Raw genomic sequence first — 57,671 nt, 5'->3', positions numbered from 1 at the left:
GCCTCACCTTGAAGTTCTTTTTCTGTGGAAAATAAATAACGAACTGCGCTATTAAGATAAAAATCATCTGTATAAGAAATAATATTCATTGTCAGTTTCCAGTGTGCTGACGGCCAAAGAAAAATCTGTGGTTAGTTAATATCCGTGAATGACGTAATGAGAAGAACGTATGAGAAATCATTTCGCCATTTAATTGATTCCAAAAAATGATGGGATTTTTTTGCTCATGGGAAACGTAAGCAGCACTTAAAATTAAATTAGAACAATCTTACTTGTCCAAAATTGGGAACGATACCTTAAAGTTTATCTGATTTAGTAAAAATGTATGATTTGCCAATAAAATCAATGCAATTTTTTGCACTTTAGCTCAAGCACGCCAATAATTCCGTTGGTGTATTTTAATATATCAGAGCAAATATATTTCAATAAATAATAATTTATTTAAAAACACTCAATTCATGAATGCATTAATTGACATAATTATCGTCGAAAATATCATGACAGTAATTAACATCATAAGCTCCACGAACTTGCTGACAATAAACAGTTAAGTTGCGCGAGTTTTATAAACATCATTTGCATCTCAATACGCAGCGTAGATACCGATGACTTTCGCACAACATGGCTGATGTGTTCATTACGTGGAGCACTGACGCCGCCTCTACAGGCTAATATGGAGAGGAAAGCTTAAAACCAGCGAGAAGCGAGCCATTCCTATATTTGATCCGCTCGCAAGGTACATCAAGGCTAAATCAACGAGCTTATCGTTTGCTGCAAGCTATGATTATGTTCATGATACATAGAAAAAACACTAGCATGGCAAGCCGCTCACGCTCTACGGCACACTTTCGCCACTCATTTCATGATGAACGGGGGTAATATCGTTACACTACAATGCATACTCGGACACTCAACAGTTCAACAGACGATGACTTATGCGCATTTTGCTCCCGACTTCCCCCAAGATGCTGTAACATTGAACCCTATAAGTAGAATGTCCATAAATTGTCCATAATTGAGCGCTAAATAGCGCTATTTAGAGCGATATGAATAATATAACTGATTGTTTTGATGATAAAACCCCGGCAGCAGAGGGGGCTGAGATGCAGCTTAAAGGTCGCATCCACTCTTTCGAATCCTGTGGTACCGTAGACGGCCCAGGGATCCGCTTTATCACCTTCTTCCAAGGCTGCCTTATGCGCTGCCTGTATTGCCATAACCGAGATACTTGGGATACACATGGTGGTACTGAAATTACCGTTGAAGATTTAATGAAGGACGTGGTGACCTATCGTCACTTCATGAATGCTTCAGGTGGCGGCGTAACAGCTTCCGGCGGTGAAGCTATCCTTCAGGCCGAATTTGTACGCGACTGGTTCCGTGCCTGCAAAGAAGAAGGTATTCACACCTGTTTAGACACTAACGGCTTTGTACGCCGCTATGACCCAGTGATTGACGAACTGCTCGACGTTACCGATCTTGTCATGTTGGATCTCAAGCAGATGAACGATGATATTCACCAGAATCTGGTGGGGGTTTCAAATCATCGTACGCTGGAATTTGCCCGCTATTTGGCAAAGCGTAACCAGAAAACGTGGATCCGCTATGTTGTTGTCCCTGGCTGGTCAGACGATGATGCTTCTGCCCACTTGCTCGGTGACTTCACGAAAGACATGAAAAATGTTGAGAAAATTGAGCTATTGCCTTACCACGAATTAGGCAAGCATAAATGGGAAGCCATGGGTGAGGAATACAAATTAGGTGGTGTGAAACCACCAACTCACGAAATCATGGAACGCGTAAAAAATATTCTCGAAAGTTATGGGCATAAAGTCATTTATTAATGATTTATGTCTTTTGGGCTGGTAAAAATACCAGCCCAATTAATTATTCCGCCCGTGATAATTTCTTTAGGTTCCCAATCCAATTGCTTCCCAGCGCTCTTCATTTTGATATCCATTATTATTTACAACCTTCCCCGCTGAATACAAACACACAAAAATACGCATAATCCGCTTCGAAAGTCATTTTTTATGAATATTTAACATTCAGAGTTTTATACTACTTAATACGCGCCTAGCTAAATTATTTTCCTAATATTCATTACGGAATTTAAGTAATGTGATGAGATGGCGTGGATTATTAGACTTTCTTCTAAGCAGTGACTTCCCTGATTTGCCCCGATACACTGCCCATACACCCGCAAATGATAGGCTTTTAATTTCAGTCTATTGCGGAGTTGTGAATACTTTTTTTCATACTGACTTGTGCCTGCACATTGCTGCAAACACCAGAGGTGGATGAATCAAATAAACACTATGGATAGCCTTTATTTAATTTTTCAGGCGCCCCATTTACAGGTGCAATGTTACCGGAGGTTTTATGTCAATTGATGCAATTCTCGACCAACGCTGGCAGTACTGCCACCAGCCGCTGAGCTGGCGCCACGCGATCCATTTAGCCTGCCAACCGCTAATTAGCGAAAGCAAGGTGAATGCTAGCTACCCGCTGCATATCATCGATGCGCTTAAACAGGACAAACAGGATTTCGTGGTTAGCGAAGGTGTATTACTGGTGTTTGCCCAACCTGAAAACGGGGTAATCAGTAAACGTGGAGAAGCATCAGTGCTGAAGTGCGATAAACCGGTTGTGCTGCAAAATGGCAGTGAAGTTAGCCTGATTATCGTGCTCTCTGCGGGAACGCAAGCCGAGATGAACACTCTTCATCAGCAAATTGAAGGCTGGTTAGAGATGAATAACTGCCGTGAACACCTGATGCAGGCAACCAGCCAGAATATGCTAGGCTCTCGCATCCAAGCAGGAAGCCGCATGCACTAATTGCAGGCTTAAATGCAAATACAAAAAACGCCCGTCTCGGGCGTTTTTTTATGACTTTTTTATGAGCACTGAAAACTCATGCAGCAGGAAGTGCATGATGATGATCGGTCTTCTTCATCAACATAAGCAAATAGACCAACGCGATACCTGCAATCATCACAAACAGCACGTTATCAGAGTATTGCTGCATCAAGGCAGCAACCGTCGCGGGGCCTGCAAGGCTTCCAATGGTGTAGCTCATCAGCAAAGCCTGATTCATCGCGACCAATTCATGCGCTGCTGCGGTTTCACAAGCCCACGACATTGCCACCGGATACAGGGTAAACCCTGCACATCCCAGCGTAAATAAGGCTGGCACTATGCCGTAGTTACCCAGCATCGCCACGCTGCCGAGAATAACCAAACTCACCTGCACGCGCAGCACTGCCAAACGCCCAAAGCGATCGGCTAAACGGCCAACGGGCCACTGCCCCATGATGCCAGCGCTGACCAACAATGCCATCCAAAGCCCGACGTTCGCATCGCTCATGCCTTTATGGGCCAGATACAAAGGCAATAGACCATATAAAGAACCCAGCACCGCACCTGATATAATACAGCCATGGATACCTAAGCGCGCGCTACGACGACGTAACATCGCCCACATCGGCACTGAGGTATGCGCTTCTGGCCGCGTAAAGCGAGCAAACAGCAGCGGCAGCATAGCTAATACCATTAGCGACGTTACCCATGGTAACACCTGCAATACGGCGGTTGGCACAACGCCCAGCATCAACTGCCCCAGCACAGTGCCCAAATAGTAAACCGTCATATAAGCAGCCAGCAGTTGGCTACGATTAGCGTTCGTTCCACTACGCAGTAATGCGCTTTCAACAATCACCCACACCATTGCACAGCCAACACCGGCGAAGAAACGCAGGGCCAACCAGCTCCAGATATCGGTTGAAAAGCTCAGTGCAGCGGTCGAAATCGCAAAAATGGCACAGGCATAATGATAGCTTCGGTTAAATCCAGAGTGCATGATCACCGAACCAGCAACCAGCGTCCCGACCAGATTCCCCATAAAATACGAGGAACTCACCAGACCGACTTGCCAAGTCGGCAGTTGCTCATGGCTCAGCCACAATGGAACTAAAGTATTTAAAACCGCCATAGCAACGGTCAGCAGCAGGAGCCCGCAGAGCAATAAAAGCACTGGGCGAGAATATGAAAACATGTGAATTTAAAACCGAACCGCATTGAGAAGTGGCGGCATCATGCCACTGGTGAATTAAAAGTCAATCGCCCATAGATTAGACATAGCACGATTTGTTAATACGCAGGCGAACAAATTTATCTTTCTGACAAATTGGCTAATTTTGGACTTCCTGCCACCAGCAAAATATGCCCATGATAACAGGCTGTTTTACACTGGCCACAGCCGTCACAACAGGCCTCTTCAAAGTTTGGCTGATGGTATTCATCAAACTTAATTGCCTGTGAAGGACACGCGCGAACACATAAACGACAGTCGTCATTTCCCCGCCCAATGCAACCTTTGGCGACAACGGGCCTTAATGCCGTATCCGATGGAATTAATGAAGAGAGCGCCCCCGTTTTGCACGCCGCAGTACAATAGTTGCACTTAGCGGTATCACAGGATGAAAAATCAATCTGTACCGCCGCCGCACCCTCTTTTATTTCAACTAAGCCGTAGGGACATGCACCCACGCAGTCCTCACACGCGCTACATAATGCAAGAAAAAGACTTTCTGCTACCGCCTGCGGCGGGCGACCAACAGCCCGTTGCACCGTTTCTTGCGCAGCCTGCAACTGAGCTTGCTTGCCTGCCCCCAACAAACCACGGAAAAGCCCGCGTCGGCTAACGGTACGATGAGACATCCAAGCGCGGTAGTAGTCTTGATCCTTTTGCTCACTCATTAGCGATAAAGCTCACTCACGGCAGGCACAATCGCGAGCTGTTGCTGCCAAGCAGAGAGCGTTAACAACGCAAGCTCTGCTAGCCCTTGATAAAACGGATGCTGGGCATCTTGTATCATGAGAGTCAAATAGCGTGAGCTCCATGGCAAAAGGTGAACAGATAAAAACTCACCGAGCGCCTGAGGCTGTGTCTCAGCTAGCCATGCAGCCATCATCAACATTAAACCGAACTGATCTTCTGGCTCCTGTTGCTCACTTTGCCCTTCAATATGATGAAGACGCATCCACTGGCGTAGCGCCAGCGTTGAATCGCCAAAAAGAACGCTCTCTTTGTCCAGATAAACCGAGCCCCAAGGAGGAGCGGGTAAAGCATGCGGTCCGATAAATAAGCGTTGGTACGCATCTTCCAGAGGTTCATTCGTAGCAGTGGTCAGCAGAGCCACACATTGCTCTAACTGCTGTTCCGATCCATAGGGCCATTCACTGCGCCATTCGGACGAAGAGAGGATTTCCACCAGCGGCGTACAGGCTTCGCTTTCCGGAGGGTAGTAAAAAAGTGCGCCTAAGGAGCGGGCCGAAATGGCAATATCTTGAAGCTGTTGTGGTTGTAGCATGAGGATACCAAATCAATTTTATCGCGATGCGAATAACAATTCTAATAACATAGCAAATGCGAGCCGACAGATAGCGGGGCTCTATACGGAGCCCCGCTCAGCGACAACCGCATTTATCCTGCGATTGCCATGCCTACGGTCATATGCAAACCATAGAACATACCGCGACCAATCAGCTCACCGGCGACAACCAGCAAGAAAGCAATCACCAGCCATGCAACAGATGGCGCTCGGCCTTTAATCATTGGGCAAATCCAGCAGCCCAATCCAAGCACTAGCAGCGCCAAACGCCATGCCAGCAACGCCCCAAACGATGGAATAAGCGCGGAGGCCTGTTGAACTGAACTATGAATTTCAGCCAAACCAAAGCCTTGCATCGCCACAGAGGCAACGCTGATAAGCACCGCCAACCCGCTAATTACAGGCAAAATACGCATTGCACAACCGCACACACCGGCAGCTCTCAGCAGCAGGAAGCCGAGCAATGGCCCACCAATAAACATCGTTAGTACGAAGCCCAGCGTGGTGTAGCCGTTATGCCACGTAGGTACAGTATCAATCTGATATACACGACACATGGCGTAAACAAAGAACAGGCCTAACACCATGGTCACGGCAAGCCAAAGCTTACCTAGCGCCGCCGGCATTTTGTTTAACACCGCCAAAAGCCAGTAGATACCCCCCACGGCAAAGAACACCGAGCCGCTGGCAATTTCGTTACTCAGCGCGGATTCTCCGATGCGGTTAAGCGAATTGAACGCCCTCATTGGTGAACCCAAATGCATCACCGAGGCGATAAACGCTATTCCCATCAGCACCCAGAGAAAAAACATACTCAGATGAACGCGTCGCGTGCGATCGTTATCCAAACGCCCAGATATTAATGCCAGCGCCAGTACGATGAAACCACCGACAACACACTGCCCTAAGACCGTAAAAATCATTAACGGCCATTCATGCCATCCCATACCCATCTCAGACCTCCTTCGGATTTGCCAGATAACCGGTGGTATCTCCGACCGGGCGGCTGTTGGCGTTAGGTTTTAATACGATATTCGGCTTCGTAAAGTGCGCAGCAGGAAGCGGAGCAATTTCAGCTAAATCACCGTATTTGGCGCGCAGCTCATCAATGGGCGCTAAATCCAATGCACGCAGTGGGCAAGATTCAACGCAGATCGGTTTTTTGCCTGCTTCGACTCGCTCATAGCAGCCATCACACTTGGTCATATGCCCTTTCTCCTCATTGTATTGAGGAGCGCCATACGGACAGGCCATGTGGCAATAGCGACAACCGATGCACACTTCTTCGTTGACGACGACAAAGCCATCTTTCTCGCGCTTGTGCATCGCACCGCTTGGACACACTTTGGTACAAGCCGGATCGCTACAGTGGTTACACGAGATCGACAGGTAATAAGCAAACACGTTTTGGTGGTAAACACCGTTGTCCTCTTGCCAATCACCACCTGCATATTCATAAATGCGGCGGAAACTCACATCAGGCGTCAAATTTTTAAAATCTTTGCAGGCCAGCTCGCAGGTTTTGCAGCCGGTGCAACGACTAGAGTCGATATAAAAGCCGTATTGCGTTGTCATCAGCTACTCCTTATGCCTTGGTGACTTGAACAAGATTCGAATGCGACGGATTCCCTTTCGCCAACGGCGATGGGCGCTGAGTGGTCAACACGTTAATTGAGCCAGCATGATCGACACGGTTTGCGTCAGGGCTATACCATGCTCCCTCACCCAGCGCGACAACGCCCGGCATCATGCGAGGTGTCACCTTAGCATTGATGCGAACCTCACCGCGATCGTTGAAAATGCGCACGATATCACCGTTGGTAATACCGCGTTTTTTCGCATCCATCGGGTTAATCCACATCTCTTGACGACACGCAGCCTTCAGCAGATCAACGTTGCCATAGGTAGAATGCGCACGTGCTTTGTAGTGGAAACCCGTTAGCTGCAGTGGGAATTTCTCAACCAGCGGATCTTCATAGCTTTCAAAACCAGCGCTGTATATTGGCAGAGGATCGATAACATCATCCTTGGCTAATTCCCATGTCGCCGCCTTTTCAGCCAATTGCGCAGAGTAAATCTCGATTTTACCTGACGGTGTGGTTAACGGATTAGCCGCAGGATCTTCACGGAACGCTTTGTAGGCCACATGGTGCCCTTCAGGATCGCGCTGCTTGTAAATCCCCTGCTGACGAAACTCTTCAAACGACGGTAGGCCTGGCATAGCTTGCTGAGACTGTTTATATAGATGACGCAGCCACTCTTCCTGATTACGCCCTTCGGTAAACTGAGCCTCCACGCCCATGCGCTTGGCTAATTCACTGGTCATCTCGTAAATATTTTTGCATTCAAAACGTGGCTTAATCACCTGATCGGCAAAAATGACGTATGACATGTTGCCCGCTGATGCATCTAGGCAAAAATCCATCTGCTCTGATGCCGTGCAGTCCGGCAGTAAAATATCGGCATACTTCGCCGATGCGGTCATGTGGTTATCGATCACCACAATCATTTCGCACTGCTTATCATCTTGCAGAATTTCATGCGTACGGTTGATTTCAGAATGCTGGTTGACCAAGCAGTTACCTGCGTAGTTCCAGATCATTTTGATTGGCACATCCAGCTTTTCTTTACCGCGTACACCATCACGCGTCGCCGTCATTTCAGGGCCGCGTACGATGGCATCGGTCCATAAGAACATAGAAATACTGGTCTGAACGGGGTTTTCAAGCGTTGGCATACGCACGAAATCAAGATCGTAGGAGCCTTCGCGCGCGCCGCTATTTCCGCCGTTGATCCCAACGTTACCCGTTAGGATAGCCAGCATAGAAATAGCGCGTGAGGCTAATTCACCGTTTGAATGGCGCTGTGGCCCCCAGCCCTGTGAAATATAGGCAGGCTTTGCTGCACCGATTTCACGGCCAAGTTTAATAATTTTATCAGCTGGAATTCCGGTAATCGTTGAAGCCCATGCAGGCGTTTTAGCAATGCCGTCAGCGCCTTCGCCTAAGATGTAGGCTTTATAGTGGCCGTTGGCTGGCGCACCGGCAGGCATGGTTTTTTCGTCGTAGCCAACGCAGTATTTATCGAGGAATGGCTGATCAACTAAATCTTCTTTGATCATCACATAGGCTAGCGCCGAGGCCAACGCCGCATCGGTTCCCGGACGAATAGGTACCCACTCATCTTCACGACCGGCGCCCGTATCGTTATAGCGCGGATCGATAATGATCATACGCGCATCAGATTTCTGGCGAGCCTGTTCCAGATAGTAAGTCACCCCGCCGCCGCTCATTCGAGTTTCACCCGGGTTATTACCAAACAGCACGACCAGTTTGCTGTTTTCAATATCTGACGGGCTGTTACCATCGGCCCAACCGCCGTAGGTGTAATTTAGCCCTTCGGCTATTTGCGCCGTGCTGTAGTCGCCATAATGATTCAGGTAACCACCGCAGCAGTTCATCAGACGGGCTATCAGGGTTGATCCCGGTGGCCATGAGCGAGTCATGGTGCCACCCAGCGTCCCGGTGCCGTAGTTAAGATAGATAGCTTCATTGCCATAATCTTTGATGATGTGCTGCATACTCGCCGCGATGGTATCGAAGGCTTCTTCCCAGCTAATACGCTTGAATTTGCCTTCGCCACGCGCACCAACTCGCTTCATCGGATATTTCAAACGGTCAGCGTTATAAACACGACGGCGCATTGATCGCCCACGTAAACAGGCTCGAACCTGATGCAGGCCTTCGTAGTTGTCATCACCGGTATTATCGGTTTCAACATACTTAATTTCGCCATCGACAACATGCATGCGCAATGGGCAACGGCTGCCACAGTTTACGGTGCATGCACTCCAGATAACTTTTTCATTGGCGTTAGCAGATGCTGTGTTTGATTGGGCCACTGCCTTGCGGGCAAACGGCAAAGATAATCCGCCGCTTGCCGCAACTAAACCACCAATAGCACTGGATTTAACCAGTTTGCGGCGGCTTACCTGCGCAGACAATAAGCCTGTCTCTTTCGTATTTTTCATACAATACCCACTCAGTTTGCTTTCAAAATCAAAAATGTGACCACGAAAAGCACAGGCAAAAATCCGTGTTTTTCTTTAGTCAGCAAAAAAGAAAGTGGCCTATTACGTCATTGATCATCCAACGTGTGCTCAAAACACTAAGGAAAATAGTCAACTCGCAATTAATTAGAATGAAATGATATGGAATGGAAGGTCATTAAATATCAGCGTCCACTTTCTCAAATGGATAATACTTCTTTGGGAGTAACCCATATTGTTTGATGTCAATAAAGGCACGCGCAAGCAGGCCGCTAGCGGTTTATGTGATGGAATTAGCAACTTATCAAAATCAAAAACTTACGATTGAGAATAACTATCAGTCAACTTAAATGCTTTTAAACTGAATTAATACAACCGCAACAATATTAAAAATAGGATCTGAATTTATATTTGAGTTTATAAACGAAAAAAGCGCCCGTAGGCGCTTTTATTAAAAATATTGGGAGTTAACCAATATATTCTAAACCATTCATATACGGACGCAGAACTTCTGGCACCTGAATTCGACCATCAGCTTGCTGATAGTTTTCTAATACGGCAACCAGAGTACGACCCACCGCCAAACCAGAACCATTCAGTGTATGCACCAAACGCGGTTTTTTGTCGGTTTTATTACGACAGCGAGCCTGCATACGACGAGCCTGGAAGTCCCACATGTTTGAACATGAAGAGATTTCGCGGTAAGTGTTCTGCGCAGGAACCCAAACTTCCAGATCGTAGGTTTTGCTTGAGCCAAAGCCCATATCGCCGGTGCACAACAGCACTTTACGGTATGGCAGATTCAGCAGCTGCAGCACTTTCTCGGCGTGACCGGTCAGTTCTTCCAGAGCATCCATTGAATCTTCTGGACGAACAATCTGAACCAGCTCAACTTTATCAAACTGGTGCATACGAATCAGACCGCGTGTATCACGACCATAAGAGCCCGCTTCGGAACGGAAACATGGCGTATGTGCAGTCATTTTCAACGGCAGAGATTCTTCTTCCAGAATTTCGCCACGCACCAAGTTGGTGACTGGGACTTCTGCCGTTGGGATCAGCGCATAGCTGCTAGAATCGGCTTCTTCTTCCAGTGGACGTGTGTGGAACAGATCGCCGCCAAATTTAGGCAACTGACCAGTACCGTACAGCGTGTCATGGTTAACCAAATAAGGAACGTAGGTTTCGAGATAGCCATGCTGCTCGGTGTGCAGATCAAGCATGAACTGAGCCAATGCACGATGCATACGCGCCATTTGGCCTTTCATCACAACGAAACGCGCACCGGTCAATTTAACTGCGGCAGCAAAATCCAGCCCGCCAGTCATTTCGCCCAGAGTCACGTGATCGCGAACTTCGAAATCGTACGTACGAGGCTCGCCCCAGCGGCTAACTTCCAGATTGTCGTTTTCGTCTCTACCTACCGGCACAGAATCATCTGGCATGTTAGGAATGGACAACGCCAAATCGCGGATATCATTTAGCAACTGATCCAGCTCTGACTTGGCCGCATCCAGCTTTTCGCCCAATTCGTTGACTTCAAGACGCAGTGGCTCAATATCTTCCCCACGCGCTTTAGCCGCACCGATGGATTTGGATCGCGAGTTACGCTCTGCTTGCAGGCTTTCAGTTTCAACTTGCAGCACTTTGCGGCGTTCTTCCTGCTGACGCAAAGTGTCAACATCCAGTTTAAAGCCTCGACGAGCCAGCTTTTCGGCGACTGCGTCTAGCTCATTACGCAGTAGATTGGGATCTAGCATGCTAATCCTGTGATTATATTGAGGGAGTTTTAATGAGCAATACATTGAGCACAAGGCGCTCAATGTAAAGCGTATTTTATCAGGGATAACCTTACCGCAATGGGAATATTAGCGGTAGCGTTTTGTCGGGCTATTTTGATCCTGCTCAGCCAACCATGCCAGTTTTTCACCAATTTTGCCCTCTAAACCACGGTTAGTGGGCACATAATATCGGGTTTGTGACATTTCAGGCGGGAAGTACACTTCGCCCGCGGCGTAAGCATTAGTTTCATCATGCGCATAGCGATACTCAGCCCCCAGCCCCATTTCCTTCATGAGTTTGGTTGGCGCATTACGCAGATGATCGGGAACATCATAGTCAGGGCGCTCTTTGGCATCACGCACCGCGGCTTTAAACGCGGTATACACGGCATTACTTTTCGGCGCACAGGCCAAGTAGACAATGGCTTGCGCAATCGCACGTTCGCCCTCAGCAGGCCCGACACGGGTAAAGCAATCCCATGCTGAAATCGCGACCTGCATGCCGCGCGGATCGGCATTACCCACATCCTCGGAGGCAATCGCCAGCAAACGTCGTGCGACATAAAGCGGATCGCCACCGGCGGTGATAATGCGCGCATACCAATACAGCGCGGCATCCGGTGCTGAGCCGCGTACTGATTTATGCAATGCTGAAATCAGGTCGTAAAAGCGATCGCCTTTATTATCAAAGCGCGCGCTGCGTTCGCCTGAAACTTCCTTCAGCAGATTCGCGCTTAAAACACGCTGACCACTGGCGTCCACCTCCGCCATATCAGCCATCATTTCTAACGTATTTAGCGCGCGGCGGGCATCGCCCCCCACCAGCTCAGCGATCATGTCGCGCGTGTCATCAGGCAAAACAATATTTTGTCCGCCATATCCGCGCTCTTTATCGGCCATCGCCTGATTGAGCACTTCAACGATATCTTCGCTGGTTAGCGCCTTGAGCAAGTAAACTCTAGCCCGTGAAAGCAGCGCAGAATTAAGCTCAAATGAGGGGTTTTCCGTGGTAGCACCGATGAAAGTAATGGTGCCGTCTTCAATATGCGGAAGGAAAGCGTCTTGCTGGCTTTTGTTAAAACGATGGACTTCATCTACAAACAAAATGGTTCGACGGCCCGCATCACGGTTATTACGCGCTCGTTCAATCGCTTCACGGATCTCTTTGATCCCAGAAGTTACCGCCGAAATACGTTCAACGTCAGCATTGCCGTAGCGGCCAATCAGTTCAGCCAGCGTGGTTTTCCCTGTCCCTGGCGGCCCCCACAAAATCATTGAATGCAGATGTCCAGCCTCAATCGCTCGCGGCAGAGGCTTGCCCTCAGCCAGCAAATGGCGCTGTCCGATGTACTGCTTCAATGTTTCTGGCCGCATACGCGCGGCCAGTGGTTGAAATTCATTCTGCGAGAAGTCGAGGGACAGATTACTCACTGGCTTTTCCCATTAATCTATTTTGGCTATTGGCGTTGATCGTCCACCGTCACGCCTTTAGGCGGTGTGAACTGGAATTTGCTGGCATCAACAACGCCGCTTTGCTGGCTTTTCAGTTTATACGCGCTGCTTTGTCCGTCTTGTTCAACGGCGGTAAAGCCATTGATCGTACCCGTTGGCGATACGTTAATCGTAAATTTCTTCAGATTATTTTTCTGGCTTTTCGGGGTCAGATCAAACGTATCACCGGTTTGCTTCACATTATACTGGCTCCACTCTTTCGCATCGTTACGCGTAATCAGCATAAATGGCGTATTGCTGGTGGCGCTATCTAGCCAAGTCGCGGTTACCTGCTCCACAAACGGGTTATAGAACCACAGCGTTTTACCATCAGAAACTAAAACGCTCTCATCGGGGGAGGTCATATGCCAGTTGAACAAGTTAGGACGTTTTACCCAAAGCTCACCCTCGCCCTGCTGTACCGCAGCGCCATCGGCTGTTGTTACGGTTTGAGTAAAGCTTGAATGGAAACTATTGACCTTATTCAGACGACTCTGCAAGTCACTGCTTGGCGTCGCCAGCGCGGCGGTCGATGCAAAACCAGTCATTAAACAGCACGCTAATAACAGCTTTTTCATTATTTTCTATACCTTTTGTCGGTCATGGTTAGCTGTAAAAACAGATAACCTCGGCTGATTTTTATCATCTGGTCAGCGGCGCGTTCGCCGCTACACCACGCTTTATATTGAACAATATAATACGCTAACTTTAGCCAATAGACATGGAGTTATCATCGGTAACATTCTGAATGACGGTGATTTACACATCTTTTCGCTGGCAGACATTCGTACGTATTCACATCTCATCGATAAATAAAACGGGCGGTGAAATCACCGCCCGCAAACATGGCATCATGCAATGACGAAATTACATATCATGCGATGGCGGCGCTAATACCTCGCGGTTACCATTATTACCCGGTGAGCTCACGATCCCCTGAGCTTCCATCTGCTCAACGATACGCGCAGCGCGGTTGTAACCAATACGGAACTGGCGTTGAACGCCTGAAATTGACGCTCGGCGCTTATCAACCACGAAAGCAACGGCTTGGTCAAATAACGGATCGAGTTCTTCGTCGCTATCTAGCCCAAATCCACCTTCACCCTCTTCAGAAGCGCTCAAGATGCTATCGATATACTGTGGACGTCCACGCGCTTTCCAATCCTGAACCACCGCATGCACTTCCTCATCACGAACGAATGCGCCATGCACACGAACCGGCATTGACGAGTTAGGTGGCATATACAGCATATCCCCCATCCCCAGCAACGATTCCGCACCGCCTTGGTCCAGGATAGTACGGGAGTCGATTTTGCTCGAAACGGTAAACGCGATACGCGTCGGAATGTTCGCCTTAATCAAGCCGGTGATAACGTCAACCGATGGACGCTGAGTCGCCAGAACCAAATGGATACCCGCCGCACGCGCTTTTTGAGCTAAGCGTGCAATCAACTCTTCCACTTTTTTACCGACGGCCATCATCAGATCGGCAAACTCATCGACCAACACCACGATATAAGGCAGTTTTTCCAATACCGGCGGCGTCATATCCATGCTGTCACCCGGTTTCCAGAACGGATCTGGAATTGGACGTCCCATGGCAATCGCCTGCTCAACGCGTTCGTTGTAGCCAGCAAGGTTACGCACGCCTAATGCTGACATTAGCTTATAGCGACGCTCCATCTCACCCACACACCAACGCAGCGCATTAGCTGCATCTTTCATGTCGGTAACCACTTCGGTCAGCAAATGTGGGATCCCTTCGTAAACCGAAAGCTCCAGCATTTTAGGGTCAATCATGATGAAGCGAACTTCATCCGGCGTCGCCTTATACAGCATACTGAGGATCATGGCGTTCACGCCAACCGACTTACCGGAACCCGTGGTACCCGCCACCAACAGATGTGGCATTTTTGCCAGATCGGCAATCACAGGCTGACCAGCAATATCTTTACCCAGCACGATGGTCAGCGGAGAAGGGCTTTCGCGGAACTTAGTGCAGTCCAAAACCTCTCGCAGATAAACCGTTTGGCGATGCTTATTTGGCAACTCCAATCCTACATAAGGTTTACCCGGGATAACTTCGACCACACGCACCGCAACCGCAGACAGTGAACGAGCCAAGTCACGCGACAGGTTAGAGATTCGCGCAGCTTTAACGCCTGGTGCCAAATCTAACTCAAAGCGGGTGATCACCGGACCCGGAGAAATCCCGACAACTTCGGCTTTGACCCGATAATCAGCCAAACGTGATTCGACCAGATTCCCCACTTGCTCCAATGCAAACATATCAACCGGCTCGGAGTTAGCAGGAGGCTCGGTGAGCAGATCCAACGTTGGCAACGGCGTGGTTGGCTTTTCCAGCGGCTGCTCGTGACCACGCATCAAGAATGGATGAATCAAACCATCCATCGCTGGGTGCTGGCCTGCTGGCTGTTGGGTCACTGCTGGCTGCTGCACTGGGGCAGTTGGAGCTGCAAACTGTGGCGCAACAGGCTGCTGCACGCTCGGTGCTAGCTGGCTATATTGGCTATTATGCTGGCTATATTGAGATTGAGGCGCTTGCGGCACAGATGGCTGCTGCACCGGCGCAAAACGTGGATCTTGCTGACGCGAATCATACTGCACAGGTTGTTCTGGTTCATCATAACGACCAAACGGAACATCGTACGCATCATCGTCACGTGCAGCGCTCTCTTCCTGCTCAGGCGTAATAGTGAATAATGGCTCGGAAGGACCGTCATCCACTAAGTCTGAAACAGGAGTAAAGCTGAACGCATTATGATTGGAAGCCGCGGCTTCGCTCAATGCCTTCGCAGGTGAGAAGTCCATTAAGTCATTGCGAGAAGCGGTCACACCGCTTAATGCCGATGAATTCTCGTCTGCGGCAGGTTGTGGCTGGTAACGCTGCTGTTGCTGAGCAGAAAACTCGCTCTGCAACCGCGCCATTTCAGCAGCCTGTTCATCTTCGGCCTGATGCGCATACTGCTGCTCACCGTAGCGCTGCTGCTGTCGTTCGGCAAACGCCTGACGCAGTGCAAGGCTTTCCTCATCCATCGGCTGAGTAACGTTCTGTTCCGGCTCTGGAGACGCTTCAATTTGCTGGCGTTGGGCTTCCGCTTCTTTCTTCGCCTGCTCTTCAGCCATTCGCTGTGAAGGAAGTTTAATGCCTAAAGAGGCTAACTCACGGCGAGTTGGAATACGCACAGGATTTGGACGCGGCAGTTCAGGTCCAACGCCCTGTTTCACCTGTAAACTGCTGTCTTCGGTTGCGCTAAACGCAGGCATAAACATCGAGCCAGCGGCGGCTGCAGTTGATACGGTTGCAGGAACGACATCGTTACGCGAGGCCGCGCCAAACGGAACCGTATCCACAGATAAACCCGGATTAATGTATGGCGTTGCTGGCGATTCATCGTGTTCAAAATGCGAGGCGGAAAAATTCATCCCCGATGAAGACGAGCCCGCTTGTGGCGCAGGCGTTTCAGGCTCAAAACTGCCTAGACGTGGGCCTTCATCATCCCAAGCAGAGCGCGTTGGGCGCGATGAGTGATTAGCCACGTTAGACGGTCTATCTTCAGGTACTTCAAAAGAGTAAAGCGGAGGCATGCTCGGCTTAATTTCCGCGACAGGCTCTGGCTCTGAAGCGCTGAAAGTCATAGGCTGAGTTGCAGCAGAAACCACCGGCTGAGCGGCGGCAACCGCAGCGCCAACGGCAGATACCGCGGCGGTTGGGGCCATCGTCGGTGTAACCGCGGGCTGGGCCACATCATTTAGCGAACGTTCAGCCTCGTGCAACGGACGAAGTTTACCCAATAAAGGATCGTCGTCTTCAGCATCTACATCAGCAAAAGGCGCTTCAACAGGCTGTTTTACGGGTTTAGCCAAGAGAATATCGTCATCGTCTTCAACGGCGGAGGTATTAAGCAGCACATCATCTGCGCCCTCGCCTGCTGAACGTTCACGCTCAGCAGCAACGACTTCTCGGCTATCATCTTCGTAGTCGTAGTCATCCTCCCGATCGCGGCGTGAACGATTGCTCATAAACGTCATGCCACCGAGAAGAACACCGCCGATTTTTTCGGCAATCGTCAGCCAAGACCAGCCGGTAAATAACGTCAGCCCTACCGCCCAAACACCCAACAGAAGCAGTGTTCCGCCAACGCTACCCAACAAAGGAATAACGCCGTTGGCGAGAAGGCTACCAATCACGCCGCCGGAGGCGAAATAGTAAAGATCGTCGACGTTCAGCGATGCTAAGCCACACGATGCCAGCACCAATGCCAACATACCGATAAGCTTGAGCGAAATAGAGAAATAATCGACATAGCCGCTGTCGTCGCGTTTGCGATAGGCAAACCAGCACAAAACGATGATGACGGGAGGAATGGCATAACCCATCACTCCGAAAACGAAGAATAAGGTATCAGCCAGCCATGCTCCTGCGCCGCCGCCGATATTATTGATTGGTTCGTGCCATGCCGTTTGCGACCAGCTCGGATCCGAGGGGTCAAAGCTCAGCAACGAAACCATAAGATAAATAGAAAACAACGCTACTACGATGAGTAACGCCTCGTATAACCGACGTCCACTGCTCATTCGTTTGAGAGTAACGTCCTTCTCTTCTGTGTATTCCTGGCTCAAGAAAGGCTCTCCAGGTTCCTGTTTTTCACCATAGCACTATTATTGCCTATTGCCGCTTTAGAACAACGCATTGCCACGTAATTTTTTATTTCAGTAAGACTCATACCAATAACAACGCCGAGAGAGTCTGCCCTCGGCGTTGAAACTGTATAGATACACAGGAGTGTAACCAAATTAATCAGGTTTTGCACCTGCTACCGTTATCGTGTCTTGATAACCAAGCGATTGCTCTGTTTGACTTCTTCCATAACCACATAGGTACGGGTGTCATTAACGCCAGGTAGGCGTAACAGGGTTTCACCAAGCAATTTACGATAAGCGGACATGTCAGGCACACGTGTTTTCAACAGATAGTCGAAATCACCTGAAACCAGATGACACTCCTGAATTTCTTCCAGTTTCTGAACAGCCGTATTGAACTGTTCAAACACGTCTGGCGCTCCGCGATTTAAGGTAATTTCTACAAATACCAGTAGGGATGCATCCAGATAGTGCGGGTTCAACAACGCAGTGTAACCTTGAATAAAACCTTGACGTTCAAGGCGACGCACACGTTCTAAACATGGAGTTGGTGATAAACCAACTCGCTTTGAAAGCTCAACGTTCGAAATTCGTCCATCCTTCTGCAACTCATTCAGGATGTTACGGTCGATACGGTCGAGATCTTTACCGGGGCGCTTTTTATTGTCTGCCATCTTATTGTCTCTCTTATATCCTTCCCTGCTCGCCATCCCCTCAACAAGTTCAATTTGTTAAGGATTTGTCCCAAACGAAAACCCCATGCCTGCAGTCAATCAGCAATTCCCATTGCTCATGATGACGAAAACAACCGGATAAATCCGCTGAAGATAAGTTTCAACTTCATCTGTTTCCGCCGATTGCGCTTAATTCACATGCGAGGGCTCGCATAATTGCTTTGCTCTGATTTCAAATCAATGCACATTGAGGTTATATCGCAAGACCACGATCCCTAGCGCCACTCATTGAAGCCAATCTAAGCACTACACATTTCTTTTCGTATACACGGTATTTCTTATATCAGGAGAAGAAAGCGTTGTTTTAGGTCAATAGGCTATTTGTTGCCTTCAAGCAGATAAAAATTCTGCTAAATGCCTTTCAAGCCACAAAAACCAAAGACAAGTTCTTCCCTACATCCATGTTTTCGCAAATGCACAGGCGATTGTCAAAGCAAAAGAAGCAAAATCAGACGAACATGCCAACTATTCTAAAGAAGGCTTTCGAGACAACAACAAAATAAACCGTCAAAACAGACGAATAAGCGTCGCCGAGAAGCGCTATTAGGGGGCTTTCTCGGCAAGAATGTTATCGGAATAGGTTTAAAAAAAAATTATCTGCTGCCATGATTATTACTAATCGATAGCTAGCTACTATCAAACAAATTGATAACATTTTTTTTGCACACTTTTTTTCAGGCGCTAACTTCCCTACAATCGAGCTATTGTCCGGTAAAATTGGAAAAGAGGAATTCATGGGCACAGTCAAACACAGCAAACTCCTGATCTTGGGTTCAGGCCCTGCGGGATATACCGCGGCGGTCTACGCGGCACGCGCTAACTTGAACCCGGTATTAATTACCGGCGTTGAAAAAGGCGGTCAGCTCACCACCACGACAGAAGTCGAAAACTGGCCAGGCGATCCAGAAGGGCTTACCGGTCCTCTGCTGATGGAACGTATGAACGAACATGCGGCCAAATTTAATACCGAGATTATCTTTGACCACATTCAGCGTGTCGATTTACAAAGCCGTCCATTCCGCCTGTTTGGCGATTCTCAGGAATACACCTGCGACGCTCTGATTATTGCAACCGGCGCTTCCGCGCAGTATCTCGGCCTGCCTTCTGAAGAAGAGTTCAAAGGCCGCGGCGTATCTGCCTGCGCGACCTGCGATGGTTTCTTCTATCGCCAACAAGAAGTCGCGGTGATCGGCGGCGGCAATACCGCAGTTGAAGAAGCGCTTTATTTGTCTAATATCGCTTCCAAGGTTCACTTGATACACCGTCGTGATACTTTCCGCGCCGAAAAAATCTTGATTGGACGCATGATGGATAAAGTGGAAAGCGGCAACATCGTGCTGCACACCAACCGCACGCTTGATGAAGTTCAAGGCGATGCAATGGGTGTAAACGGATTACGTTTAAAAGCTACCGACAGCGATACCGTTGAAGAGCTGAGCGTGACGGGCTTGTTTGTGGCTATCGGGCACAAACCAAACACGGCGATTTTTGAAGGTCAGCTCGCACTGGAAAACGGCTACATCAAAGTGCAGTCTGGCCTGAGCGGCAACGCGACCCAAACCAGCATTCCCGGCGTTTTCGCCGCGGGTGACGTTATGGACCATATCTATCGTCAAGCCATTACCTCGGCGGGCACCGGCTGTATGGCTGCGCTTGATGCTGAGCGTTATTTGGATGGGCTGTCTGCCGCCAATCAATAAATTGACTCCGGTTCAAATCATAAGGGCTGCTTCGGTAGCCCTTATTTACTGGTAACCTCCCTATTTTTCACCTATTTGTGCTCAAATTTTCACTTGTTATCTGAACTCCCCCACAGTTGTTAACAGAATTTACCTTCCTTTGGTTTCATGTCCCCGCAGGCCGTTGTAATATCAGCGCTTACGCGTGAGCCGGTGAGTAAAGATAAAATAGGCCGGTCATCAGCACTCTTTTCGACGCTTCATCTGCTTTAGAAACCATCGCAACACATGAATAAAAACAGGCAACGCGAATTAACCCAATGGCTCAAACAGCGCAGTTCGCTGGCCCGCCGTTGGCTTCGAATTTCTATGATCCTCGGTTTGATATCTGGACTTCTGATCGTCGCTCAGTCGTGGATCTTGGCAAAACTGCTGCACGATTTGATCATTGAGCAGGTACCACGCCAATCCCTCCTGCTGCCTTTTGGCCTATTGATTGCCGCCATTGTGCTTCGTTCAGCCTTAAGCTGGCTGCGTGAGCGCGTCGGTTTTAAGTGTGGCCAAGTGGTACGAGTACAAATTAGAAACTTGGTGCTCAATCGACTCGACGAACTGGGCCCTGCATGGATACAAGGAAAACCAGCCGGACATTGGGCAACGTTAATTCTTGAACAAATTGAAGACATGCAGGAGTTTTACTCTCGCTATTTGCCACAGATGTATCTGGCAACCATGATCCCGCTGTTGATTCTAATCACCGTATTCCCGATCAACTGGGCCGCAGGCATGATCCTGCTGGTCACCGCGCCGCTGATCCCGCTGTTTATGGCGCTGGTTGGTATGGGCGCCGCCGATGCCAACCGCCGAAACTTCTTGGCATTAGGACGTTTAAGCGGCAACTTCCTCGACCGCTTACGTGGATTAGATACGCTACGTCTGTTTAACCGCGCCGCTGCCGAAACCGACAATATCCGTCGTTCATCGGAAGATTTCCGCAGCCGCACCATGGAAGTTTTGCGCATGGCATTTCTTTCCTCTGCGGTGCTTGAGTTCTTTACTTCCATCTCCATCGCCGTGGTGGCGGTCTATTTTGGTTTTTCCTATCTCGGTGAACTCAATTTTGGTAGCTATGGCACCAGCGTGACGCTTTTTGCTGGTTTTCTGGTGCTTATTCTGGCGCCGGAATTCTTCCAACCGCTGCGTGATTTAGGCACCTTTTACCACGCCAAAGCACAGGCGGTGGGCGCGGCTGAATCACTGGTAACTTTTTTAGCTGAAGATGCCGAAAGCCCAACGCAGGGCCAAGGCCAAGAACAGTTAACAGGTACGCATCCCGTTAGCATTGTGGCTTCAGAGTTAGAAGTATTATCTCCGCAGGGAAAAGTACTGGCAGGGCCACTCACGTTTAGCATTGATGCCGGACAGAGAATCGCGCTGGTGGGCTTCAGCGGCGCGGGCAAAAGTTCGTTGATTAACGTGTTGCTCGGCTTCCTGCCCTACCGCGGTTCGCTCTTGGTTGACGGGAAAGAGCTGCGTGAATTAGCGCCAGCGAGCTGGCGTCAGCTCCTCGGCTGGATTGGGCAAAACCCTAATCTGCCAGAAACCACGCTGCGCGCTAATGTGCTACTGGGCGCTCCGCATGCCACTGAGACACAGCTAACCACTGCGTTAGAGCGTGCGCATGTTACCGAATTTTTACCCCTGCTAAATGATGGCGTTGATACGGAAATCGGTGAAAGTGCGGCTCGCCTCTCGGTAGGCCAAGCTCAGCGTGTTGCCGTGGCGCGCGCCCTGCTTCGTCCATGTCGCCTTTTGTTGCTAGATGAACCCACCGCCAGCTTGGATGCACACAGCGAACAGCTTGTCATGCAGGCATTGTCTGAAGCTTCACACCAGCAAACCACGCTGATGGTGACTCATCAGTTAGACGATGTGAGTACCTACGACCAAATTTGGGTGATGGATAATGGCAAGCTGGTTCAGCGCGGCGCTTATGCCGAGCTCAGCCAGCAAAAAGGGCCTTTTGCCGATCTGCTTGCAACCCGTAGTAAGGAGCTATAACCATGCGCGTACTATTGCCGTTTTTAGCACTCTATCGCCGCCACTGGTTCCTCATCTCACTGGGCGTAGTTCTGGCTATCGTTACCCTTCTCGCCAGCATTGGGCTTTTGATGCTTTCGGGCTGGTTCCTTGCTGCATCGGCGCTGGCTGGGCTTGCGGGGCTGATGACATTTAACTATATGCTGCCAGCGGCTGGCGTACGCGGCGCGGCGATAATCCGCACCGCAGGACGTTACGCCGAGCGCGTTGTCAGCCATGATGCAACGTTTCGCGTGCTTTCCCATCTGCGCGTATTTACCTTTAGTAAAATACTGCCGCTGTCGCCGGGAGCCATTGCGCGTTTTCGTCAGGCGGAGTTACTCAACCGTTTGGTTGCCGACGTAGACACTCTCGATCATCTCTATCTGCGCGTCATATCTCCGCTGATTAGCGCCATCGTGGTGATCGTGGTCGTTACGGCCGGTTTGTCTTGGTTCGATCCCACGCTAGCAATCACGCTAGGCGGCATCATGCTGATGTTGCTGTTTTGCCTGCCGCTGGGTTTTTATCAAGCAGGAAAGCCCGTAGGGATTGCGCTCACTGAACTCCGTGCCGACTACCGCACACTATTGATTACGTGGGTCGCAGGACAAGCAGAACTCGCCATCTATGGCGCGGCTGACCGTTTCCGTCAGGCGCTGGACGCCAAAGAACGTGAATGGCAACAGCAGCAACAGAAACAGGCGTCCTTAACCGGCGCCGCGCAGGCTTTAATGATTTTGGCGTCGGGGCTAACGTTCACCTTAATGCTCTGGCTCGCCGCCGGTGGCGTTGGGCACGATGCTCAGCCGGGGGCGCTGATAGCGCTGTTTGTCTTCTCCTCACTGGCCGCGTTTGAAGCCTTAGCACCGGTTGCAGGCGCCTTCCAGCATTTGGGGCAGGTCACGGCATCAGCGACGCGTGTAGCGCAAATGATCGACCAAAAACCCGAGGTGACATTCCCTCTATCAGGCCCCGCACTGAGCGAACAGATTGCCGTTAACATTAACCACGTTAGCTTCAGCTATCCAAACCAGCCGGTTTCAGTACTTAACGATATTTCCCTTTCGGTGCGGCCTGGAGAGAAAATCGCCCTGCTCGGACGTACCGGCTGTGGCAAATCGACCCTGTTACAGCTGATAACACGCGCATGGGACTGCTCTCAGGGCGAGATTCGCCTGAATGACATACCGCTGCCTACCTTTGATGAAGCAACGCTGCGACAAGCCACTGGTGTCGTCAGCCAGCGCGTACATGTTTTTAGCTCAACCCTGCGTGATAATTTAAAAATCGCCAATGACCACGCTACCGATCTTGAACTAAAAACCGTATTGGAACAGGTAGGTCTGGGCAAACTGTTAGAAGACACAGGACTGAATGCATGGCTCGGCGACGGCGGCCGACCACTCTCAGGCGGTGAGCAACGTCGCTTAGGCATTGCTCGCGCGTTGCTGCATCGCTCACCGCTGTTGCTGCTGGATGAGCCCACTGAAGGCTTGGACGCTGACACCGAGAAACAGATCCTTGAGCTCATCATGCAGCATTGCCAACACAAGACGCTGATCCTAATTACGCATCGCCTACAAGGCTTGGATAAAATGGATCGTGTCTGTGTGATGGAAAATGGCCAGATCGTCGAACAAGGTCATCACGCTAAACTTCTTGACGCAAAAGGCCGATATTATCAACTGTGCCAACGGCTATAGTTATTATGAACGGTAGTAAACAAGGCCAATGATGTTTTTCATTCAGATTGGAATATTTTGATGCGCATCATGCAACTGGATCGGCAATCAACGTTGTTTCCCCCAACGGATCTCGCACTGCGTGAACCGAATGGGCTACTGGCTATTGGCGGGGATTTGCGCCCTGCCCGTTTACTGGCCGCCTACGGCGCGGGGATATTCCCTTGGTTCACCCCAGGGGACATCATTCTCTGGTGGTCGCCCGATCCACGTGCGGTTTTATTCCCGCATGAGTTGCACATTAGCCGCAGCATGGCGAAATTTTTACGTAAGCACGATTTTGAAGTCACGATTAATCAGGTGTTTGCCGATGTCATTCGTGAATGTGCCGATCAACGCGAAGAAGGCACATGGATTGGTGAAGACGTGCAGCAAGCTTATTTAAAGCTGCACGAGCAGGGCTATGCGCACTCCGTCGAGGTCTGGCAGGAAAATCGGCTCGTAGGCGGCCTGTATGGCGTGTTACAAGGTTCTCTCTTTTGCGGCGAGTCGATGTTCAGCCGCGCAACAAACGCCTCCAAAACGGCACTGATTGCGTTTTGTGAGCATTTTGTGTCGTTTGGGGGAACATTAATTGACTGTCAGGTGCTTAACGCGCACACTGAGTCGTTAGGTGCGCGTAATATCCCGCGCAGTGATTATTTACACCACTTACGGATTGACCAGAATAAGGTAATTAATCCCGCCTGCTGGAAACCCCAAACTATTATTTCACGCGAGTTTGCGATAAAACCCCATCAAAATTGCCCGTAATGGATGAAGAACAACCGACACTCCTTTACATAATCGGGGTTTTTCGGCATTATCTTGCCGATTAAAAAATATGGTACTCATACCTAGAGGATTCGATGGCCAAAGAAGACAATATTGAAATGCAAGGTACCGTACTTGATACGTTACCAAACACGATGTTCCGCGTTGAATTAGAAAACGGACACGTCGTTACCGCTCACATCTCCGGTAAAATGCGTAAAAACTACATCCGCATTTTGACGGGCGACAAAGTCACTGTAGAGCTGACCCCGTACGACCTGAGCAAAGGCCGCATTGTCTTCCGTAGCCGCTGATAGGCTCACCCTGCGCACCTGCGTTCACGCATCTGCGGCATAAATTATACTCGCGGTGATATGACGTCTGACGAGACACATAAATATCACTGTGAGTTAGCTGAAAAACTTAAGTTTCAGCCATAAAAAAGAGCGCCTTTTGGCGCTCTTTTACTTTTTCAGCTTCGGTTAATGCAGGGCGTCTTCAGCTTTACGCTTCTGTGCGCTGCAAAATTCATACGTTAACTGCTGCTTATCTTCGCTCAAATCAACGGTGACCGAGCCGCCATCCACCAACGAACCAAACAGCAATTCGTTCGCCAACGGTTTTTTCAGATTTTCCTGCACCACACGCACCATCGGACGAGCGCCCATCGCGTGATCGTAGCCTTTCTCTGCCAGCCACAAACGCGCTGCTTCGCTCACTTCCAACGAAACGCCTTTAGCATCTAGCTGAGCCTGCAGTTCGACGATGAACTTATCCACCACCTGCTGAATAATGTCAGTCGACAGATGGTTAAACCAAATGATGTTATCCAGACGGTTACGGAACTCTGGCGTGAACACCTTCTTGATCTCTTCCATCGCATCGGTGCTGTTGTCCTGCTGCGCAAAACCAATTGATTTACGCTGAGTTTCACGCACGCCGGCGTTGGTCGTCATCACCAAAATCACGTTACGGAAATCGGCTTTGCGGCCGTTATTGTCGGTTAAGGTGCCGTTGTCCATCACCTGTAACAGCAGGTTGAAGACGTCAGGATGCGCTTTTTCGATTTCATCCAGCAACAGAACCGCGTGAGGATGTTTAATAACCGCATCCGTCAGCAAACCACCTTGATCAAAACCGACGTATCCCGGAGGCGCACCAATCAAACGGCTAACGGTATGACGTTCCATATATTCGGACATATCAAAACGCAGCAGTTCAATATCCAAGGCTTTCGCCAATTGAACGGTGACTTCGGTTTTACCTACGCCCGTTGGGCCTGCAAACAAGAACGAACCGACCGGTTTATGATCTTGTCCTAGACCTGCACGACTCATTTTGATCGCTTCGGTCAGCGCACTGATGGCTTTATCCTGTCCAAACACCAACATTTTCAGGCGATCGCCCAAGCTTTTCAGCACATCGCGATCGCTGGCTGATACGGTTTTCTCTGGAATGCGCGCAATACGTGCAACCACAGATTCAATATCAGCCACGTTGACGGTTTTCTTGCGCTTGCTCACCGGCATTAAACGACTACGAGCGCCCGCTTCATCAATAACGTCAATGGCCTTATCTGGCAAATGGCGATCATTAATGTATTTAACCGACAGCTCAACCGCCGCGCGAATCGCTTTCGCGGTATAGCGCACGTCGTGGTGAGCTTCATATTTTGGTTTCAGACCATTAAGGATCTGAACCGTTTCATCTGGGGTTGGCTCAGTAATATCGATCTTCTGGAAACGACGCGCTAAGGCACGATCTTTTTCAAAGATATTGCTGAACTCTTGATAGGTCGTCGATCCGATCACGCGGATCTTGCCGCTAGACAGCAGCGGTTTGATCAGGTTAGCCGCATCAACCTGCCCACCAGACGCCGCCCCCGCACCGATGATGGTATGAATTTCATCGATAAACAGAATGCTATCGGTATCTTGCTCAAGCTGCTTGAGCAACGCTTTGAAGCGTTTCTCAAAGTCGCCACGGTATTTCGTCCCCGCCAGCAATGAACCAATATCCAGTGAATACAGGGTGCAATCCGCCATCACCTCTGGCACGTCGCCCTGCACAATTCGCCAAGCTAGTCCTTCCGCAATCGCGGTTTTACCGACGCCGGATTCCCCAACCAATAGCGGGTTGTTTTTACGACGACGGCACAGAACCTGAATCGCACGCTCCAGCTCTTTATCGCGACCAATCAACGGATCGATACCACCGACGCGTGCAAGCTGGTTTAAGTTCGTGGTGAAGTTCTCCATGCGATCTTCACCGCTAGCAGGCTCTTCCGGTGCTGGATTTTCGGCATTGGGTGCCTGTCCAGTTTCGTCTTTGCGTGTGCCATGCGAGATAAAGTTCACGATGTCCAAGCGGCTCACGTCGTGCTTACGCAACAAATACGCGGCCTGCGACTCCTGCTCGCTGAAAATCGCGACCAGTACGTTGGCACCGCTGACTTCATTGCGGCCTGAGGACTGAACATGGAAAACAGCACGCTGCAGAACGCGTTGGAAACTCAGCGTAGGCTGAGTATCACGTTCCGCTTCACCGTTAGGTAACGTGGGTGTGGTTTGTTCAATAAAGGTTTCGAGTTCTTGACGCAAAGCGGCTAGATCAACAGAGCAAGCCTCAAGCGCTTCACGCGCAGCAGGGTTACTAAGCAGTGCCAGCAGCAGGTGCTCCACGGTCATAAACTCATGGCGATGCTCGCGCGCTCTGGCGAACGCCATGTTGAGACTGAGTTCCAGTTCTTGATTGAGCATAGGCACCTCCCCCATTTAAGCGGCCGTTAACCGGCCTTTTCTAACGTACACAACAGTGGATGCTCGTTCTCCCGCGCATACCGATTGACGTGAGCGACTTTAGTTTCCGCCACCTCAGCGGTGAAAACACCGCAAATCGCTTTTCCTTTATAATGCACAGTAAGCATCAACTGCGTTGCACGTTCAATATCATATGAAAAAAACTTTTGCAGGACGTCAATCACAAATTCCATCGGTGTGTAGTCGTCATTGTTAAGTATAACTTTATACATTGACGGCGGTTTTACCTCATCGATTTGTTTGCTGTCGGCTAATTGTTCAAAATTCAGCCACTCGTTTTGGTTTGCCATGTCCTGCCCATTCTCTGTTAACCATTATGCGATACAGACCACGATCGCATAACCACATGTCTTTCTTGCTAGTGACTTAACTGTGACACAAATCTTCACAGTTGTGTTATTTGCGTTGCATTAAGTGATTAAATTTTACCCGGTTCGTATAAATAGCGTTATCTGCTTCAAACTTTCATCACAATACACTGTGTTAAAAATAGCCATTGCTTGACGAACTAGCGGCATACACTAGAGTGTAAATTTGTAAGCTGGTGACGATTCATACAAATCGATGCCGTTTCGACCGATAAGTTCCTGTTTCAAACTGAAGATATTAATCGCTTGATTAACAGATCTTTTCGGCACCCGTAGTGGGAGTTCCTAAGCTGTTCAGTACCACCATGTGGTGCGTTAATCGAACATCTTAAGAACACGTCCTGTATCTGCCCTAACAGCATCAATCGTTGGTTCGTGTTAACCGAAACCAACGGTATGAAGAATGAAGGGCATCAATCTTATCTCATAACATACATAGTGAGTTTTGCCGATGACTCTAGGTCAATCGTACAAATCTCTTATCACAGCATGGCGAGGGTTGTATAAGCATGGAGACGGGTACCGTTAAATGGTTCAATAATGCAAAAGGTTTTGGCTTTATCTGTCCTCTGAACGGTGGCGAAGACATTTTTGCACACTATTCCTCAATTCAGATGGAGGGTTACCGCACACTGAAAGCCGGGCAACAAGTCCAATTTAATGTGCAAGAAGGCCCTAAGGGTAACCACGCCAACACCATCGTTCCCATCGAAGTAGAGATGACGGCCTAACATCTTCTCTGCGCTCGAAGTAACGACATCAGATCCATGCCAGCCCCGCGCTGGCATTGTTCATCATAAACGCGTCTCATCATGGCAATACGTTATCTGCCTCTTTGTTAGATAGTGGCATTTCCCTTTTTTTCAAGGCCAAGACGCCGCCCTCTCCCTCACAATTAATTAACTTTCTAATAATTAACATGAATTGTTATTTATTCGTTCACATTGGCCATTCAGTAAATAAATCATCAACGAGAATAAGATAATTATTTAAAATACGTTCAGCTAGCACGCTGATTTAATTGCTGTTGAGGTTTGGCCTGTTTAACTATTTGGTAGAAATTAAAAACAGCAACGTTCTATCAGGTATATCGTATGTCTCAAATCAGCGTCGAACGCACAGCAGATCCATCCATGACGGGTTTCCAGCTTTTTAACTCTCTGGTGAAAGGAGACTTAAAGCCGGGGCGTCTTTGGCATGCGAAAAATTACCGCGCGAAATTTGCGCTCAGAACGCTGTTAGCCCCGCTGACAACCATAAAGTTGCTGGAAAACATTGCTGCAATTCCAACCTGCCAGGACGTGCTTTTAGCTCAGCCTCGCCTGCCGTGTAAACTTCATCACCCCTATCTGAATGTTCACTTCAAGCGCCAAGACACCGTCAAAGCCATTGGCGAACATTACCAGATGATGGATGACGCGCTGCCGCACAGCGTTTTGCGCAAAATATATAATGCCAAGCCGTATTATCTGTGTGAAATAATTGGGAAAAACGGCCAGTTATTCCGCATAGGGATAAGCCCTATAGATAGTCTGAATAAAGAAGGCGAGCTATCGTTATTATTTTATAACGATGAAGGCACCATGCTGTCTGAATGCACATTTACCCTGCTCACCTATTTGGATAAAAAAACGTTATTCGTCGGTGGATTACAGGGACCAAAACGATCTGTCCCTCATGAGCTTATTCAGACCGCAACCAAAGAATGCCATGGCTTATTCCCTAAGCGCCTTTTGATGCAGGCACTTTGCTTATTTGTCAAGAGTGTGGGGTGCGAACAGATATTAGCCGTCGGCAATGACACCCATATCTATAAAAACTGGCGCTACAACAAAAAGAAAAGCAGCAGGATGATGTCTGACTACGACAGCTTCTGGCTCTCAATCGGCGCAGAAACAACGCAGGAAGGTTATTTCCGCCTACCATTAACGATTGCCAGAAAATCGTTGGAAGAGATCGCCAGCAAAAAACGCGCCGAATATCGCCGCCGCTACCAGTTGCTGGACGACCTTGAATTAGCCGCTCACGCAGCGCTGAGTCGTTAACCTCACACAGAAGCCGCCATTCTTAATATGGATGGCGGCTCTAATTTCACTCCGCTTTTCCTCTTGCTAACCAAATCACACGTGAAAACATCCCTTTGATTAGCGCGGGCACGGAATCTCTACCCCAAATTTCAGCCTGTGCTGCCACAGAAATGGCTAAATCAGGTTTAGATGAGCGATGTATCGCTTTGGTAATCACCTTACGCGCTGAAAGTGGTACGTTGCTCGGTAGGCCTGCGATATCGTGATACACCGACGCAAATCCCTCACGGTACATGTAATGCTCCATATCCGGCGCGGGTAGTGCTGTAAGACGATCGCGTTCATTCTCTTTGGCATGCTCGGTCAGCGCACGTACCGCCGCGGCATATTTACGTCCCGCATCGTCGCCGTCAACCAGCACGTGCCACTCTAATCCCATATGGCGCGCAAATTTCACCAGCGGGCGAATACCGCACTGCGCAAACTCGATGACTTTGATCCCTTCAGTTTCGAAATGATAGCCGCACTGCCGCGCGAGCTCATTGAGCAACCAAACCTCCGTCTCCCCCTCAACCAACAGCCAGCAACGGGCAAACAGCGTCGACGCCCGATTAAATCGAATATGGAAGGCAATCCGTCGGCTATCTTCAGGTGACATCCCTTGCGGGCCAATACGATAGGTTGCGACACGATTTGACTGACGCACCAAACGGCATACGCGATCAACCGGTACCAATGAAAGTAATTCGCCAGAGTTGGTGGTGGTGATTTTTTGCAGCGGTAGCTGATTGAGTAGCCCCCACGCCACCGACAGCATGATCGGATGCAGGCGAGTTTCAGGATCTTCCACCAGCAGCAGAGGACGCGCATGGGGATCGAGCGTGATCGCGCCTTTAGCCTGCAATAGCGTTGAAAATAGCCCCAGCAAAATCAACCGCATGTTTCGACTGCCGGATTCAGCCACCATTTGATTCATATTTTCGAGCGAACGCCACGCCTGACGTCCGTGTACTTCATCACTATGACGTCTGCGACGACGCGAGTTCTGTGGCTGTTGCCCCTGCTCGGCAAAATAGTGTTCCAACAGCAGCTGCATGGCATTCAGGCCCTGACGCAGTTCGCTATTGCTCAGCTTTTGCGGGTTACGCACCATTTCACGCGTCAGATCGTCTAGCTGCTGGGTAATTTCAGCCTGATCGGGGATCTGGCGTTCTGCCAACGGGTTAGGGCGCAATCGGCGAATAAAGCGCGCATCGCGCAGGCGCAGTACCGGATGCAACCGAACAATCTCACGCGCCAGCTTATCGACGTGATGCAGTTTTAGCGGTTCGCCATTTTGATCGAGAAAAGAACGCCACGTACACACCGTTCCATCATCACACAGCTCGCCTTCCTGACGAAAATAGATACGTTGAAACCGATCGTTACCCTCCTGCCATAGGGAGGAAAGTGGTCGATAACGGGGCGCGTTGTGGTGCCCAACATCTGATTCACAGAACACGAAGACAATTTGCAGGTAACGCTCTTTTGCGCTTTCATCGCCGGGAGGGAAATAGAAATCTTGCGATTCGAAGTGATACAGATCGGCGTTAGGTGAAAGACACAGCGTTAGCGCATCCAAAAGACTGGATTTCCCCCACGCATTTTCACCGATCAGAACCGTATTCTCATCCAGCGTCAAAGAGAGGCGGTTTATCCCTCTGAAACCGACAATTTCGATCCGTTCTAGATACATTGATACTCTCCCTTACGGATGCATTCATCTGAGAATGAAAAAAAAACGCTGTCTGGTCAAGCACTCACTGAGATGTGATGCCCGATTTTCTTCTGCCTATTCATATCGTGAAGAGTAAAACGCCAAACCATTCAGCTTGTTTTATCAATTCCTCTGCCAAGCTTTACTCACCAAACCCTTTTGGGTAGCGTATCGCCATTATTCTCCGCAATTTAGGTTTTCCATGTACTCGGGACTGCTCATTATCTTGGTGCCGCTTCTGCTCGGCTACCTAATCCCTCTACGCCAAAAGAGCTTAGTGGTATTAATCAACCGTCTGCTTAGCTGGATGGTTTACGTCATTCTGTTTTTCATGGGCATCAGCCTCGCGTTTCTCGATAATCTCAGTGAAAACCTGTGGCTTATTTTTCAGTATGCTTCGGTATTCTTTATTTGCATCATCGTTGCCAATCTTATTGCATTACTGCTACTGGAAAAAAAGCGCCCTTGGGTTGTACCTCATAAACAGGAAGAACTTCCTTCACGTCTTCACATGGCGCTAGAGTCGCTCAAGCTGTGCGGCGTGGTGGTCGGCGGTTTTGCGCTCGGCCTAACGCAGTGGCCATGGCTCAGCTACGCCTCTCACGGCAGTGAATATGCACTGATTTTCCTGCTGTTGCTGGTCGGGTTGCAGCTGCGTAATAGCGGAATGTCACTCAAACAAATCATCCTCAACCGCCGCGGTATGATTATCGCCGTGCTGGTGTGTGTGAGCGCACTGGTAGGCGGCGCCGTCGCTGCCCTGTTGCTGGGACTGCCGATAAAAACAGGCTTAGCCATTGCGTCTGCCTACGGCTGGTATTCCCTTTCGGGGATCATGATGACCGATGCGTTTGGCCCGGTAATCGGCAGCGCGGCCTTCTTCAACGATCTGGCGCGTGAATTATTTGCCATTATGATGATCCCAACGCTGGTACAGCGCAGCCGCTCATCCGCGTTAGGCCTGTGCGGTGCTACCTCCATGGACTTCACGCTGCCCGTTCTACAACGCAGCGGCGGCTTAGAATTAGTGCCCGCCGCTATCGTTCACGGCTTTGCCTTAAGCCTGATCGCACCGGTTCTGATGGCCGTTTTCTCCTCATAATTCCCGTCTCAAAAAAGTATGTCATGGGGTGAATAACCTCATGACATACCTATAAAGTTTTAGCATTTCCCCGCTGAATAATTCTCACTTACAACTTAACTTGCGCTATATCAAACAAAGCTAAAGTTGCCTTAAAAATTCCTTTTTTACCTCACTGGACCGGACTACCCTTAAAACAAGCATAATAAATGCAACTTTAAAAGGAAGCCCAGAATGTACTGTGTCCAATGTGAACAAACCATCCGAACGCCTGCGGGTAATGGCTGTTCTTTCGCCCAAGGTATGTGTGGCAAAACTGCTGAAACGTCTGATCTACAAGATCTGCTGGTTGCAGCCTTACAAGGCCTGTCTGCATGGGCACTGAAAGCACGTGAGCTGGGCATTATCGACCACAATATTGATAACTTCGTGCCTCGCGCCTTCTTCTCTACCCTAACTAACGTGAACTTCGATTCAGAACGTATCGTCGGCTATGCCCGTGAAGCGTTGGAAATGCGCGATGCGCTGATGGTGGCCTGCCGCGCGGTTGACGCTAACGCACAGGTTGATCATCCATTAGCTGATTTACAGCTGGCGGGTACAGACCTTGCCACGCTGCGCAAACAGGCTGAAGAATTCGCGCTCAATAACGATAAAGCAGAAATCGGCGACGACGTTCACGGCCTGCGCATGCTAAACCTGTATGGCTTGAAAGGCGCGGCGGCCTATATGGAACATGCCCACGTACTCGGCCAATACAGCGATGATATTTATGCTGAATTCCACGCTTATATGGCATGGCTAGGTACTCAGCCGCGCGACGTGGATACCTTGCTGAATAATGCCATGGGCATCGGCAAAATGAACTTCAACGTGATGGCGATTCTGGACAAAGGCGAAACCGACGCTTACGGTCACCCAACGCCAACCTCCGTTAACGTTCGCCCTGTTGCAGGCAAAGCCATTCTGATTTCAGGCCACGACCTGAAAGATCTGCGCATGCTGCTGGAACAAACCGAAGGTACCGGCGTAAACATCTATACCCACGGTGAAATGTTACCCGCGCATGGCTACCCTGAACTGAAAAAATTCAAACACTTGGTCGGTAACTACGGCAGCGGCTGGCAGAACCAGCAAACTGAATTCGCCAAGTTCCCAGGCCCAATTCTGATGACCTCCAACTGCATTATCGATCCAAACGTCGGTAACTATACCGACCGTATTTGGACGCGTAGCATCGTCGGCTGGCCAGGCGCGCGTCATTTAGAAGGTGACGACTTCAGCCAGATCATCGCTCAGGCGCAGGTGTGTGAAGGCTTCCCATACAACGAAATCGAACACATGATCACCGTTGGTTTTGGCCGCCAAACCTTGCTGAACGCGGCAGATACCGTGATCGATTTAGTGTCACAGAAAAAACTGCGCCACGTCTTCTTGGTAGGTGGCTGTGACGGTAGCCGCGCTGAACGTAGTTATTTCACCGATTTCGCCCGCGCCGTGCCTCAAGACTGCCTGATCTTGACCTTAGCCTGCGGTAAATATCGTTTCAACAAGCTGGACTTCGGTACTCTGGAAGGCTTGCCACGCTTGCTGGATGTCGGTCAGTGTAACGATGCCTACGGCGCAATCATGCTGGCGGTGAAACTGGCTGAAACACTAGGCTGCGGTGTGAACGATTTGCCGCTGAGCTTGGTTCTATCTTGGTTTGAGCAGAAAGCCATCGTGATCCTACTGACCTTACTGTCTCTGGGTGTGAAGAATATCTACACCGGCCCAACGGCTCCGGGCTTCTTGACCGACAACCTGCTGGCCATTCTGAATGAAAAATTCGGCATGCGTTCCATCTCTACGGTTGAAGCGGATATGACCGAAATTCTGGGCGCGTAATCGCACTTGATGTCACCTTAAAGCCGCAGCCCTTCGGGTCTGCGGCTTTCGAATTGAGAAAACATGATGACAATGCCAACTCCCCTCTGCCCTAATCAGATGCAGGTGCATTCCATTCATCAGGAAACGCCGGACGTCTGGACAATTTCGCTTATTTGCCACGATTTCTACCCTTATCATCCGGGGCAATATGCGCTGGTGAGCATTCGTGATAGCGAAGAAACGCTGCGCGCTTACACGCTGTCTTCGTCTCCGGGGCAAAGTAAATTCATTACGATCAGCGTGCGTTGCTTACCCGACGGCGAGGGTTCGCGCTGGCTCACGCAGGAAGTTCATCCGGGGCAACAGCTGTGGCTCTCCGATGCGCAAGGCGAATTCACCTGCGCCAATGCACCTGCCGATCGCTACCTGATGCTTGCCGCTGGCTGTGGTGTGACGCCAATCATGTCTATGACCCGCTGGCTATTGGCGAATCGCCCTGAAGTTCACGTGCAGGTTATTTTCAATGTGCGTACTCCACGCGACGTGATTTTTGCCAATGAGTGGCGCGATCTTGATGCGCGTTATTCACAGCTGAAGCTAACGCTGATGGCTGAAAGCGACGCTAGCGCCGAGTTTTTGACCGGCAGAATTACGCGTGAAACGCTGGAACAGATTTGCCCTGATATTGCCAATCGCACCGTGATGACCTGCGGCCCGGCGCCTTACATGAAAGCGGTAAAACAGCTCGCACTCGATCTGGGCGTTCCAGCACAAAACTTCTATCAAGAACAGTTCCAAGTGGTTGCCGATAACGACGCCGATGGCGCAACGCTCAGGCTCACCACCAACACCCCGTTGCACACCTATCACGCACCGGTTGGCGCAACGCTGCTTTTCGCGATGGAACAGAACAAGCTTCCTATTCAGGCAGCCTGCCGTGCAGGGGTTTGTGGTTGCTGTAAAACCCGCATTCTTAGCGGCGATTACACCACCAGCAGCACCATGACGCTGACGCCGGACGAAATCGCGCAAGGGTATGTACTCGCCTGCTCTTGCCAGCTAAACAGCGATGTGGTTATTGCTTAAAGCCATTGTCTAACAAGTAGGGTCGTCCTGTTTCCATAATCAACTGATGACCCGCTTATTTCCCCCGCCTCCGCCATACCAATATCTTTCAGTAATGCCTCATTGCTATAACATTTCTACAATATTTATAATACAAAATGTATAGTGGTCTTCTCGATGGCAGACAATGCACTCGGCATTGCCGACAGCGCCATGACTTTCACTCGCTCACTGAAAGTATCAATGAGCGAGCTACCTGAATTCATTCAAGGGAGGTGTTCATGAAGCAAACTGTTGCAACCCTAGTCGCTAAAACACTCGATCAGGCTGGCGTAAAACGTATTTGGGGCGTCACTGGCGACTCCCTAAACGGCCTCAGCGACAGCCTATTAAGAATGGGAACCATACGGTGGATTGGCACGCGCCATGAAGAAGTCGCAGCCTTTGCCGCAGGTGCCGAAGCACAGCTCACCGGACAGCTCGCCGTCTGCGCGGGTTCCTGTGGGCCGGGTAACCTTCATCTGATCAATGGCCTGTTTGACTGTCACCGCAACCACGTTCCGGTACTCGCCATCGCGGCACATATTCCTTCCAGCGAAATCGGCAGCGGCTATTTTCAAGAAACACATCCACAAGAACTGTTTCGTGAATGCAGCCATTACTGTGAATTAATTTCCAATCCAGAACAGCTACCTCAAGCGCTTGAAGTGGCGATGCGTCAGGCCATTCTCAAGAAAGGCGTTTCGGTCATTGTGCTGCCGGGCGATGTTGCACTGCGTCCCGCCCCTGAGGATGCCAACCTCGTTTGGCACACGCCTTTGCTGCCTCGCGTTTTGCCACAGGAAAGCGAGCTGGAAGCCTTTAAAAACATTTTGGAAAGCGGCAAAAAAATCACTCTACTGTGCGGCAGCGGTTGTGAAGGCGCCCACGACGAGCTGATTCAGTTTGCCGAAAAGATAAAAGCGCCGATTGTTCACGCGCTGCGCGGCAAAGAACACGTTGAGTGGGATAACCCTTATGATGTTGGGATGACTGGACTTATCGGCTTCTCCTCCGGCTACCATGCCATGATGAACGCCGACACCCTGATTTTGCTCGGCACCCAATTCCCCTACCGTGCGTTTTACCCGACTAAGGCAACCATCGTTCAGGTTGATACCAATGCGGCAAGCATCGGTTCACACTGCGCCGTCAATTTACCGTTGCTCGGCGATGTGAAATCAACGCTCCAAGCGCTGCTGCCTAAACTTGAAACCCGCAGCGATCGCCAGTTCTTGGATCAAGCGTTAGAGCACTACCACAAAGCACGTAAAGATCTGGATGCACTGGCGACGTCCAACGACGACCAGCCGATCCATCCACAATATTTGGCGCAGCAAATCAGCGAACTGGCTAACGAAGACGCAATATTTACCTGCGACGTTGGCACACCAACCGTATGGGCCGCGCGTTATCTCAAAATGAACGGCAAACGCCGTTTACTGGGCTCGTTTAATCATGGTTCCATGGCTAACGCGATGCCACAGGCCCTAGGCGCACAGGGAAGCTATCCTGACCGTCAGGTTATCGCCCTATGCGGTGACGGTGGATTTACCATGTTAATGGGCGATTTCCTCACGCTAGCGCAGCAAAAATTGCCGGTCAAAATCGTGATTTTCAACAATAGCGTGCTGGGATTTGTAGCAATGGAAATGAAGGCCGGTGGCTATCTTACTGATGGTACCGACCTGCATAATCCTGATTTTGCCGCCATTGCGAACGCCGCAGGGATCAAGGGCATTCGCGTAGAAAAAGCCTCTGAGGTAAACAGCGCACTGGCTGAAGCTTTCGCCCACGATGGACCGGTCGTCGTCGACGTGGTTACCGCCAAGCAAGAGCTCGCTATGCCGCCGCAGATTAAATTTGAGCAGGCAAAAGGCTTCAGCCTTTATATGCTACGCGCCATTATTAACGGTCGTGGAGACGAAGTGGTGGAGTTAGCCAAAACTAACTGGCTGCGCTAACCCCGCGCGTTCTTATCTTTCAAGCTCACTAACGCGGCGCAGAAATCCTGCGCCGTTTTTTTCATCTAATTTGCGGTCATCGCCGCAGATCGTTCGCTATCTATCATTTTCAATTTTGAGTCTACAAACGCGCATGCTACAAAGAATAAGGTTTATAAAAATCCTATTCCAATCACTTAATAATCTACCACCCACGTTGAAGCCAAGCGTCAGCCAGCGCCAAACCGAGGGATTAAGGAGCAGTACGTGATCGACCTTCGTAGTGATACCGTTACTCGTCCAAGTGACGCCATGCGTTTAGCCATGTCTCGTGCCGAAGTCGGCGATGATGTTTATGGTGACGATCCCAGCGTTAACCTGCTTGAACAAGAAGCCGCTGAGCTTACAGGTAAAGAAGCCGCACTGTTTTTGCCAACGGGTACACAAGCAAATTTGGTGGCGCTGCTGACACATTGCCAACGTGGCGAAGAGTATATCGTTGGGCAAAAGGCGCATAACTATCTGTTTGAGGCCGGCGGCGCTGCGGTTCTCGGCAGTATCCAACCGCAGCCGATTGATGCCGCAGCCGATGGCACGTTGCCGCTCGACGTCGTCGCCAGCGTTATCAAACCCGATGATGTTCATTTTGCGCGCACCAAGCTGCTGTGTATCGAAAATACCCATAACGGCAAAGTCTTACCGCTCGACTATCTGCAGCAGGCATGGATATTCACACGTGAAAAAGGCCTTGCTCTGCACGTTGACGGCGCGCGTATTATGAATGCCACGGTGGCGCTTAACGTACCGTTGTCGACGCTGACACAGTACTGCGACACGCTGACTATTTGCCTTTCCAAAGGACTGGGCGCACCGATTGGTTCGCTTTTGTGCGGCAGCGCTGAATACATCAAGCAGGCACGTCGCTGGCGCAAAATGGTCGGTGGCGGCATGCGTCAGGCCGGTATTTTGGCCGAAGCGGCACGCTATGCGCTGCTCAACAACGTTGAACGTCTACGAGAAGACCATGATAACGCACAGTGGCTGGCTAATGCGCTAAGCGCCATTGGCGTCGAAGTTATGGCTCCGGGGGCACAAACCAATATGCTGTTCCTCAAAGTCCCCGCGCATGAAGCCGCCCAATTAGGTGGATGGATGAAAGAGCGCGGCGTGCTGATGAGCGCAGGTCCTGTCACGCGTATTGTGACCCATCTCGACGTCTCACGTTCAGATCTAGAAAAACTGGTTTCCTTATGGAAAGAGTTTAAACAATCTATCAATACTCAGAGCAGCACCACAGCCACCAAGGCGATTTACGGCTAACATAAGTCATAGCCCGCACGCTTATCCCAGCGATGCGGGCAGCATCCTAAAATAATAAAATATATCCAAAATAATTCGAGTTGCATTGAGGCGGCAAGTGAGTGAGTCCCGATGAGCTTACTCAAGTAAGTGATTACTCGGCCCATCCATGGGCCTCGCCCCTAAAGGGTCGTAGTAAACTACGCTTAAATCTGCTCCAAGCAGATTTATCGGGTTCGCGAACGCAGCCAACAAAAATGCGGCTTGAAGTATGACGGATATACATTCTCATCTGCTTAGGTTTAACTATGACCCCACAAAGGATTTTAGTGCTGGGTGCCAGCGGCTATATCGGGCAACACCTGATCCCCAAATTAGTTGAAGAAGGCCATTCAGTCAGAGCCGCCGCACGCCGAATTGACTGGCTACGTGAACAGGCTTGGCCGCGCGTTGAATGCCAGTACGTCGATCTTCATAAACCAGAAACCCTGCCCGCCGCCGTGGCTGATATTGATGTCGTTTATTATCTGGTTCACGGCATGGGTGATAGTCATGATTTCGTGACCGGTGAAATTAACGCAGCCAAAAACACCTGCGAAGCACTGCGCGATTCAGGCGTGAAACAAATTATTTTTCTCGGCGCCCTTCAGCCCACCGGAGACTCATCACGCCATTTAGTGGCACGCAAAGAAACCGGTGACGCACTTCGCGCCAGCGGAATTCCGGTGACCGAACTACGGGCAAGCATCATCATCGGGCCAGGCTCCGCCGCTTTTGAAGTGATGCGTGATATGGTTTATAACCTGCCGATCCTCACGCCGCCACGCTGGGTGCGTTCGAAAACATCGCCGATAGCGCTTGAGAATCTGTTGACCTACCTCACCGAGTTACTGAACCATCCCGCCATCGGCAACCGCGTGTTTGACGTCGCAGGCCCCGAATACATCAGCTATCAAACGATGTTTGAGCGGTTCATTGCCTTGAGCGGCAAAAAGCGTTGGATGATCCCATTGCCGATCCCAACCCGTTGGGTCTCCGTCTATTTTCTCAGTATGATCACGTCGGTTCCAACCACCATTTCCCGTGCGTTGATCGAAGGTTTGAAGCACGATCTTCCGGCGCACAGCACCGCCATTGAGCGACTCATTCCCCAAACGCTGATCAAATTCGATCAGGCGGTGCAAGACACGTTGGATAAAGAGGCCGAAGTCGTCAACTCCGCTGACTGGGGTTACGATCCTGAAGCCCGTGAGCGCTGGCGGCCGGGCTATGGTTTCTATCCAAAACACGCAGGATATGAACAAGAAACCAGTGCCTCGCCTGAGGCTCTATGGCACGTGGTGCAGCAAATCGGCGGCAAAGAGGGCTATTTTTATGCCAATATTCTCTGGGCTATCCGCGCCAGAATGGACGATATGATCGGCAATAAAGTGGTCTATGGCCGACCTGATAGCGATTCTCTTGCGCTGGGCGATTTGGTCGACGGCTGGAAGGTGATTACGGTAAAACCCCTGCGCCAGTTAGCCATGATGTTTGGTATGAAAGCCCCCGGCCTTGGGCGACTCACCTTCACCATTGAAGACAAAGGTGACAAACGCGTTCTGGATGTGCGTGCCTGGTGGCATCCAGCGGGATTCAGCGGCCTGTTGTATTGGTTTGCCATGATGCCCGCTCATCTGTTTATTTTCCGTGGCATGAGCAAAAAAATAACCAAGCTTGCCGAAGCCTACGATCGTGAAAATAAGCAACGATAGTTAACCTCGCCTCAGTATGGCTTGGCATAATAAATCCATGCTGAGGTTACGGTACGCATCTATCATAAAATGCGCACCCTGTGAGCAACTAAACAATTGTTACGTTCTCTCTCCGTAATCTGATTGCATGTAAAGTAAATTCACGGAAGAATGGCACCCTTGTTGCTAGGAGCGGTCAAATTAGCGATGAGAGCGCCCTTTCCATTTGAGTAAGGGCAATGAACTAGCTGGCTGAAATCAGCCATAAAACGCCTATTAACCTAGGCACACTGCGGATTCGGATAAGTTATGAAAGTATTGGTGACCGGTGCAACCAGCGGTCTCGGACGTAATGCGGTTGAGTTTTTACGTCAGAAAGGGATTAGCGTTCGCGCTACTGGGCAAAATCAGGCCATGGGCGACCTATTGAAAAAAATGGGCGCGGAATTTATTCATGCCGATCTCACCAATCTCGTATCATCACAGGCCAAGGCCATGCTGAACGACGTGGATACGCTGTGGCATTGCGATGGTTTTACCTCACCGTGGGGCTCGGAAGAACTCTTTGAGAAGGCCAACGTACGCTCGACCCGCCGCCTTGGCGAATGGGCTGCCGCCTACGGGGTACGCAACTTTATCCATATCTCCTCGCCCGCAGTCTATTTTGATTACCGCCATCACCGCGATATCAAAGAAGATTTTGTGCCAAACCGCTACGCCAATTACTACGCACGCAGCAAAGCGGCCGGTGAAGACGTTATTCAGAATCTGGCGTTATCTAATCCACAAACACATTTCACCATTCTGCGTCCACAAGGGCTGTTTGGCCCACACGACAAAGTATTACTGCCGCGCTTGCTTAACGCAATGCGTAAGCACGGCACTTTGCTGCTGCCGCGCGGCGGCGATGCGTTAGTGGATATGACCTATGAAGAAAATGCGGTGCATGCCATGTGGTTGGCCACGCAGATCGAAAGCACACCGTCGGGCAGAACCTTTAATATTTCAAACCATCAGCCACGTCATCTGCACACCTTGTTGCAGCATTTAATCGACGAGCTAGGTGTGAAATGCAAAATCCGCTCAATTCCTTATCCTATGTTGGATATGATGGCACGCGGAATGGAAAAAATTGGCGCCAATAGCCCTAAAGAACCTGCGCTCACACACTATGGCGTCGCAAAACTCAACTTCGATATGACGCTCGATACCACGCGTGCGCAGCTTGAATTAGGCTATCATCCGATTGTCTCGATTGATGAGGGCATTATTCGCACAGCGCATTGGCTTAAAGATCACGGGCGTCTGCAAAACCGCGACCGTCATTGATCCACGCTGCCATATTTCTCGATAAGCGCATCAATAATCGCCTCTGTTTCAGCATCCGGCTCGCCCTGATAGTTTGCGGGTCTGAAGTGCATTTGAAACGCGGCGATCGCGTTGCGCGAGGCTGAATCATTATTGCCGCTGGGCGCTATATCATAGCCGTAAGTGGCTAGCTTCTTCTGCAGCGTTAACACATCCACCGGTGCCGTTTTCGCTCTGCCCGCCAAATAATAATCTACCCTGTGTTGATCCGGCCACGCGCCAACCCCCCGTTCAGCCAGCTGCTGCCATGGAAATAACGGTCCCGGATCGAGCTTGCGTTGCGGAGCAATATCCATATGCCCCACCACATTTTGTGGCGCAATCGCGTAACGCTGCACAATGTCTTTACTAAGCGCAGCCACCAGCTCAATTTGCTGTGGCGTATAAGGTGCCCAAATCTTGCCTAGCATGCCTTGCTGGTAGCCTTTGTTCACGATTTCGATACCAATCGATGTGTCATTCAGGCTCGTCCGTCCGCGCCAAGAACTGGCTCCTGCATGCCATGCCCGCTGCGATTCCGGTACTAACTGCCACACCACGTATTTGCCGTTCTCCGCAGGCGGATGCGCGGGCACCAGATAATGCGCGCTCACGTGTTCATCGGTTAGGGTTTTTAACGATGAATGGAAGTCTTCCGCCGTGTAGTGCAACACTAAAAACCGGATGCGCTGATCGACCCCCTGAGCCTGATGGCGATCTTCAACCAGATAGGTGCCTCGATTGACCAGTTGGTGCTGCGACGGCGAGCTTTGGCACCCAGCTAAGCCGATTGCCAACAATATCACCATCGCTGCGAACCCAATCCGTTTTGGCATGTCTTAAACTCCAGTATGCAATTTCATTTAATTTTAAAGGGACTATACCCAAAATAATTGGAGTTGCATCAAGGCGGCAAGCGAATGAATCCCAATGAGCTTACTCAAGTAAGTGATTTGGGTGAAAGAGCGCAGCCAACGCAGCGGCAACTTCAAGTATGAAGGGTATATTTCATGCGCAATAGCACAACTCCATCCCTAGAAGGCCTTACTATCGTTGACTACTGCGGCGTTGTCACCGGAGAGGCGATCCTTGGTGCCAATATTTTCAAAGATTTCTTCGCTGGCATTCGCGATATTGTCGGTGGCCGTTCTGGCGCTTATGAAAAAGAGCTGCGCAAAGCACGGGAAATAGCCTTTGCTGAAATGAACGATCAAGCCAAATCGCTTGGCGCCAATGCGGTCGTCGGCATTGATATTGATTACGAAACCGTAGGAAAAGACGGCAGTATGTTAATGGTTAGCGTGAGTGGTACCGCGGTGAAGGTGAAGTAATTAATTTGTAAGGGCTGAATCATTCAGCCCTTACGCATTCTCATCACTCGCAGCAAAGACTCATGTCTTTATTCAGCAAGTAAGGCCGTAAATAGCCCACCAAATTGGATAACGGCAGAATATCCTCTCCTAATGCAATGTTGAGATGCTCAATAATATAGGCTCTGCGCTGTTGAATACGCTGCCAAACCTGAGGATATTCACCCGCAATCTGCTCGCGAAGTTCAGCATTAGCAATAGCTACACACTCTTCGGCGCTGGCACCGGCGTAGCCCGCAACCGAGGGAATAATATCGATTTGCAGCAGCATTCCGCTGTGTATTTTAGCCTGTGAACCCGAATAGATTGGCGAACTCATCCACTCTTCATCGGCAACCAGATGGCCCGGGTTAAGGTGCCAGCCGTATTGCGCTTTAGGCAACACCGTCTCGATGCGTTGATAAACATCATCCCCTTTCACGCCAATTGCCATGTATTCAAGCCATGCAACAACGGCGCGGTAATAAGGTTTTGCTACGGCGTTGACATAATTCTGCTGGTCATGCGGCAAATCATTTTGCTCATAGGCAACGTAGCCGCCACGGCTGGATAAACCGCCTTTGTAGCTGGTTGTCAACGAGGCACGATCTGACAACGTAATACGATTCTCACCCGGATATAAACGCGCATTTTTAAACCGCTGGCCAAACGCGGCAATAGTCACCACGTTATTTGGCTGCCCATCCGCCGTGAGATAATGCCCAATCTCTTTTTCGGTTTTATTCAGCTCTATGGCGTTCATCGCCTGTAACATACAGCTTGAGGCCAAATTTGCGCCGTATTCATAATGGGCAATTTCGTTGGCCGAATTGATGACTCGCGCCCCGCTGTCTCCGCCAATAAATAAATGCGTCGCGTTGCAGATCTGAGCTTGAGGAGAAACGACGCGCTGAATAGCGTTCATCATGAAATAAGGCAGATCAAAAATCTGCTCGTTATTTTCTGTTGGGCTGGTGAACATTTTCCAACCCACAATGCCCACGGAAGACGCGCGATGAATTCCGGTATCTTTCAGCGCCTGAGCCAACGTCATTGGGTTATCCATCGGCTGATTAGGCAGCGAGAAATGAGGCACGCAGATGGCCTGATTGGCAATTCGCGCATGCTGGGACATTTTCATGTTTTCATTGCCCAACAATAAAAATGAGTCCCCTGACGCAGCGAGCACGAGTAACGCTTCTTCAAATCGAGGGATAAACCCCGTCAGATATTCAAAATTAGCCCCGTGCTCTTTGTCGGCATAAATCACCAGATAGTTATGCCCTGATGCCTTCATACGCGCCAACACACGATCTCGGCGAAGCTGAAGTGTTTCATCCAGCAGTTCTACCTGCTGAGCATCTGGAAATACCTGTGGCTGAGGTACAGACTTTAAAACAATACTCTTCTCTTTCAGTGGATCCATGCCGACTCTCCCTTTAGCTCGCGCAGTCATCATCTAAGTCACAACAATAACCGCGATAATAGCGGAATTAAGTCAGAGAGAGAGAACTCTGATCTGAATAGCCGAGCTCGCTTGCAAAAATCATCGTGGTTCGAATAATTGTTTTCTTTGCGTTTAATTTATCTAGATTGGGTAGGTGAAATTCTGAGCAGAGGCATCAGCGCTTGCGCGATATGACCCTGGCGCAATACCAAATCGTTTGCGGAACATACGGGTAAATGTCTGCTGATTATCAAACCCACAGGACAACGCAATATCCAACACCCGACGATCGGTTTTACGCAACGCCAGCGCCGCGCGCGTAAGCTTGCGGTTGCGAATATAGCTAGCAATGGTTTTGCCGGTGACGGCTTTAAATTTGCGCTGAATATGCCATTTGGAATAACCCGACTGGCGTGAAACATCATCAATCAGCAATTTGTCGTCGATATGGCTTTCAATCCAATTCACCAGATCGGTCACAATGAGATGGTCGTATTGTTGTGTTGTCATTATTCTCTCCCTTTTGAATTCAGCCTTAATCGATACAAACGGTATTTTTTATCTCTTCCAATGCCATACGTTGCGCCTCCGAGCGACCTGGATGTATTTTATCGACGCCCTCGGCGCGAATAATTTTGACGTTTTTTAACCCCATCAAAGACAGCGCCGAAACTAAATAAGGTTCCTGAAAATCCATCGCTCGGTGAGCATCGTCGGCGTAGATACCGCCTCGCGTTGAGGCAATAAATACCGGCTTATCCGCAATCAGCCCTTGTGCTCCTTGTGAGGTAAAAGCAAAGGTTTTCCCCGCCTGACAGACCTGATCGATCCAAGCTTTGAGATTAGTCACGATGGAGTGATTAAACATGGGCGCGCCAATCACCAGCGCATCGCACGTTTTGAGCTCTGCAATAGCCTGATTGGCAGCATCAACCGCCAGAATAACCTCGTCGCTGCATCCCACGATGCCATTACGCATCGCGTTGAATACGGCTTCGGTTAAATGTGGCGGCGGCGTTAATCCAACATCTCGGTAGATGACGGATTGAATACGATGATTTTCCTGTAGCTGTGCAACGATCGCGGCGCTCAGCACGCGCGAGGTCGATTGGGTGATAAACGGGCTTGAGTCGATATGCAGCAGTTTCATTCTGATCCCTAAAGATATTCTGTTTTTAAAACATAATTTTTTTAAACAAAAATTAGCTGCTGTTAGATTAATGGTTGCAATTACAGAGCGAAATATCTAATTTTCGGAAACATTGTTGCAAAAACGAGACAATAAAATGAAATGCGATCTCAACGATATGCTCTATTTCGTTCATGCCGTCGATCATCAGGGCTATACCGCAGCGGCTAAAGCGCTCGGTGTATCGAAATCTTTGCTAAGCCGCCGCATCGCATCGTTGGAAGACAGCCTTGGCGTGCGCCTACTGCAACGCTCCACCCGCAGCTTTAACGTCACGGATTTGGGGCTTAAGTTTGCCGAGCAGTGTCGTTTGGCGGTGCAGCAGGCTCAACTGGCCGAAGATTTGGTGAGTAATGCGTTGGCTTATCCAAGCGGTAAACTAAAAATTGCCGCGCCGGTGATGATGACGGAAGAGTTTATGGCTCCGGTGGTGTGCCGCTTCATCCAAAAATATCCCGATGTGGAAATTGAGCTGTTAGCGATGAACCGAGACGTTGATTTAACCACCGAAGGTATCGATATTGCGATTCGCCCAGAGCCGCTCCCGCTGCGCGACTCTAGCCTGCACGTAAAAACCCTGTGCATTGAGCACCAAATCTTGGTGTGTAGCCCAGATTATATCGCGCGTTTTGGCATGCCCAGCGATGTTTCAGAGCTCACGCAGCATGCAACAATAATCAAAAAAAGTGATGACAATAGCCGCCAATGGCGTTTGATTAATCTGCATAAAGAAAAAGTTACCCTTAACGTCACTCCACGCCTGATAACCAACAATATGCGCGCGGTAGTTTATGCAGCCATTAACGGCGTCGGAATTACCTGTCTGCCGCGGTTTATCTGCTTAGATCTGATTGATTCCGGTGAGCTGGTACACGTTTTACCCGAGTGGACTAACGAACCTCACTCAATCCATGCCTTATATGAGTCTAAACGTGGTCAAACGCTGCTGTTCAAAACCTTTTTAGACTATCTAAGTCAGGCTCTGAATGAAGTGCGCCGTATCAACAAAACCTGATACCCTCGTTTGTTGAAGCTGAATTCATTCACTTTGTATGCATTCAGCCAAGCGGATTTAGTCGAGTCTGGGCAAATGCGCCAGTTTTCCGGTAAAAAGGTGATATTGTGCTAATCTTAAGCGATTAAGAGGTGCGGTAATAAATTTTAACGCACAAAGATTGCATAAGTATTCTGTGGAAGTTAACATTTGCATCATCAATGGCTATTCAGTAAACGCGCATGAGTATTCAAATAAACGGCATTAATTGCTTTTACGGCGCACATCAAGCGCTGTTCGACATCACTCTGGAATGTCCTGCGGGCGAAACCTTGGTATTACTGGGGCCGAGCGGTGCAGGTAAAAGTTCTCTCCTGCGGGTATTAAACCTGCTTGAGATGCCTCGTTCCGGACAACTTTCTATTGCGGGTAATCAATTCGATTTCAGCCAAACACCGGGTGAAAAAGAGATCCGCGAGCTACGTCGTAACGTCGGGATGGTGTTCCAACAGTACAATCTGTGGCCACATCTGACCGTGATGCAAAACCTGATTGAAGCACCGTGCAAAGTCTTGGGGCTGAGCAAAGCTCAGGCCGTGGAACGCGCGCAAAAATTGCTGCAACGCCTGCGTCTAACAGACTATGTAGATCGTTTCCCGCTGCATCTTTCTGGTGGTCAACAGCAGCGCGTGGCCATCGCTCGTGCTCTGATGATGGAACCTCAGGTTTTACTGTTCGATGAGCCAACCGCGGCACTTGACCCAGAAATTACCGCTCAGATCGTTAGCATTATTCGCGAGCTATCTGAAACCGGCATCACACAGGTTATCGTGACTCACGAAGTAGAAGTGGCACGTAAGACCGCCAGCCGCGTGGTGTATATGGAACAAGGCAGAGTGATTGAGCATGGCGACGCCAGCCATTTTGCTCACCCACAAACCGAAGCGTTTGCTGGTTACCTGTCTCACTAACGGCTAGATTGACGCTTTAACAGGGTCGTTTTGACCAAACTATTAGCTAACAGAAGTTGGAGTCTGCGATGAAAAAAATCATAATTGCCACAGTATTAGCCGGTATCAGCGTCTCTGCATCAGCGGCGGAAACCATTCGTTTTGCTGCCGAAGCTTCTTATCCTCCCTTTGAATTCATGGACGCAAATAACCAGATGCAAGGGTTTGATATCGATCTGGCCAATGCCATCTGTAAACAGATGAAAGCGACCTGTACTTTCACCAATCAGTCTTTCGATAGCTTGATCCCAAGTCTGAAATTCAAACGTATCGATGCGGTTATTTCCGGTATGGATATCACCCCAGAGCGTCAGAAACAGGTGGCGTTCACCGCGCCATACTATGACAACTCTGCGCTGTTCATCGCTGAGAAAGGCAAAGTTGCCGACATCGCCGCGCTGAAAGGTAAACGCGTTGGCATGCAAAACGGTTCAACTCACCAGAAATACCTGCAGGAAAAACACCCTGAAATTACGCCAGTTCCGTATGACAGCTACCAAAACGCCATTCTGGATCTGAAAAATGGTCGTCTGGATGCGGTATTCGGTGACACCGCGGTTGTCAACGAATGGCTGAAGCAGAATGCAACGCTGTCCGCCGTGGGCGACAAAGTGACCGATCCTAACTACTTCGGCACCGGTTTGGGCATTGCCGTGCGTCAGAACAACGCGGAACTGTTGAACCAATTTAACACCGCGCTGAACCAGCTGAAGCAAGATGGCACTTATAAAACCATCTATAGCAAATGGTTCCAGCAGTAATATCTCTGATATCTTTGGCGCTGTTGCTAGGCTAACCGCCTCCATGCAGCGCCAATGAACGGGGATATATACCCTGCACTGTGAACGGGTATAGTGCCTATCTTTGTAGGCGTAATAAAAAGTATCATTTAGGCGTGTATAGCGCTTGATGGGATAGGCTCCAAGCAATGATTGAATTTCAACCTTTATTAAGCGCGGCGGGTATGACCGTTGGCCTCGCGCTTTGTGCATTAGTTCTTGGGCTGATATTAGCCATGATTTTCGCCGTATGGGAATCGTCAACCATTAAACCTGTGGCTTGGCTGGGCACCGCGTGGGTAACGCTGGTGCGCGGACTCCCTGAAATTCTCGTCGTGCTGTTTATCTATTTTGGTTCAGCGCAGTTGCTGATGGTGCTTTCAGACGGTTTTAATCTGAATCTGGGTTTTATCCAGATCCCTATCCAGTTGAATATCGAAAACTTTGAGGTGAGCCCCTTCATTTGCGGCGTTATTGCGCTGGCGATGTTGTATGCGGCCTATGCCTCTCAAACCCTGCGTGGCGCACTGAAAGCCGTTCCTGAAGGACAGCGCGAAGCCGGTCAGGCATTAGGATTAAGCAAAAGCGCCATTTTCTTCCGTTTGGTCATGCCGCAGATGTGGCGTCATGCGCTGCCGGGATTGGGTAACCAATGGCTGGTACTGCTGAAAGATACCGCTCTGGTTTCATTGATCAGTGTGAATGATTTAATGTTGCAAACCAAAAGCATTGCTACCCGAACTCAAGAGCCGTTTACGTGGTATATGGTTGCCGCGGCGATTTATTTGATTATCACCCTTTTCAGCCAATATATTCTGAAACGAATCGAACTGCGTACCACACGCTTTGAGCGGGGGAACGCCTAATGTTTGAATATATTCCCGATATTATTCAAGGATTGCCGACCAGCCTGACGCTGACCGTGGTTTCCTTGTTGGTAGCTTTGGTGCTGGCTTTGCTGTTTACCATCGTGTTGACCCTACGCCCAATCGTACTGACTCAGCTAGTGCAGGGCTATATCACGCTATTTACCGGCACTCCGCTGCTGGTGCAAATCTTCCTGATCTACTATGGCCCAGGCCAGTTTGACTGGATAAAGCAGACGCCATGGCTGTGGAATATGCTGTCGCAGCCTTGGCTGTGCGCCATGGTTGCCTTGGCGCTGAACAGCGCGGCGTATACAACTCAGCTGTTCTACGGCGCGGTGAGGGCCATTCCATCGGGTCAGTGGCAATCTTGTGAAGCTCTCGGTATGTCACGCAGCCAGACGCTACGTATTTTGCTGCCGTTCGCGTTTAAACGTGCACTGTCGTCCTATTCCAACGAAGTAGTGTTGATTTTCAAAAGTACGTCTTTGGCATACACCATCACCTTGATGGAAGTTATGGGCTACAGCCAGCAGATGTATGGTCGCACTTACGACGTGATGGTGTTCGGCGCAGCGGGCGTGATTTACCTGTGCGTAAATGGTTTACTTACGTTAATTATGCGTATGGTTGAACGTCGCGCCTTGGCATTCGAACGCAGAAATTAACTTAATTATCTAGAATACCTACTAAAAGCCAGCCATCGCGCTGGCTTTTTTGTATCGATAAAAGTGAGCTTTAAATATTTAACCAAATATATTGCATATAAATTCACTTAATGGCAAAGTCAATTCTGTTCACTTAGCCGTCATTGCGCATGAACGTCGTTCCGTTCGCGTGAATACCTCAAAACAAAGACGGTCGCCTAAAGATACTATTTCAGACAGGAGTTCTACGATGAAAAAGCTGATGGTTTGTGCATTACTGGCAGGAATGAGCGCTACCGCAACCGCAGCGGAAACGATCCGCTTTGCCTCTTCTGCCACCTATCCACCGTTTGAATCCATGGATTCAAACAACCAGATCGTTGGCTTTGACATGGATTTGGCCAAGGCGCTGTGCAAACAGATGCAGGCAACCTGCACATTCACCAATCAGGCCTTCGACAGCCTGATCCCAGCGCTGAAATTCAAACGTTATGACGCCGTGATTTCTGGCATGGATATCACGCCGGAGCGCCAAAAGCAGGTCACCTTTACCCAGCCCTATTACGCTAACTCCGCCATTATCATTGCAGACAAAGGCAAATATAAAACCTTCGCTGATATGAAAGGCCTACGCGTGGGGATGGAAAATGGCACCACCCATCAGAAATATTTGCAGGATAAGCATCCTGAAATTAAAACCGTGGCCTATGACAGCTATCAAAACGCGATTCTAGATCTGAAAAGTGGCCGCTTAGACGGCGTATTTGGCGATACTGCGGTCGTTAACGAATGGCTGAAAAACAATCCTAATCTCGCCGCCGTGGGCGATCACGTGACCGATGCGCAGTATTTCGGTACCGGCTTAGGGATTGCCGTTCGCCCTGAAAATACGGCTCTGCTGGCGCAGCTCAATAAAGCGCTGGACGACATCAAAGCCAATGGGACGTACAAAAAAATTAACGACCAGTGGTTTCCGCAATAACACGGTTGTTTGGTCATTCTAACCAATCACGTTAGGAAGCCATACCCATACAAGTGACTTAAACTACGTCAACCGTATAGCACGCTGTTCGGATAGATAGACAACGCTGAGAGCGCCGGTTCAGCACCGGCGAGCTCTTAGATAAATATGAAAACCAATCTGCAGGCTCTTGCTGTTCATTTCACAAACTAAAAAATACTTTTATTATTCACTCAATTAGGCGTTGCCTCTAGCAAGGGCTGTGCGCTGATCCTCTTACCTGCCCCAACGAAAGCGGCATTACATCTTAAGCGCTATCACGTCTTCGCTTCATTTGGACTCCAAAATCCTAAAAACAATAATTAAAGCCTTCTAACTGTCAGGGATCACAAGTTAATACGTTTTACTCTCACTTTCAGACTTAACCCCTTTCATTAGTAAGGCTAATCATTTATATAAGAAACGTTAACCGATCCGACATCAACGTTAGCTTATCGCGGAGCGGTATTGGCATTAAATATGGAGATTTATTTTGGCCAGCCATTCCCCCAAAGAAACGCTAAACCGTTATTTGCTTGAGATATTACATAGCAATGTGATGACTGACGTTGAGTCATTCACCGGTCATGAAGCACTCAGTACCCCCTATCGCTATACCATCCGGTTCACCTCCCCCACAAAAGACATATCGCCCAAAGATATCCTAAATCAACAGGCCACATTGTTGATGCGTGCGCCGAATACCGCATGGTCGAGCTATCTTGAAAGCAGTGAAAAGTGGCTGGAGACACGGCGAATTGAAGGTGTTTTCACGGCTTTTGAGCGCATTAGCACCTCGGCTGATGAGTCACTTTATGAGGTTGAACTCTCACACCCTTTAGCGCTGTTGGAAAGAACACGGCGCCACGCGATTTATCTCGATACAACCGTTCCAGAGTTAGTGAAACAAATCCTCAAAAGCCATAATTTTGAAGGGTATGAAATTGATTTTGATAACCTGTCATGTCGCTACCCGCATCGGGAAATGATTACCCAGTGGGGCGAAACCGATTTGCAGTTTATTCGACGCCTGCTGTCCGAGGTCGGGATTTGGTTCCGCTTTGAGGCTCACCCTGAACATGCGTTTATCATTGTGATGGTCTTTGCTGATAACCAGCAGCGCTATATCTTCGATCATAAAATCAACCACATTAATACGAGTGGCTTATCGAGTAACAGCTACGCGGTTCACAGCTTAAAAGCGCGTCATTGTATTGTACCGGCTGAAGTCGTCGTCAGAAATTATGATTACCGGCTAGGTGGCGCGCAAACGTTGGAAACACAGGCAGATATTGCGCGTCAAGACACGACAACCTACGGCAGTGAATACCACTACGCCGATATTCACCACGCACCCGGCGATCGGTGGCAGCAAGATCAAGATGCAGAAACAACGTGGTTCTATGCCCGTATTCGCCATGAATATTTACTCAACCAACAGACTCAGCTTTCGGCAACGGCTGACAGCCCAAATGTCACGCCAGGGATGGAATTAACGATTGCCGGAGACATACCTGAAGCCTTTGCATCAGGATTTATTGTGACCTCCATGGTCGCTAAAGCGTCTCGCAAAAATGCATATTGTGTTGAACTCAGCGGTATTCCCTACAGCGAAGAGATCTGTTTCCGTCCAGAGCGACTTCCTCGACCTTGCATCAGCGGTACCGTTCCAGCACGCGTGTCATCGCTGACGGCAAACGATCGCTATGCCCATCTCGATGCCAAAGGACGTTACTGGGTTAAATTTGATTTTGACCGACAGGATGAAGAAAAGGGCCATGAAAGTATGTTGGTTCGTTTGGCTCGTCCTTATGCAGGCGATACCTACGGCCATCACTTTCCGCTGTTAGACAATACGGAAGTGGGCATTGCCTTTGAAGGCGGCGATCCAGAGCGCCCCTACATTGCCTACGCCATGCACGATGAGCACAATCCCGATGTGGTGACTCATCGAAACAATACGCGCAATGTGATCCGTACCCCTGCGAATAACAAAATTCGCCTTGAGGATAAGCGCGGAGAAGAGCATATCAAGGTCGCCACCGAGCTGGGGAAAACCCAGCTCAATATGGGGCATTTAGTCAACGCGGAGCATGCGCTACGAGGAGAAGGGTTTGAGGTCAGAACCGATAAAAAGGGAACGCTGCGCGCCGCCGAAGGGATATTAGTTACCACAGAGCCTCAAACTCGCGCCCAAGGCAAGCAGCTGGATATGTCTGCAACCGTACGCCAGCTCGAGCAGGCGCTAACGCTGGCAAAAACTTTGCAACAGAGCGCCAGTATCGCACAGGCAACGCCGGTTGATGCCACCAAACAGCAACAGCTGCAACAAGCACTCAATGGCCTCTCTCAACCGGGGATGTTGCACTACGCCGATGCGGGGATAGCACAGGTGACCCCCGCTTCCCTCCAGCTTTCGGCGGGCGAAGATATGGTGTTAACCGCAGGGAACAGCAGCAGCATTAACATCTTCAAAAATCTATCCGTGGCCGTAGGGCAAGGGATCTCCGCCTTTGCGCGGAAATTAGGCATTAAGCTTATTGCCGCTTCCGGCGATGTCACGATGCAGGCACAAAAAGGGGCCATCGGCATTCTTGCTGACCAACAGTTTAGTATGACCAGTGTTAATGGGCAGATGGTTTTGAGTGCCAAAAAAGGTCTACAGCTGGTATGCGGCGGCGGTGGATTACGCGTGAATACGGATGGTTCTGTCGAGATATTCTCGCCCACCAAGATTTCACAAAAAGCCCCGGTGCTGGTGTACCAAGATGGCGAAAGTGTCAAAACCATGGCTCCCGCCTTTGAGTCCGGTACGTTCGCCCGTCGTTTTGCTTTACATGCCGATGGCGATCCTAAACAGGTGATTGCCCACCAGAAGTTCCGCTTAACGAAATCCAACGGTGAAGCCGTGGAGGGGATCACGGATGCACAAGGATGCTCTCCCCTACTCGACATGACTGACTTAGAACAGGTGACAATGGAACTGCTCCATGGAGAAACCGCATGAATACCCCGTCGTCAAAAAAATAGCAAACCCAGTCCTTACAATCCCACTATCGTGGCCAAAAATGAACTTGGGGTAGATGCTAAAACCGGTGGCGCAATGACCACCTGCTATGTCGGTCTCAAACGCCCGATGCCCTGTATCGTTATTCTGGTGCATGGCGTAAATGACGTGGGCGAGGCGTACCAAAACCAAGAGTCCGGTATGATTGCGGGCCTCAACCAGCGGTTGGGCAGAGACGATTTGTATCCGCATGAGTGGAAGGATTACGCCCTTGAGGAGGAGACGCCGCAAATGCGCGTTTGTGGTCCGGGCCGTTCACCGGTGATCCCATTTTATTGGGGGTACAAACCGGTCGATCACGCAACATGGGAAGCGGACCAACGCGAATATCGTGCGGCGATGAAAAATAGCAAGAACAGCGCAGAGACCCCGCTGCCGTATGATGCTTATCAGGAAAATAATCCTGATAAATTAAAAAAATACGGTAACGACAATAACAGCCGATTCGCTAATGACTGTTTTGGTAATGTGCTGGACTCCACCGCGGCGAAAGGCGGCGGCACGTTTGCTAATGCCACCACGTCATTACCCGATATGCTTGGGCCCGGTGCCGGAGGGGTGGTCATGGCGGCCATTGGCTTTATGTCGAGGACCAACTGGATAAACGACGGTGATTTTACGCATCCCATCTATGACAATCCCCATCGTATCTACCAGTTCTTTGCCGCTCAGCGACTAGCTGATTTGATACTGACGATTAGACAAAATAAGCCCACCGAGCACGATACGATTAATATCGTGGCACACAGTCAAGGCACGCTGATCACCATGCTGGCCAATATGTTGGTTAAACAGGAAGGTGCCGATCCCGCCGACTGCGTGATCCTCAACCACTCTCCCTACGCGCTAGCCAATACGGTGATGGAAGGCGTGCAAGATGGCCATCACCAAACAGACAAAGCACGTCAGGAGACATTCAAGCACTTCTGCCAGCTGATGGCGACCAACCCGCACGCCAGTGCCGACGGGCAACACTCGGCTGCCGATACCCAAAGATTAAAAGACCGTGTGTGTTTACCGCGAGAATCTCATTGGGATACCGATCCTCGCTACAGCCGAAATAACTTTGGCAAGGTTTACAACTACTTTTGCCCAAACGATGGCACCGTATCTCTCAGAAGCGTGCAAGGCTTTGGCTGGCGAGGCATTCCTGATGCAATAGCAAACAGCATTCCGAATCTGCGCCAGCGGGTGTTTTATCAAAATTATCCGGTTGGGGGAGCGCCAGCGTCCACGCCGTTCAGAAAACCACCCGCTGGCAGCGGTGACTACGCTTATTCCGGCAAAACTAACCAGCCCTACAGCTATTCCGATGTCACTCCTAACGGCGATGCTCTGCCAAAGGTATTCAGCTTCAGCTTACAAGGCCAATATAACGACGAGAAGGTGAATAAAAAGTATCAGCACAACATCGAAAAGGGCAGTCAGGACGAAAATATATCCTATTCCGCCCGCGCCAATGCGCTAAAACGCGCGGCCCCGCCTAAGGTGGTGAATTTACCTTACAGCCTGCGTTATCAAACTATCGGACATGTACTTACCCCCAGTGAACTGGCCGTGGTGAGTGTTGATCAGCCAACGCCGGTGATCAGTGGGCGAGTTGTGGGCACTAACGACGCGAATAAAATGCTGGAGCTACGCTGTGAAAAAACCAAACAGCAGCTTGATGAAGATTGGCGAAAAAGCGATCCGGTCACCTACAGTCAGCACTCTTCCATTGTTGCCAACCCCAAGGTGCCTAAAATGGCAATGGCCTACGATTTAGCCATTGGGCAATGTCTGGCGTTTGAACTGCAAGGCGGGCAGTTTTGGAACAGCTTGCTATGGCGCGCGGATTGGCGAAATAAGAACAACCCAAATGGCGCGGCTAGGACATATTATCAAACAGGAATATTGTCAAAAGTTGATACTAAGAAATATATGAATAAGGCGGATGAAGTTCTGCCAACGGGGGATTTTGGTGTCGTGAATGCATTTTACAATGCCAGTAAAGTTATTCCCGCTCGATACCCTGAAGTTGAGAATAAAGAGGTAGCTCGGCTGCAATGGGATATGCCTAAACCAGCAGGCTATGGTGAAGTTCCTTATCAATACGGCGAGGATGCCTAATGAATACCAATATCGCTCTGATAGGTGTTCTGCTCTCGACAGTATTAACTGTGGGATGTCAGGCCAAAAAAAGTGAAATTCCAACGCAGGTTATTTACCGTTTTGATGACCACCGCTATCTGGAACTTAAAGGCTACTACTGTGAAGGTGCTCTCTGGTATGTCGATACCCAACGAGGCATTAAGTCAGAGGTTATGGACAAATTCTATCGCGCATTTGGGGGGAAATATGTTCACCCCTCAGAACGATATATTGCTATAACAGATTGGGATATTAGCGGTTTTATGGTTTCGAAAGATTATGGTCAGACTTGGCGCAATGCCCATTACGCCTCCGTCCCCTATGGCGTCGAACCTGATGGTACAACCAGCCCCAAGCGTGAAAACGTGGTGTCTTTCACCGTCGTGAATGACCAAGGTTTTTTGCTCACCAAGCAAGGCCACCTCTATCTCAGCTCTAAACCCTTCGATGACCCTAGAGTCCTCCCTGGAGGACCCGGTATCGATTACACCTTCACCTACGATGGCAAAATAGGCACAGGACGGATCGATCCCCGCTCACCAGGACAAAAATGGGGAATGTCATACATTGAACTCAGCACGCTGAAAGGCCAGACGAATGAAGAAAAAGCCGAATGGCAAGGGCTACCCACCAAAGTCCCTGAGGTAAAAAACTATACCGGTTGGGATCATATGCAATGCGATCCTGATTTGGGGTTGGAATAGGCATGAGGCTGGTTAGAGGCGGTTCCGTATCAATACGGCGAGGATGCGTAATGAACATAAATATCGCTTTGATAGGCGTTCTGCTCTCGACAGTATTCATGGCGGGATGTCAGGCCAAAAAAAGTGAAATTCCAACGCAGGTTATTTACCGTTTTGATGACCATCGGTATTTGGAACTCAAAGGCTACTACTGTGAAGGTGCACTTTGGTATACAGATACAAAACGAGGAATACATGTAGAAGTTGAAAGTCAATTTTATCGCGCTTTTGCTGGACAATATATTCATCCATCCAAGCGCTATATTGCTATTCCTGGCTGGGATTCGGGCGGTTTCACAGTTTCTAAAGACTACGGAGAAACATGGAAAACAGTAACCTACGCCTCGGTTGGCTTTGGTGTTGAACCCGGCGGTGGAACCAGTCCCGATCGTGAAAACGTGGTGTCTTTCACCGTGGTGAATGACCAAGGTTTTTTGCTCACCAAGCAAGGCCACCTCTATCTCAGTTCTAAACCCTTCGATGACCCAAGAGTCCTCCCTGGAGGCACCGGTATCGATTATACGAACCCCTATGATGGATCTCCCGAACATATATCGCCTCAATCTCCGGGCCCCAAATGGGGATTAGACTATGTTGAGCGGAGCTCCATCGGTCAATTGACGTCGCAGTACCACACAAACTATCAAGGCTTACCCACTAAAGTCCCTGAGGTAAAAAACTATACCGGTTGGGATCATATGCAATGCGATCCTGATTTGGGGTTGGAATAGGCATG

The 57,671-nt window shown here is 49.7% G+C and carries 47 protein-coding genes (1 of these 47 running past the window's edge); 28 read left to right on the top strand and 19 right to left on the bottom strand.

The features are described 5' to 3' along the window. A protein-coding gene (locus BN1044_RS13745) for a helix-turn-helix transcriptional regulator (RefSeq protein ID WP_072309184.1) crosses the window boundary here: on the bottom strand, positions 1–89 show its start. It extends 502 nt beyond the left edge of the window; 89 of the gene's 591 nt are visible here — the first part of the coding sequence; it begins with the start codon at positions 87–89; its stop codon lies beyond the left edge, outside the window. Between the two features lie 773 nt (positions 90–862). Between BN1044_RS13745 and BN1044_RS23395 the strand changes: the two genes are divergently transcribed. From BN1044_RS23395 to BN1044_RS13730, 3 genes are all read left to right on the top strand, one after another. Continuing rightward, positions 863–1,015 (top strand): hypothetical protein, encoded by a 153-nt coding sequence (locus BN1044_RS23395; RefSeq protein ID WP_438830566.1) that lies wholly within the window; start codon positions 863–865, stop codon positions 1,013–1,015. Between the two features lie 88 nt (positions 1,016–1,103). Continuing rightward, positions 1,104–1,844 carry a pyruvate formate lyase 1-activating protein gene (gene pflA / locus BN1044_RS13735; protein WP_168780343.1) on the top strand — a complete coding sequence of 247 codons (741 nt, stop codon included), beginning with the start codon at positions 1,104–1,106 and terminating at the stop codon, positions 1,842–1,844. 538 nt (positions 1,845–2,382) lie between these two features. Next, positions 2,383–2,838, top strand: a complete 456-nt coding sequence (locus BN1044_RS13730; RefSeq protein ID WP_043492328.1) for a PTS sugar transporter subunit IIA — start codon at positions 2,383–2,385, stop codon at positions 2,836–2,838. A gap of 76 nt (positions 2,839–2,914) precedes the next feature. Here BN1044_RS13730 and BN1044_RS13725 read toward each other — a convergent pair whose 3' ends face one another. The 11 genes from BN1044_RS13725 to lrp form a co-directional block, all read right to left on the bottom strand. Beyond that, positions 2,915–4,054 carry an MFS transporter gene (locus BN1044_RS13725; protein ID WP_072309182.1) on the bottom strand — a complete coding sequence of 380 codons (1,140 nt, stop codon included), beginning with the start codon at positions 4,052–4,054 and terminating at the stop codon, positions 2,915–2,917. A gap of 116 nt (positions 4,055–4,170) precedes the next feature. Further along, positions 4,171–4,758 carry a 4Fe-4S dicluster domain-containing protein gene (locus BN1044_RS13720; protein ID WP_072309181.1) on the bottom strand — a complete coding sequence of 196 codons (588 nt, stop codon included), beginning with the start codon at positions 4,756–4,758 and terminating at the stop codon, positions 4,171–4,173. Next, a complete protein-coding gene (dmsD, locus tag BN1044_RS13715; RefSeq protein WP_072309180.1) occupies positions 4,758–5,372 on the bottom strand; it encodes a Tat proofreading chaperone DmsD in 615 nt (204 codons plus the stop codon). Before dmsD ends, BN1044_RS13720 begins: the two co-directional genes overlap by 1 nt. A 113-nt stretch (positions 5,373–5,485) precedes the next feature. Continuing rightward, positions 5,486–6,346: a dimethyl sulfoxide reductase anchor subunit family protein gene (locus BN1044_RS13710; protein WP_072309179.1), complete on the bottom strand. Its 861-nt coding sequence runs from the start codon at positions 6,344–6,346 to the stop codon at positions 5,486–5,488. Position 6,347: 1 nt separating this feature from the next. After that, positions 6,348–6,968 (bottom strand): DMSO/selenate family reductase complex B subunit, encoded by a 621-nt coding sequence (locus BN1044_RS13705; protein WP_072309178.1) that lies wholly within the window; start codon positions 6,966–6,968, stop codon positions 6,348–6,350. Between the two features lie 10 nt (positions 6,969–6,978). After that, positions 6,979–9,423: a dimethylsulfoxide reductase subunit A gene (gene dmsA / locus BN1044_RS13700; protein WP_072309177.1), complete on the bottom strand. Its 2,445-nt coding sequence runs from the start codon at positions 9,421–9,423 to the stop codon at positions 6,979–6,981. Positions 9,424–9,908: 485 nt separating this feature from the next. Continuing rightward, complete coding sequence (serS, locus tag BN1044_RS13695; RefSeq protein ID WP_025800951.1) at positions 9,909–11,201, bottom strand: serine--tRNA ligase; 1,293 nt, start codon at positions 11,199–11,201, stop codon at positions 9,909–9,911. 108 nt (positions 11,202–11,309) lie between these two features. Beyond that, positions 11,310–12,653, bottom strand: coding sequence for a replication-associated recombination protein A (locus BN1044_RS13690; protein ID WP_072309176.1), 1,344 nt, complete (start codon positions 12,651–12,653; stop codon positions 11,310–11,312). Between the two features lie 26 nt (positions 12,654–12,679). Continuing rightward, on the bottom strand, positions 12,680–13,291 hold the full coding sequence (gene lolA / locus BN1044_RS13685; protein WP_072309175.1) for an outer membrane lipoprotein periplasmic chaperone LolA: 612 nt from the start codon (positions 13,289–13,291) through the stop codon (positions 12,680–12,682). 289 nt (positions 13,292–13,580) lie between these two features. Beyond that, the gene (locus BN1044_RS13680; RefSeq protein ID WP_072309174.1) at positions 13,581–17,357 is read right to left on the bottom strand and encodes a DNA translocase FtsK 4TM domain-containing protein; all 3,777 of its coding nucleotides are present in this window, start codon (positions 17,355–17,357) and stop codon (positions 13,581–13,583) included. 200 nt (positions 17,358–17,557) lie between these two features. Next, entirely contained in the window at positions 17,558–18,052 is a 495-nt protein-coding gene (lrp, locus tag BN1044_RS13675; protein WP_008812989.1) for a leucine-responsive transcriptional regulator Lrp, read from the bottom strand. Between the two features lie 794 nt (positions 18,053–18,846). Here lrp and trxB point away from each other — a divergent pair. From trxB to infA, 5 genes are all read left to right on the top strand, one after another. After that, complete coding sequence (gene trxB / locus BN1044_RS13670; RefSeq protein WP_072309173.1) at positions 18,847–19,812, top strand: thioredoxin-disulfide reductase; 966 nt, start codon at positions 18,847–18,849, stop codon at positions 19,810–19,812. Positions 19,813–20,079: 267 nt separating this feature from the next. Further along, on the top strand, positions 20,080–21,852 hold the full coding sequence (gene cydD / locus BN1044_RS13665; RefSeq protein WP_072309172.1) for a heme ABC transporter permease/ATP-binding protein CydD: 1,773 nt from the start codon (positions 20,080–20,082) through the stop codon (positions 21,850–21,852). A gap of 2 nt (positions 21,853–21,854) precedes the next feature. After that, positions 21,855–23,576 (top strand): heme ABC transporter ATP-binding protein/permease CydC, encoded by a 1,722-nt coding sequence (gene cydC, locus BN1044_RS13660; RefSeq protein WP_072309171.1) that lies wholly within the window; start codon positions 21,855–21,857, stop codon positions 23,574–23,576. Between the two features lie 60 nt (positions 23,577–23,636). Next, positions 23,637–24,368 (top strand): leucyl/phenylalanyl-tRNA--protein transferase, encoded by a 732-nt coding sequence (gene aat / locus BN1044_RS13655; protein WP_072309170.1) that lies wholly within the window; start codon positions 23,637–23,639, stop codon positions 24,366–24,368. Positions 24,369–24,463: 95 nt separating this feature from the next. Next, positions 24,464–24,682 (top strand): translation initiation factor IF-1, encoded by a 219-nt coding sequence (gene infA / locus BN1044_RS13650; protein WP_002211347.1) that lies wholly within the window; start codon positions 24,464–24,466, stop codon positions 24,680–24,682. A 168-nt stretch (positions 24,683–24,850) separates the two neighbouring features. Here the strand turns inward: infA and clpA are convergent, their stop codons facing one another. Both clpA and clpS read right to left on the bottom strand, forming a co-directional pair. Further along, positions 24,851–27,127, bottom strand: a complete 2,277-nt coding sequence (gene clpA / locus BN1044_RS13645; RefSeq protein WP_025800943.1) for an ATP-dependent Clp protease ATP-binding subunit ClpA — start codon at positions 27,125–27,127, stop codon at positions 24,851–24,853. Between the two features lie 26 nt (positions 27,128–27,153). Beyond that, positions 27,154–27,477: an ATP-dependent Clp protease adapter ClpS gene (gene clpS / locus BN1044_RS13640; RefSeq protein ID WP_072309169.1), complete on the bottom strand. Its 324-nt coding sequence runs from the start codon at positions 27,475–27,477 to the stop codon at positions 27,154–27,156. 587 nt (positions 27,478–28,064) lie between these two features. On the opposite strand from clpS, the gene cspD reads away from it, so the two are divergent. Together cspD and BN1044_RS13630 are read left to right on the top strand one after the other, a co-directional pair. Further along, positions 28,065–28,286: a cold shock-like protein CspD gene (cspD, locus tag BN1044_RS13635; protein ID WP_072309168.1), complete on the top strand. Its 222-nt coding sequence runs from the start codon at positions 28,065–28,067 to the stop codon at positions 28,284–28,286. A gap of 363 nt (positions 28,287–28,649) precedes the next feature. After that, entirely contained in the window at positions 28,650–29,600 is a 951-nt protein-coding gene (locus BN1044_RS13630) for a VirK/YbjX family protein (RefSeq protein WP_072309167.1), read from the top strand. Positions 29,601–29,646: 46 nt separating this feature from the next. Here the strand turns inward: BN1044_RS13630 and BN1044_RS13625 are convergent, their stop codons facing one another. Continuing rightward, entirely contained in the window at positions 29,647–31,317 is a 1,671-nt protein-coding gene (locus BN1044_RS13625; protein WP_072309166.1) for an ATP-dependent endonuclease, read from the bottom strand. Between the two features lie 223 nt (positions 31,318–31,540). Here BN1044_RS13625 and BN1044_RS13620 point away from each other — a divergent pair, with 223 nt between their 5' ends. The 7 genes from BN1044_RS13620 (at position 31,541) to BN1044_RS13590 (ending at position 41,696) form a co-directional block, all read left to right on the top strand. Then, on the top strand, positions 31,541–32,440 hold the full coding sequence (locus BN1044_RS13620; RefSeq protein WP_072309165.1) for a LysO family transporter: 900 nt from the start codon (positions 31,541–31,543) through the stop codon (positions 32,438–32,440). Positions 32,441–32,653: 213 nt separating this feature from the next. Next, positions 32,654–34,306 carry a hydroxylamine reductase gene (gene hcp / locus BN1044_RS13615; protein ID WP_072309164.1) on the top strand — a complete coding sequence of 551 codons (1,653 nt, stop codon included), beginning with the start codon at positions 32,654–32,656 and terminating at the stop codon, positions 34,304–34,306. Positions 34,307–34,372: 66 nt separating this feature from the next. Continuing rightward, positions 34,373–35,374 carry an NADH oxidoreductase gene (gene hcr, locus BN1044_RS13610; RefSeq protein WP_175421610.1) on the top strand — a complete coding sequence of 334 codons (1,002 nt, stop codon included), beginning with the start codon at positions 34,373–34,375 and terminating at the stop codon, positions 35,372–35,374. Positions 35,375–35,634: 260 nt separating this feature from the next. Beyond that, positions 35,635–37,356, top strand: coding sequence for a ubiquinone-dependent pyruvate dehydrogenase (poxB, locus tag BN1044_RS13605; RefSeq protein ID WP_072309162.1), 1,722 nt, complete (start codon positions 35,635–35,637; stop codon positions 37,354–37,356). Between the two features lie 246 nt (positions 37,357–37,602). After that, a complete protein-coding gene (gene ltaE / locus BN1044_RS13600; protein ID WP_072309161.1) occupies positions 37,603–38,655 on the top strand; it encodes a low-specificity L-threonine aldolase in 1,053 nt (350 codons plus the stop codon). Positions 38,656–38,942: 287 nt separating this feature from the next. After that, the gene (locus BN1044_RS13595) at positions 38,943–40,388 is read left to right on the top strand and encodes a DUF2867 domain-containing protein (RefSeq protein WP_072309160.1); all 1,446 of its coding nucleotides are present in this window, start codon (positions 38,943–38,945) and stop codon (positions 40,386–40,388) included. 288 nt (positions 40,389–40,676) lie between these two features. Beyond that, positions 40,677–41,696 carry an NAD-dependent epimerase/dehydratase family protein gene (locus BN1044_RS13590; protein ID WP_025800933.1) on the top strand — a complete coding sequence of 340 codons (1,020 nt, stop codon included), beginning with the start codon at positions 40,677–40,679 and terminating at the stop codon, positions 41,694–41,696. On the opposite strand, the gene BN1044_RS13585 is transcribed toward BN1044_RS13590, so the two are convergent. Beyond that, the gene (locus BN1044_RS13585) at positions 41,690–42,550 is read right to left on the bottom strand and encodes an N-acetylmuramoyl-L-alanine amidase (protein WP_072309159.1); all 861 of its coding nucleotides are present in this window, start codon (positions 42,548–42,550) and stop codon (positions 41,690–41,692) included. The genes BN1044_RS13590 and BN1044_RS13585 overlap by 7 nt on opposite strands. 174 nt (positions 42,551–42,724) lie before the next feature. Here BN1044_RS13585 and BN1044_RS13580 point away from each other — a divergent pair, with 174 nt between their 5' ends. After that, a complete protein-coding gene (locus tag BN1044_RS13580) occupies positions 42,725–43,045 on the top strand; it encodes a heavy metal-binding domain-containing protein (protein WP_025800931.1) in 321 nt (106 codons plus the stop codon). A 43-nt stretch (positions 43,046–43,088) separates the two neighbouring features. On the opposite strand, the gene BN1044_RS13575 is transcribed toward BN1044_RS13580, so the two are convergent. From BN1044_RS13575 to BN1044_RS13565, 3 genes are all read right to left on the bottom strand, one after another. Next, the gene (locus BN1044_RS13575; RefSeq protein WP_072309158.1) at positions 43,089–44,489 is read right to left on the bottom strand and encodes a M24 family metallopeptidase; all 1,401 of its coding nucleotides are present in this window, start codon (positions 44,487–44,489) and stop codon (positions 43,089–43,091) included. Between the two features lie 162 nt (positions 44,490–44,651). Beyond that, positions 44,652–45,020 (bottom strand): helix-turn-helix domain-containing protein, encoded by a 369-nt coding sequence (locus BN1044_RS13570; protein ID WP_072309157.1) that lies wholly within the window; start codon positions 45,018–45,020, stop codon positions 44,652–44,654. Positions 45,021–45,045: 25 nt separating this feature from the next. Continuing rightward, a complete protein-coding gene (locus BN1044_RS13565; protein ID WP_072309156.1) occupies positions 45,046–45,660 on the bottom strand; it encodes an FMN-dependent NADH-azoreductase in 615 nt (204 codons plus the stop codon). Positions 45,661–45,796: 136 nt separating this feature from the next. Here BN1044_RS13565 and BN1044_RS13560 point away from each other — a divergent pair, with 136 nt between their 5' ends. The 10 genes from BN1044_RS13560 (at position 45,797) to BN1044_RS13515 (ending at position 57,666) form a co-directional block, all read left to right on the top strand. After that, positions 45,797–46,714, top strand: a complete 918-nt coding sequence (locus BN1044_RS13560) for a LysR substrate-binding domain-containing protein (protein WP_072309155.1) — start codon at positions 45,797–45,799, stop codon at positions 46,712–46,714. Positions 46,715–46,935: 221 nt separating this feature from the next. Further along, positions 46,936–47,664: an arginine ABC transporter ATP-binding protein ArtP gene (gene artP, locus BN1044_RS13555; RefSeq protein ID WP_025800926.1), complete on the top strand. Its 729-nt coding sequence runs from the start codon at positions 46,936–46,938 to the stop codon at positions 47,662–47,664. Positions 47,665–47,732: 68 nt separating this feature from the next. Then, positions 47,733–48,464 carry an arginine ABC transporter substrate-binding protein gene (gene artJ / locus BN1044_RS13550; RefSeq protein ID WP_025800925.1) on the top strand — a complete coding sequence of 244 codons (732 nt, stop codon included), beginning with the start codon at positions 47,733–47,735 and terminating at the stop codon, positions 48,462–48,464. A 167-nt stretch (positions 48,465–48,631) separates the two neighbouring features. Next, positions 48,632–49,348 carry an arginine ABC transporter permease ArtQ gene (artQ, locus tag BN1044_RS13545; RefSeq protein WP_072309154.1) on the top strand — a complete coding sequence of 239 codons (717 nt, stop codon included), beginning with the start codon at positions 48,632–48,634 and terminating at the stop codon, positions 49,346–49,348. Further along, positions 49,348–50,016 carry an arginine ABC transporter permease ArtM gene (artM, locus tag BN1044_RS13540; protein ID WP_072309153.1) on the top strand — a complete coding sequence of 223 codons (669 nt, stop codon included), beginning with the start codon at positions 49,348–49,350 and terminating at the stop codon, positions 50,014–50,016. Before artQ ends, artM begins: the two co-directional genes overlap by 1 nt. Before the next feature lie 229 nt (positions 50,017–50,245). Further along, positions 50,246–50,977: an arginine ABC transporter substrate-binding protein gene (artJ, locus tag BN1044_RS13535; RefSeq protein WP_072309152.1), complete on the top strand. Its 732-nt coding sequence runs from the start codon at positions 50,246–50,248 to the stop codon at positions 50,975–50,977. 511 nt (positions 50,978–51,488) lie between these two features. Then, positions 51,489–54,002 (top strand): type VI secretion system Vgr family protein, encoded by a 2,514-nt coding sequence (locus BN1044_RS13530; protein ID WP_247650381.1) that lies wholly within the window; start codon positions 51,489–51,491, stop codon positions 54,000–54,002. A gap of 96 nt (positions 54,003–54,098) precedes the next feature. Next, positions 54,099–56,171 carry a T6SS effector phospholipase Tle3 domain-containing protein gene (locus tag BN1044_RS13525; RefSeq protein ID WP_139130952.1) on the top strand — a complete coding sequence of 691 codons (2,073 nt, stop codon included), beginning with the start codon at positions 54,099–54,101 and terminating at the stop codon, positions 56,169–56,171. Next, positions 56,171–56,896, top strand: coding sequence for a T6SS immunity protein Tli3 family protein (locus BN1044_RS13520; RefSeq protein ID WP_072309149.1), 726 nt, complete (start codon positions 56,171–56,173; stop codon positions 56,894–56,896). The genes BN1044_RS13525 and BN1044_RS13520 overlap by 1 nt, the downstream gene beginning before the upstream one ends. Positions 56,897–56,946: 50 nt before the next feature. Then, entirely contained in the window at positions 56,947–57,666 is a 720-nt protein-coding gene (locus BN1044_RS13515; RefSeq protein ID WP_072309148.1) for a T6SS immunity protein Tli3 family protein, read from the top strand. Positions 57,667–57,671 lie beyond the last annotated feature (5 nt).

It is taken from the genome of Hafnia alvei, from assembly GCF_900095695.1.
Classification (GTDB): Bacteria; Pseudomonadota; Gammaproteobacteria; order Enterobacterales; family Enterobacteriaceae; genus Hafnia; species Hafnia alvei_B.
The sequence above is the reverse complement of the archived record's forward strand: the minus strand, read 5'-3'. Positions and strand labels throughout refer to the sequence as shown.

What these genes read in the sequence shown, in the direction of transcription:
- BN1044_RS23395 (WP_438830566.1), top strand. Translation starts at nt 863, where the DNA reads ATGATGAACGGGGGTAATATCGTTACACTACAATGCATACTCGGACAC.
- pflA (WP_168780343.1), top strand. Translation starts at nt 1,104, where the DNA reads ATGCAGCTTAAAGGTCGCATCCACTCTTTCGAATCCTGTGGTACCGTA.
- BN1044_RS13730 (WP_043492328.1), top strand. Translation starts at nt 2,383, where the DNA reads ATGTCAATTGATGCAATTCTCGACCAACGCTGGCAGTACTGCCACCAG.
- BN1044_RS13725 (WP_072309182.1), bottom strand. Translation starts at nt 4,054, where the DNA reads ATGTTTTCATATTCTCGCCCAGTGCTTTTATTGCTCTGCGGGCTCCTG.
- BN1044_RS13720 (WP_072309181.1), bottom strand. Translation starts at nt 4,758, where the DNA reads ATGAGTGAGCAAAAGGATCAAGACTACTACCGCGCTTGGATGTCTCAT.
- dmsD (WP_072309180.1), bottom strand. Translation starts at nt 5,372, where the DNA reads ATGCTACAACCACAACAGCTTCAAGATATTGCCATTTCGGCCCGCTCC.
- BN1044_RS13710 (WP_072309179.1), bottom strand. Translation starts at nt 6,346, where the DNA reads ATGGGTATGGGATGGCATGAATGGCCGTTAATGATTTTTACGGTCTTA.
- BN1044_RS13705 (WP_072309178.1), bottom strand. Translation starts at nt 6,968, where the DNA reads ATGACAACGCAATACGGCTTTTATATCGACTCTAGTCGTTGCACCGGC.
- dmsA (WP_072309177.1), bottom strand. Translation starts at nt 9,423, where the DNA reads ATGAAAAATACGAAAGAGACAGGCTTATTGTCTGCGCAGGTAAGCCGC.
- serS (WP_025800951.1), bottom strand. Translation starts at nt 11,201, where the DNA reads ATGCTAGATCCCAATCTACTGCGTAATGAGCTAGACGCAGTCGCCGAA.
- lolA (WP_072309175.1), bottom strand. Translation starts at nt 13,291, where the DNA reads ATGAAAAAGCTGTTATTAGCGTGCTGTTTAATGACTGGTTTTGCATCG.
- lrp (WP_008812989.1), bottom strand. Translation starts at nt 18,052, where the DNA reads ATGGCAGACAATAAAAAGCGCCCCGGTAAAGATCTCGACCGTATCGAC.
- trxB (WP_072309173.1), top strand. Translation starts at nt 18,847, where the DNA reads ATGGGCACAGTCAAACACAGCAAACTCCTGATCTTGGGTTCAGGCCCT.
- cydD (WP_072309172.1), top strand. Translation starts at nt 20,080, where the DNA reads ATGAATAAAAACAGGCAACGCGAATTAACCCAATGGCTCAAACAGCGC.
- cydC (WP_072309171.1), top strand. Translation starts at nt 21,855, where the DNA reads ATGCGCGTACTATTGCCGTTTTTAGCACTCTATCGCCGCCACTGGTTC.
- aat (WP_072309170.1), top strand. Translation starts at nt 23,637, where the DNA reads ATGCGCATCATGCAACTGGATCGGCAATCAACGTTGTTTCCCCCAACG.
- infA (WP_002211347.1), top strand. Translation starts at nt 24,464, where the DNA reads ATGGCCAAAGAAGACAATATTGAAATGCAAGGTACCGTACTTGATACG.
- clpA (WP_025800943.1), bottom strand. Translation starts at nt 27,127, where the DNA reads ATGCTCAATCAAGAACTGGAACTCAGTCTCAACATGGCGTTCGCCAGA.
- clpS (WP_072309169.1), bottom strand. Translation starts at nt 27,477, where the DNA reads ATGGCAAACCAAAACGAGTGGCTGAATTTTGAACAATTAGCCGACAGC.
- cspD (WP_072309168.1), top strand. Translation starts at nt 28,065, where the DNA reads ATGGAGACGGGTACCGTTAAATGGTTCAATAATGCAAAAGGTTTTGGC.
- BN1044_RS13630 (WP_072309167.1), top strand. Translation starts at nt 28,650, where the DNA reads ATGTCTCAAATCAGCGTCGAACGCACAGCAGATCCATCCATGACGGGT.
- BN1044_RS13625 (WP_072309166.1), bottom strand. Translation starts at nt 31,317, where the DNA reads ATGTATCTAGAACGGATCGAAATTGTCGGTTTCAGAGGGATAAACCGC.
- BN1044_RS13620 (WP_072309165.1), top strand. Translation starts at nt 31,541, where the DNA reads ATGTACTCGGGACTGCTCATTATCTTGGTGCCGCTTCTGCTCGGCTAC.
- hcp (WP_072309164.1), top strand. Translation starts at nt 32,654, where the DNA reads ATGTACTGTGTCCAATGTGAACAAACCATCCGAACGCCTGCGGGTAAT.
- hcr (WP_175421610.1), top strand. Translation starts at nt 34,373, where the DNA reads ATGACAATGCCAACTCCCCTCTGCCCTAATCAGATGCAGGTGCATTCC.
- poxB (WP_072309162.1), top strand. Translation starts at nt 35,635, where the DNA reads ATGAAGCAAACTGTTGCAACCCTAGTCGCTAAAACACTCGATCAGGCT.
- BN1044_RS13595 (WP_072309160.1), top strand. Translation starts at nt 38,943, where the DNA reads ATGACCCCACAAAGGATTTTAGTGCTGGGTGCCAGCGGCTATATCGGG.
- BN1044_RS13590 (WP_025800933.1), top strand. Translation starts at nt 40,677, where the DNA reads ATGAAAGTATTGGTGACCGGTGCAACCAGCGGTCTCGGACGTAATGCG.
- BN1044_RS13585 (WP_072309159.1), bottom strand. Translation starts at nt 42,550, where the DNA reads ATGCCAAAACGGATTGGGTTCGCAGCGATGGTGATATTGTTGGCAATC.
- BN1044_RS13580 (WP_025800931.1), top strand. Translation starts at nt 42,725, where the DNA reads ATGCGCAATAGCACAACTCCATCCCTAGAAGGCCTTACTATCGTTGAC.
- BN1044_RS13575 (WP_072309158.1), bottom strand. Translation starts at nt 44,489, where the DNA reads ATGGATCCACTGAAAGAGAAGAGTATTGTTTTAAAGTCTGTACCTCAG.
- BN1044_RS13570 (WP_072309157.1), bottom strand. Translation starts at nt 45,020, where the DNA reads ATGACAACACAACAATACGACCATCTCATTGTGACCGATCTGGTGAAT.
- BN1044_RS13565 (WP_072309156.1), bottom strand. Translation starts at nt 45,660, where the DNA reads ATGAAACTGCTGCATATCGACTCAAGCCCGTTTATCACCCAATCGACC.
- BN1044_RS13560 (WP_072309155.1), top strand. Translation starts at nt 45,797, where the DNA reads ATGAAATGCGATCTCAACGATATGCTCTATTTCGTTCATGCCGTCGAT.
- artP (WP_025800926.1), top strand. Translation starts at nt 46,936, where the DNA reads ATGAGTATTCAAATAAACGGCATTAATTGCTTTTACGGCGCACATCAA.
- artJ (WP_025800925.1), top strand. Translation starts at nt 47,733, where the DNA reads ATGAAAAAAATCATAATTGCCACAGTATTAGCCGGTATCAGCGTCTCT.
- artQ (WP_072309154.1), top strand. Translation starts at nt 48,632, where the DNA reads ATGATTGAATTTCAACCTTTATTAAGCGCGGCGGGTATGACCGTTGGC.
- artM (WP_072309153.1), top strand. Translation starts at nt 49,348, where the DNA reads ATGTTTGAATATATTCCCGATATTATTCAAGGATTGCCGACCAGCCTG.
- artJ (WP_072309152.1), top strand. Translation starts at nt 50,246, where the DNA reads ATGAAAAAGCTGATGGTTTGTGCATTACTGGCAGGAATGAGCGCTACC.
- BN1044_RS13525 (WP_139130952.1), top strand. Translation starts at nt 54,099, where the DNA reads ATGACCACCTGCTATGTCGGTCTCAAACGCCCGATGCCCTGTATCGTT.
- BN1044_RS13520 (WP_072309149.1), top strand. Translation starts at nt 56,171, where the DNA reads ATGAATACCAATATCGCTCTGATAGGTGTTCTGCTCTCGACAGTATTA.
- BN1044_RS13515 (WP_072309148.1), top strand. Translation starts at nt 56,947, where the DNA reads ATGAACATAAATATCGCTTTGATAGGCGTTCTGCTCTCGACAGTATTC.